Raw genomic sequence first — 54,374 nt, 5'->3', positions numbered from 1 at the left:
CGGACAAGGCCTACTCCTCCCGCGGCAACCGCGCCTACCTCCGCAAACGCCACATCAAAGCCGTCATCCCGGAGAAGAAGGACCAGGTCGCCAACCGGAAGAACAAGGGTGGCAGGGGCGGCCGGCCCATCAGCCACGACGCAGAGGTCTACAAGGATCGCAACACCGTCGAGCGTCTGATCAACAAGCTGAAGGCCTGGCGAGGCATCGCCACCCGCTACGACAAGACCCCTGAGAGCTACATCGCCGGCCTCCACCTTCGTGGCGCGATGATTTGGATCAAAGACCTCACACGACCCACCCCTTGATCACAACCCAATACGCGCCCTAGAACGTGAACGCCTGGCTGCGGACGCTGTTGTCGAAGTTCGACAGGAGCAGCTCGGGCTCGCCGACCGAGCGGATGCCGGGCAGCCGGGTCAGCAGCACGCGGAACATCGTGCGCATCTCCTGCCTGGCCAGGTTGGCGCCCAGGCAGAAGTGCGGCCCGGGGCCGCCGAAGCCGACGTGCGGCTTGGTGTCGCGGGTGATGTCGAACGTGTCGGCGTCGGGGAAGACCGACTCGTCACGGTTGGCGGAGCCGTAGAACAGCACGACCTTGTCGCCCTGCTTCAGCTCCAGGCCGCGCAGCGAGTAGTCCTCGGTGACCGTGCGCCGGAACTGCATGATGGGCGACACGTAGCGGACCATCTCCTCGATCGCGCCGTTGATGTGCGCGTCGAAGTCGCTCATCAGCAGCTCGCGCTGCACCGGGTTCTCGGTGAGCAGCCGGATGCCGTGGGCCATCGTGTTGCGGGCCGTCTCGTTGCCGGCCACCAGCAGCAGGGAGAAGAACGAGCCGAGCTCCTTGTCGGTCAGCTTCTCGCCGTCGGGGTTGGCGTTGACCAGCAGGGAGACCAGGTCGCCCTTGGGGTCGGCGACGCGCTCGTGGCCGAGCTTGATCACCATGCGCTGCAGGGCGAGCAGGGCCAGCATGTTCTGGCCGGCCATCTGGACGCTGCGGGCCAGGCTGGGGCGCACGCCGGTGTAGGCGGTGGAGATGTCGACGTGCTGGTGGACCTTCTCCCGCAGCTCCTGCGGGATGTCGAGCATGTCGCAGATGACGTGGATGGGCAGCCGGGCGGCCACCTGGGTGACGAAGTCGCGCGGCCCCGCCTCGACGACGTCGTCCACGATGCGCGCGCACGCGGCCTCGATGTCGCTCTGCAGGCCGGCCAGCATCTTCGGGCTGAACGAGCGGGTGACGATCCGGCGCAGGCGGGCGTGGCGCGGGTCGTCCATGTTGACCATCGACTCGCCGAACACCTGCTTCACCCAGCCGGGCGGCTCCGGGTTGGTGACGGCCGGCTCGCTGGAGAAGATCTTGGCGTTGCGGCTGGCCTCGACCACGTCCGCGTGTCGTACGAGGGCGTAGAAGCCCTTGCCCGAGCGGAGGAAGGGCACCTTCTTCTCAGGGAAGAACACCGGAAGCTCCAATTGCCGGAGCCGGGCGAACGCCTCATTCCGCTCTTTGAGGGGTTTGCGCCAGAAATCCAGATCCGCGAGGTCGATGTCCACCCATCTATCCTGGCACGTTCCGCCGCGTTCAGCGGCCGCCCGGAGCCCCTGTCCCGCCGAGGGCGAGAGTGATGTGCATCCCGCCCTCCTGGCCCGTTCTCGTGCCGTTCAGACCCGGTTCGACCTGCCTGGTCATTACTTCCGGTATGAAGGTTCTGCTGGCCGCCTGCCTGGTTCTCCCCCTCGCTTCCGGTACGACACCCGCCATCGGCTCCACCACCGGCTCCACCACCGGCCCAACCACCGGCCGGGCGTGCGGCGGGCACCCCCTCGACTTCGACGCCGACGGCCGTCCCGACCTCGCCGTGGCCGCCCCCTACGACGCCTCCAGGGCCGGTTCCGTGACCGTCATGTACGGCTCCGGCAGGAAGGCCCGGCTCACCCAGGACGGCGCCGAGCCCGGCGACTCGTTCGGCTCGGCGCTCGCCGTCGGCGACTTCAACGGGGACCGGTGCGCCGACCTGGCCGTGGGGGTGTCGGAGGAGTTCGCCGGGAAGCGGGTGCCGGGGGGCGACGGGAACGGGGTCGTGCAGATCTTCGACGGGTCACCGGAAGGGCTGGTCGCCGGGAAGGAGCTGGCGCTGGCCAAGCCGTCCAGCGACCGGTTCGGGGCCTCGCTGGCGGCGGGGGACCTCGACGGGGACGGCCGGGACGAGCTGGCGGTCGGGGCGCCGAGCCACCGGTCGGGCGGTGCGGTGACCGTGTACTGGATGAAGGGCCGCAAGCCGTACCAGATCACGCAGAAGACGCCGTGGGTGCGCCAGGCGGCGAGCGTCACCGACCAGTGGGGCGCCTCGCTGGCGACCGGCGACTTCGACGGGGACGGGCGCGACGAGCTGGCCGTGGGGGCGCCCGCCGACAGCGTGAAGGTGGACGGGCAGGGCTCGGTGACCGTCATCGACGTGCGCGGGAAGCGGGCCCGGCTGCTCACGCAGAGCACTCCGGGGATCCAGGGCGCCTCGGAGAAGTGGGACAACTTCGGGGCCTCGCTGGCCACCGGGGACTTCAACGGCGACGGCCGGTCCGACCTGGCCATCGGCGTGCCCGGCGAGGGGATCAGCAAGAACCAGCGGGCCATGGACTACGGCGACGGCACCGTGGACGTGCTCTACGGCTCGCGGGCCGGCCTGCGCACCGACAGGACCGAGGCCTGGTCGCAGAACTCGCTGGACGGCAGGCCGCGCTACTACGACCGGTTCGGGGCCTCGCTGGCCGCCGGGGACTTCAACGGCGACGGCAACGACGAGCTGGCCGTCGGCGTGCCCGGCGAGAAGGCCGTCCAGGTGCTCCAGGGCCGCTCGTCGGGCGGGCTGACCCGGGTGGGGAACCTGCTGGTGAAGGGGAAGGGCCAGGACTTCGGGGCCTCGGTGACCGCACTGCCGGGCTGGGAGCGCTACCGGTCGCTGGCCAAGCGGCCCCCGGTGTACGGGCTCGTCGTGGCGGCGCCGGATCAGGGACTCGTCATGTACGCGCCCGGCCGGCGGGAGTCCCGCCTCAAGCTGGGCAAGGTCCGCCAGCTCAGCAAGGGCACCGGCCTGTACGGCTACACCTTCGGCTGACCCCCGTCCCCGACGGGCAGGATCACCCGGAACAGGGCGCCCTTGCCGGGCTCGCTCTCCGCCAGGACGATGCCGCCGTGCGCCTCCACCAGCGTGGCCGCGATCGACAGCCCCAGCCCGGACCCGCCCGTGCTGCGCGCCGGATCGGCCCGGTAGAACCGCTCGAACACCCGCTCGGCCACGTCCGCCGGGAATCCGGGCCCCTCGTCGGCCACCTCCACGACGGCCTGGTCGCCGTCGATACCCACCCGCACCTGGAACGGGGTGCCGGCCGGGGTGTGGGTGAGCGCGTTGGTCACGAGGTTGTTGAGCACCTGGCCCAGCCGGGTCTCGTCGCCGGTCACGATCACGTCGCCGTCCCCGCCGAACAGCCGCACCAGCTCGATCCTCCGGTCGGGCGCCAGCGTCTGGGCGTCGATCACCACCGTGGCCGCCAGGCTGAGCAGGTCCACGGGCCGCATCGCCAGCTCGCGCCGCTGGTCGAGCCGGGCCAGCAGCAGCATGTCCTCCACCAGCAGCCCCATCCGGGCGGCCTGCCCCTCGATGCGGCTCAGCAGGCGTACGGCCTCGGCGAGGTCTTTCTCCTCCCCCAGCCGGTACAGCTCCGCGAACCCCCTGATCGAGGTCAGCGGCGTGCGCAGCTCGTGCGAGGCGTCGGCCATGAACCTGCGCATCAGCTCCTCCGACCGCCGGGCGGCCGTGGCGGACTCGCGGGCGGACTCGGCCGCCGCCTCCCGCTCGCGCACCGCCACCTCGATCCGGGCGAGCATGGTGTTGAGCGAGCGGCCCAGCTTGCCGACCTCGGTGGTGCCGGCCCAGAGGGGCACGCGGCGCGACAGGTCGCCGTCGGCGATGTCGTTCGCGGTGTGCGCGATCTGGCGCAGCGGGCGCAGGCTCCGGCGTACGAGCCAGTAGCAGGCGAACCCGAGCACCACCAGCGTGCCCCCGCCGCCGACCGCGACGATCAGGCCGAGCTGGGAGACCGTGCCGTCCACGTCGCCCAGGCTGATGGCCATCACGCGGCTCTCGCCCAGCCGCCCCGGCACCGCGACGACCCGCCAGCTCGGGCCGCCCGCGCCGCGCGAGTCCACCGTGAAGGGGCGCCCCCTGAGCTCGATGACGTCGGCCAGGGTCAGCCGGGGCAGGTCGGGGCGGTGCTCCTCGGTCGACTCGCTGATGGTCCTGACCAGCGCGCCGCCCGAGTCCAGGATCACGCCGTGGAACAGGCCGAAGAAGCGCTGCGGCCGCGCGTCGGGGCGCGGGTCCGGCGGCGGGGGCGCGTCGCGCCACGGCATGGTGGCCGCGCGCAGCTGCTGGTCGACGCGTTCGACGAGATAGCCGCGCAGCAACCGCACGGCGAACAGGCCGGTCAGCGTGATGGCGAGGGTGACCAGCAGGAGGGTGGCCGAGACCAGCCGCAGCCAGAGCGGCGCCCTGGACAGTTGTTTCCTGAGCTCTCTCATATGCGGGGCGGGCGCAGGATGTAGCCCACCCCGCGCAGCGTGTGCAGGTATTTGCGCTCGCCGGTGTCCACCTTGCGGCGCAGGTAGGAGACGTACGACTCGACGAGCCCGACGTCGGTGCGCCAGTCGCCGTTCCAGACGTGGTCGAGGATCTGCGTCTTCGACAGCACCCGGCCCACGTTGAGCATGAAGTACCGCAGCAGCCGGAACTCCGTCGGCGACAGCCGTACGGGGACGCCGTCGCGCCAGACCTCGTGGCTCTCCTCGTCCAGCTCCAGGTCGGCCACCTGCAGCCGGTTCGGCGGGGGCGCGCCGCGCCGGGTCCTGCGCAGCACGGCCCGGATCCGGGCGATGACCTCCTCCAGGCTGAACGGCTTGGTCACGTAGTCCTCACCGAGTCCCAGCCCGGCGAGCCGGTCCTCCGGCGTGTCCTTGGCGGTCACGAACAGCACCGGGACCCGGCGGCCGCGGGACCGCAGCCTTCCCGCGACCGCCAGGCCGTCGAGGTCGGGCAGCATCACGTCGAGCATCACCAGGTCCGGCGTGCTCTCCTCGGCCACCCGCAGGGCCTCCTTGCCATCGGCCGCGGTCAGCACCTCGAACCCGGCCATGCGCAGGCTGGCCGAGAACAGCTCCCTGATGTTGGGTTCGTCGTCGACCACCAGCAGCCTGGCCTCGGGTTCGCTCATCGCGGGCCGCCTCCCTGGAATCCCTGGCCGCCCTGGGTGATCGAGGCGGCGGTGACCGCGCCGTCGGCGCCCGGCCGGCCGCGCACCACGATCGTGCTGCCGGCCTCGAGGTCGGCGATCTTGCCCGCCTTGGAGATCTGCACGGAGGTCTGGTCGGTGACGTTGACCGTGACGGTGGCGCCGTCGGTGGTCTTGACGTAGACCTTGCCGCCCTCGACCTTCTCGACCGTGCCGACGGTTCCGCCGCCCATCCGCTGCCCGCCGCCAGGCTGCTGTCCACCGCCGGGCTGCTGTCCACCCCCGGGCAGCTGTCCACCGCCGGGCAGCTGGCCATACCCGCCGCCCAGGGCGCGCTGCGCGCCCGCGGCGGCCTGCGGGGGCGCGTCGCCGGCACCGAACACGCTCTGCGCCTGCATGCCGAGGAGGATCCCGGCCACCAGCACGACCCCGGCGCCCAGCGCCAGCGTGACCTTCGAGGTGCCCTTGACGGGCTGGACGGCGAGCTCCTCCCGCAGATCGTCGGGGAACGGCGAGGAGTCCAGCTTGTCCATGTCCTTCTCCTTACTCGTGGCGCAAGGCCTGGATCGGCCTGAGCTTGGCCGCCCTGTTGGCGGGATAACTGCCGAAGAACAGCCCGATCCCCAGCGAGACGCCCAGCGCCAGCACGACCGACGACGGCACGAGGACCGGCTCGATGCCGGCGACGGTGAACCTGGTCCCCACGAACGCCACCAGCACCCCGGACAGCCCCCCGACCAGGCTCAGCAACGTGGCCTCCATCAGGAACTGGCCCAGGATCGCTCCCCTGGGCGCGCCGATGGCCTTGCGGATGCCGATCTCGCGGGTGCGCTCGGTGACCGTCACCAGCATGATGTTCGTGATGCCGATGCCGCCCACCAGCAGCGAGATCGCGGCGACGGCGCCCAGCAGCACGGTGAAGGTGCCGGTGGCCGCACTGACGGTCTCCTGCAACGTGGCCTGGTTGAGTATGCGGTAGTCGGGGTTGTTGTTCGTGATGCCGTGTCGTTGGTTGAGGATAGCCGTGACCTCGGCCTGGGCCGCCGTGGTGGCCTCGGCCCCGGTCGCCTGCACGACGATCTGGCCGAGCGAGCCGAACCCGCTCAGGCTCTGCTGCACGGCCGGCAGCGGCGCGACGGCCACGTCGTCGGCGTCCTGTATGCCGGTGGACCCGGCCTCCTTCAGCACGCCGACCACCGTGAACGGCACCCCGGACACGCTGATCTGCTTGCCGATCGGATCGACGGTGCCGAACAGCTCCTCCACCACGGTCCGGCCGAGCACCACGACCTTCCTGGCGGCCAGCACGTCGTCGTTGAAGAAGTACGTGCCCTGGGCGACGGGCTTGTTGACGGCCTCGAAATAGCTCGGGTACGTGCCGACGAACTGCGAGATCGCGTGGCTGGCGGCGCCGTACGCGGCCGTGGCGGAGGAGGCGTTCACGACCGGCGAGACGCTCTTGACCGACGGCGCGAGCGTCCGGTCGGTCAGCGCCTTGGCGTCGGCCAGGCTGAGGTCCCTGGCCTGGGTACGCGGCCCGGTGTTGCCGCCACCGCCGCCACCACCGCCGCCGACCGGCACGCGCATGCCGCCGCCGCCGGCGCCCGAGAAGGACGGCGAGATCGTGAGCGTGTTGGCGCCGAGCCGCTGGATGTTCTGCTGGATGCTCTGCGAGGAGCCCTCGCCGACGGCCACCAGCATGATGACCGCGGCCACGCCGATGAGGATGCCGAGCGTGGTCAGCGCGCTGCGCATCTTGTTGGCCAGCAGGCCGCGCAGGGCGAAGCGGAGGATCTCGATCTGGTTCACCGGGTGGCCGCGCCGTCTCTCTCGGGGTCCTTCTCGGGGTCCTTCTCGGGGTCCTTCTCGGGCGTGCGCGGCGGCGGGCCGTCCACCGGCGCCTGGCGGCGGTCCTCGACGATCTCGCCGTCCACCAGCCTGATCACCCGCTTGGCGTGCGCGGCCACGTCGTCCTCGTGCGTGATCAGCACGATCGTGCGGCCGGACGCGCTGAGCCGGTCCATGATCTCCAGGACGTCGCCGGTGGAGGCGGTGTCGAGGTTGCCGGTCGGCTCGTCGGCCAGCAGCAGGGCGGGCGCGGTGACCAGCGCCCGAGCCACGGCCACGCGCTGCTGCTGGCCGCCGGAGAGCTGGTTCGGCTCGTGGTGCACCCGGTCGGTCAGCCCGACCTGCTCCAGCGCGGCCAGCGCCCGCTCGCGCCGCTCGGCCAGGCCGACGCCGCCGTACACGAGCGGCAGTTCGACGTTGGCCAGCGCGCTCATGCGCGGGATCAGGTTGAACGACTGGAAGACGAAGCCGACCCTGCGGTTGCGCAGGATGGCGAGCTGGTGCTCGTTCAGCCGGCCCACGTCGGCGCCGTCGATGAGGTACGTGCCGGAGGTCGGGACGTCGAGGCAGCCCAGGATGTTCATGAGCGTGGACTTGCCGGAGCCGGAGGCGCCCATGATGGCCACGTAGTCCCCCCGCTCGACGTCCAGGCTGATGCCGCGCAGGGCGCGTACCTTGGCGTCGCCCTCGCCGTACTCCTTGACGAGGTCCCGCACGCGCAGGACGGGCACGGGCCGCACGGCCCGCGGTTCCGCGGTCGTCATCGCGCGCCCCCGCCCGGCATGCCGCCCCCGGGGAACCCGCCCCCGCCGAACTGCCGCTGGCCGCCGCCGTTGCCCGTGGTGCCGGTCGTGGTGGTGGACGGGGGCACGATCTGGTCGCCCTCGGCCACGCCCGACCTGATCTCCGTGAGCGTGGTGCCCTGCACGCCGACCTCGATCGGGGTCCTGGTCGGGCGGCCGTCCTTGAGCACGGTGACCGTGGTCTGGCCGCCGCTGGTGGAGACCGCCGTGGAGGGGACGGTGACGACGTTCTCGGCCTGGCCCACCACGACCTCGACGGTGGCGGTCTGGCCCAGCCTGACCTCGCTCGGGACCTTCGTGAAGGTGACCGTGACCGGGTACTGCACGACGTTGTTGCTGGTGGAGGCGACCGGCTCGATCTGGGTGACCTCACCCGTGGCCGTCACGCCCGGCAGCGCGTCGAACGTGACCGTGGCCTCCTGGCCCTGCTCGAGCTTGCCGACGTCGGACTCGGTGAAGGTGCCGACGAGCTGGAGCCTGGTGGTGTCGGCGAGCTCGACGAAGCCGCCGGAGCCGGAGCTCGCGGTGGAGCCCGTGCCGCCCGTCGACCCCGTGCCCCCAGTCGACCCCGTGCCCCCTGTCGATCCCGTGCCCCCTGTGGAGCCCGTGGTCCCGGTGGAGCCCTGCCCGCCGCTGGACCCCGAACCCGAGGCGGGTCCGCCGACCGAGCCGTTCACGGCCGTGATCGTGCCCTTGAACGGCGCCTTCAGCACGGTGGCCGCGACCGTGCGCTGCGCCTCGCGGTAGGCGTTGCGGGCCTTGATGTAGGCGGCGTAGAGCTGGGCCGTGTCCGTGCCGTCGTCGAGGGCGCTCTCGTACGTGGCCTTGGCCGCCGACAGGCTCTCCTGGGCGGCGTCGTCGTCCAGCCGGGCAAGGAGATCGCCCTTGGCGACCTTGTCCCCGGCCTTGACGTAGATCTTCTCCACGGTCCCGCTCGTCCCGAACGACAGCGCCCTGGACCGGGAGCTCTCGACCGCGCCCGAGGCGGACACCGCGGCGGTCACGGAGCCGCGGCCCGCGGTCACCGTGCGCACGGCGGTCTCTCCCGCGGCCTGTCCCGTGCCGAGCTGCGCGTAGGCGAGCCCGGCGCCGCCCAGCAGGAGCACCGTGAGCGTCCCGTTGGTTATCAGCGCTCTGCGCCTGATCGACACCTTCACGAGCGGTGACCCTTGCACACCAGGCTGCGCCGCAGCCGCGAGCAAGCTGAACGTTCGCTGACAACCCGGCCGGCCGGGCGGGCACTCAGGCAACTCTGAGGGTCCTCGCAGCCTGCCGCGATCCTGCTCGGCCAGGATGGGCCGCCATGAGACCGACTTTCGCGCTGGGCGGGCTCGCCCTGGCCGTGCTCGTGGCCGGGTCCGGCCTGGCACTGGCGCTGCGCGACGACGCCCCGCCCACCGTCCAGGTACGGCTGGCCGCCGCCCAGCGCGGGCAGGTCACGGCCTCGGTCAGCGCGGCGGGCAACACCGTGGACGGCTCGCGCAGGGACCTGGCCTTCGGCTCCTCCGGGACGCTGACGAAGGTGTACGTGAAGGTCGGGGCCAAGGTGAAGCGGGGCCAGGTCCTGGCCAAAATCGACGGGCGGGCGGCGCGGGAGGCGTACGCGGCGGCCAAGGCCGACCTGGCGGCCGCCGAGGAGGCGCTGGAGGAGGCGTCCTCGGGTTCGACGGCTTCGGCGGACACCGGGGGTGGGAACCCCTCGTCGTGCGTACCGGGCGGCGCGACGCCCGGCGCCTCGACCCCGGCGACCGGCACCACTCCGGCCCCATCCGGCCGGGCCACCCCCGCTCCCTCCAGCAGTCCGACCGGCCCGTCCCCCGCTCCCTCCAGGGGACCGACCAGCACAGTCCCCGCTCCCTCCGGGGGGCCGACTGCCGCGACACCGGCCCCGTCAGGGAAGGCGACCGGCGGCGTCGTCCCCGGCACCACGACCGCTACAGGCGCCATGGCCGCTTCAGGCACCACGACCGCTTCAGGCGCCACGGCGGCTCCAGGCGGCACGACCGCGCCCGGCGTCGCGGTGACCGGCGTCCCGGCCGGCTCCGGGACCGGCGCTTCCGCGCGCACGGGCACCGGTGCTCCGGCCGCTCGGGCGACGGGCGGTGCGGACGGCGGCGGCGCCTTCGGCCCGGCCGGCCCTGCTGACGGGAAGCCGGACACGAGCCCGACACCCGGCCCCACCCCGCACCCGACCACCACGCCGACGCCCGGCCCCACCGACCCCCAGCCGCAGCCCCAGACCACGGTGACGGTCACCGCGACCGCCACGGTGACGGCCACCGTGACGGCCACCGTGACGGCCAGGGTCACCACGACCGTCACCGCGACCCCGACGGGCGGAACGGGCGGAACCGGCGGGAACGAGCAGTCCGGCGGCCACCCCTCCGCCCCCACCTCCCCGTATCCCACCGGCACACCATCCACCACCGGCAAACCCTCGACCACCGCCAAACCGTCCGCCACCGGCAAGCCGTCCGGCACCGCGAAACCGTCGGCGAGCGGCAGGCCCACGGGCGGTGGCAAGCCCTCGACCGGGCCCAGCACCGGCGGCGACCGCACCTCCCAGGGTTCCTGCGCCCGGAGCGGAAGCACCGGCACCGGGCAACCGGCAGGGACGGGGCAACCGGCAGGGACGGGGCAACCGGCAGGGACGGGGGCCAAGGGCGGGGTCAGCGAGGAGCAGGCCGCCGCGAACGTGGACCGCGCCGAGGCCGCCGTCGAGGAGGCCGCCGACGCCGTACGGGCCACCCGGATCGTGGCCCCGGCGGCGGGCACGGTCCTGTCGGTCGGCGGCGGGACCGGTGACACGGCGGGCACCGGCACGTTCATCAGCCTCGGCGACCTGAACGAGCTGCAGGTCCAGGCCATGGTCACCGAGTCCGACGTGAACCGGCTCAAGCTCGGCCAGAAGGCGCAGATCACCCTGGCCACCCGGAGCGGCGAGCGGTACGAGGGCACGGTGACGGCGATCGCGCCGACCGCGACGGTGGACGGCCGGCTCGTCCGCTATTCGGTCTCCCTCGCCTTCGACGAGCCGCCCGCCGGGCTGATGCTCGGCCAGACCGCCTCGGTGACGGTCACCACGGACGAGGCCAGGGACGCGCTGTACGTGCCCGCCGCGGCGGTGCGCAGCCGGTCGGACGGCACCCAGGTGGTCACCGTACGCTCCGGCGGCCGGGACTCGGCGAAGGTGGTGCGGACCGGGGTGCGCGGCGACCAGTACGTGGAGGTCACCTCGGGCCTGGGCGAGAGCGACCAGGTGGTCATGTCGGGCGGCACGTCGGGCGAGTTCCCGGACGGGGCCTGGCCCGGCGCATGAGCTGACCGGTCCGGACGGAAACCACCCGCCCGCCCGGGCCGGTCACTCCCGGCCGGACTCCGGCGAACCTGCCACTCCGGAGTCCGGCCGGGTCTTCCCGTCGCGAGTGGAATGGCCGGGCGGGATGGCCCGGCGAGATGGCGGGTGAAATGGCCGCTGACCGGTTGAGCGGATCCTCAGCCGGCTCCCAGCCAACGTTCAGCGAACAGCCGCCCACCCAGCACAGGCCGAGCCCGACGCCCGGACGGTCCCCCCGCGCCGGGCCCCGGGCGTCCGGACGGTCGTTCAGCCGGCGCGGGGGGCCGCGGCCCGGCCGGCGGCCGCCGCCCCCGTGACGGCCGGGATCGTGAGGCTGTGGGCGGTCCTGGCGCGGGCGCCCTTGCGGGAGATGTAGTCCAGCGTCCGGAAGTCCACCGCCAGCTCGTCGCGGGTCAGCCGCGCCACCAGGTAGCCGCGCCGCTGGTCGATGTAGGAGATGTGCGGGTTCTCCTGCAGCGCCTCGGAGATCCACGTCCGGTCGCGGTACCCGTCGCCGTCGCTCGCGATCGACGAGGCCACCAGTTCCCTGGCCACCACCGGGGAGTCCGGGTCGTCGAAGTCGGTCTTGAGCTCGGCCAGGTGGTGCATGTGCGCGTCGCCGGTCAGCACCACGGGGTTCGGCGTACGGGCCAGGGAGCCGAGCAGGCGCGTGCGCTCGGCCGCGTAGCCGTCCCACGAGTCCAGGTTCACCTCGCGCCCCGGTCCGACCTTGTAGTCGCGGTGCGCCATCATGATCTGCTGCCCGAGCAGGTTCCAGCGGGTGGTGGAGCCGTTCAGGCCGCTCTCCAGCCAGCGCCACTGGTCGGCCCCGAGCAGCGTGCGCGTGTCCGCCAGCCGGTCGTCGCACCCGGCCCGCACCCCGTCCAGGCACGCCTGGTCGTCGCGGAACTGCCGCGTGTCCAGCAGGTGGAAGCGGGCCAGCGTGCCCCAGGAGACGCGCCGGTTCACCCGGAGCACCGCACCCTGGAGGCTGGCTCGGCGCAGCGGCATGTTCTCGTAGTACGCCCTGAACGCCTCTGCCCGCCGCCGCTCGAACCCCGCCGCCCCGGTGCTGGAGACGGGCCCGGCCCAGTTGTTCTCCACCTCGTGGTCGTCGAAGGCCACCAGCCACGGCGCCACCGCGTGCGCGGCCTGCAGGTCGGGGTCGCTCTTGTACTGGGCGTGCCGCAGGCGGTAGTCGGCGAGGGTCTGGCACTTGCCGGGCGTGTGGGTGCGTACGCGGCCGGCCAGCGCGGTGTAGCCGCTGGGGCCGTACTCGTACATGTAGTCACCGAGGAACACCACCAGGTCCGGCTCCTGCTCGGCCAGGCGGCGGTAGGCGGTGTAGTAGCCGTGCTCGTAGTGCGCGCACGCGGCGACCGCGAAGTTGAGCGGCGTCTCCCCCGTCGGCGTCGTCCTGGTCCGGCCGGCCGGTGACAGGCGGCCCTGGCTCCTGAACCGGTAGAAGTAGTCGCGCCCCGGCTCCAGGCCCTTCAGCTCGACGTGCACGCTGTGGGCGTCGCGCGCCCGGGCGGTGGCGGTGCCGGACTTGACGACCTTGGCGAAGCGCTCGTCCGTGGCGACCTGCCAGTCCACCTCCACGTCCCGGGAGGGCATGCCGCCGCGGCCGTCGCCGCCGAGCGGTTCGACGGCCAGCCTGGTCCACAGGACGAAGCCGTCGGCGGAGGGGTCGCCGGAGGCCACGCCCAGCGTGAAGGGGTCGGATCTGAGGGTTCTGGACGGGGAGGCGGCCGCCGCCGGGGCGGCGGGCTGCGGGAGGAGGAGGCCGGCTGTCGCCGCTGTCAGGAAGGCTCTGCGGTCCACGTTCACAGGTATGTCCACCTGCGCTGACTCAGCCGTGACAGTGGAGTCAAGCGCGGGTGAACAACATCGGTCGTCCTGCGACTTCGGGCCCCCTGCGGATCAGCGGGCGGCCGCCCCCGGCAGTTCCGCGCGGAGCGTGACCGCGTCGGTGAAGCGTACGCCGGTCATGCCCGCGCGCCGGGCGCCCTCCACGTTCTCCTGGCGGTCGTCGATGAAGACGATCTCGGACGGGTCGGTGCCGAGCGCGCGCGCCATCTCGTCGTAGATCTCCCTGTCGGGTTTGACCAGCCCCATCCTGCCGCTGTAGAAGCGGTGCCCGATCGCGGCGATCCAGGGGAGCTCGTCGAGGCCGTCGCCGACGCAGACGGGCGCGTTGGACAGCAGCGCCACGTGGCGGCCGCCCTCGATCAGCTCACCGAGCAGCGCGACCGTGTCCTCGTTGGGGTGGGCCCAGCTCGCGACGTCCATGGCGACCAGCCGCGCGACCTCGGAGTGGGTGACGGCCCGGCCCAGCACCGCCGACCAGTACGTGAACGGCGTAAGACCGCCCCCGTCGAACTCCAGCCGGTGCTCCCAGTAGCCCCGCTTGAACTCCTCGGGCTCGGCGCCCACGGCCAGCGCCATGGCGTCGGCGTCGGACTCGGGCTGGGGCAGGGAGAGGACACCGCCGTAGTCGAAAACAATCCACGTCATGCCAGGAATGGTCGCAGATGCGGGTCGAGCGCCGGGCAGCCCAGGTATTTCTCGACGGTGTGGAAGTCGATCCAGTCGATGTTGACCAGCTCTTCGACGTCGACCCCGGTGAAGCTGGCGGCCAGGGCGGGCGGGATGGCGGCGATGTCGTCCTTGTCGGCGATGTTCACCCAGCGTCCGACGCCGCGGGGCCGCTCGCCGCGGCCGTTGACGGGGGCGGGCAGGAGGCGCTCGAAGACGACGTTGCGCATGCCCAGGGGGCTGCCGAGGGTGATCAGCAGGTCGACCTGGAGGTCGGGGTTCGCCCACAGGGCCTCGTACGCGACCACGCTGCCCAGCGAGTGGGCGATGACGACCTGCGGCCGGTGCCTCCTGATGACCTCCGCCACGGCCTGCCGGGACTTCTCGCGCCTGGCCTGGTCGGTGAGGTAGGCGGCCACCTCGGGCGCGAAGAGCTTGGCGAACGCCGCCGAGCGGCTGTCGAGCCGGTTCAGCAGCCAGCCGGTGAACGATTTGAGCGCTCCCGTGACGTGCTCGCCCACGCCCAGGTTCCGGGCCCAGCCGATGAGGACCTGCTGAGCCTGGAGCTCCAGGGCGGCGGAGGCCTTCGTCCGTCCTGTGCCGGGCCCGTCGTCGTCCTCCCCGTCGTGCAGGAGGTGGGAGAAGTAGGCGATCTCGGCGAAGTAGGCCCGCGCCTCGCCCCCGAGCGACGCGTGCAGGTAGCGGTCCCATTTGCGCCGCATGGCCTCCGCCGCCCCGGCCGCGGACCGGCCGGCCTGGAGGTAGTAGTTGTACTTGCCGATCCCGTGCACGCCGACGATGACGGCCACCGCGCCTCCCCAACCCCGTGATCCTCTCGCGCGATATTGGCATACGCCGCTTGCAACCGGCCGTCAAGCGGCAGGATCGGCCGTCCGGTGCGGGGAAAATGCCATTGCGGGCGGTACGGGGCAGCCGGATACGGTAACAGGTGTAAAGGAACGCACGTTTGAGAACGGGAGCCCCGCGCATGCCCGGCCCGCTGGTCGTCAACGACTCGGTCGTCATCCCCGACGCCGAGCTCGTCTGGCGTTTCTCCCGTTCGTCCGGCCCGGGCGGCCAGGGCGTCAACACCACGGACAGCCGCGTGGAGCTGACCTTCGACGTCGCCGCGAGCACCGCGCTGCCGCCCCCGCTCAAGGAGCGCGCCCTGGAGCGCCTCGGCTCCGAGACGATCACGATCGCCGCCTCCGAATACCGCTCCCAGCTGCGCAACCGGGAGGCCGCCCGGCACCGCCTGGCGCAGCGCCTGCGCGAGGCCATGGCCCCGCCGCCGAAGCACCGCCGCAAAACCAAGCCCAGCCGCGGCGCCGTCGAGCGCCGCATCGCCACCAAGAAACAGCGCTCCGACCTCAAGCGCCTGCGCCGCAATCCCTAGTCCGGCCGGACGGCCCGCCGACCCGTCCGGCCGGGCATTCATATCGACATTATGCGATATATTGATGCGACTTATGGGCCTGACGTGTAAGGGGAACCCGATGGGTGGCATTGACGGCATGGATCTCGGGACGTTCGGGATCTACACCTTCGACTTCGAGCGCCGGCCGGCCACGCGGATGCGCGAGTCCGTCCAGGAGCTGGAGGAGCTGGGCTGGCGGGCGTTCTGGATGCCCGAGCTCCTCGGCCGCGAGGCGCTCACGCACGCCGGCTTTCTCCTGTCCTGCACCGAGCGCATCAACGTCGTCAACGGCATCGCGCAGATCTGGTCGCGCGGGGCCCGGTGGACGTACGGCGCCGCGCTCCTGCTGGCCGACGCCTACCCCGGCCGGCACGTGCTCGGGCTGGGATTCGGCGGGGAGCGGCGGCCGGGGACCAGGCCCCTGGCGGCCATGACCGCCTACCTGGACGAGCTCGACTCGGTCGAGACGGTGAACCCCGCCCCGAGGGCGCCGATGCGCCGCATCCTGGCCGCGTACGGGCCCAGGATGCTCGAGCTGGCCCGCGACCGCGCCGCCGGCGCCCAGTCCTACCACGTCAACGTGGCGCACACCGCGCAGGCGCGGGAGATCCTGGGGCCGGACGCGTTCCTGGGCGTGGAGCACGCGGTGCTGTTCGAGTCCGACCCCGGCAGGGCGCGGGCGGCGGCGCGCGAGCACCTGGCGCCCTACCTGGGGAGCCCGTACAACGTGGCGAAGTTCCGCCGGCTGGGCTACTCGGAGGAGGAGATCGCGGGCGGCGGCGCCGACCGGCTGGTCGACGACTTGGTGTTCTGGGGCGACCCGGAGACCATCGTCGGGAAGCTGCGCACCCACGTCGCCGCCGGCGCCGACCACGTCGCGGTGCAGGTGATCGGGATCGAGCCGGGCGGCTCCGCGATGCCCTACTGGCGCCTGCTCGCCGACGCCCTCCTCCCCCGCCCCGCCTGACCACCCCACCCGAGCACGCCACCTGAGCACGCCGCCCGACCGCGCCCGAGCGCTGCCTGACCGCGCCGCCTCAGGCGCCGAGCAGGAGCCGGCGCACCGCCTCCTCGCCTTCCGCGGCGACGGCCGCGGCCCGCCCCAGGGACCCGTCGACGGTCTCGGCGAAGGCCGCGGGGCCGCCGACGGCGGCGACGGTCTCGGCGGGCAGGAACTTGATCAGCAGGGCGGAGGTGCCCGGCGGCATGCCGGCGAAGTGCACGGTGAGCAGGCCGTGGTCGCGCAGCAGCACCATCGCGAGCAGGGCGGTGGCGTCGATGGCCGCCAGGTCCGGCGTGCCGGGACCGCCCCGGCGGGCGAGCTCGGCGGCGACGGCCTCGCCGGGCAGGCGGGTGATGAACGGCGTCTCCTGCACCAGATCGGCTCCGAGCCGGGCCCGCAGCGCCTCCCCGACCAGGCGGGTCGAGGCGATCAGGTCGCGGACGCGTTCCGGCCGGTACGCCTCCAGGGTCCGGACGACGGCCGGGTAGAGCACCGGACGGCATTCGCTGCCCAGCTCGAAGGTCCTGGCCCGGACGCGGGCGACCAGGTCCGCCCGGCCGCCGAGCAGGCCCACCCGGGGCCCGCCGACCCCGTACTTGTCCAGGCCGGTCGCGCCGAGGTCGGCGCCGAACTCCAGCGTGCGGGGCTGGCCGAGCACGGCGGGCCCGACGCGGGCGCCACCGGCGTCGTCGACCACGACCGTCGCGCCGCGCTCGTGCGCCAGGGCGACCACGCGCCGCAGATCCTCCTCGGCGAGCGCCTCGTAGCTGACGGCGAGCCGGGTCAGCGCCACCACCGAGACGTCGGGGTGCTGGGCCAGCGCCCGCTCGAAGGCGTCCACCCCGATGGTGTCCACGAAGAGGCCGCCCGCGTCCCGCACGCCCCGCACGACCGCGGGATGGCTGTACGTGGCCGAGACGCCCACCACGGTCGACCCTGGGCGCACCGCCACCTGGAAGGCCGCGAACAGGGCGGCCGTCAACCGGTTGGCGACCGCGATGTCGTGCGTGCCCGCGTCGCCGCCCAGATGGGCCAGCCCGAGCTCCCGGACGCGCTCGGAGTACAGCGCGCCGGCCCATTCGTCGTCCAGGAGCCACCGGTCCACCTCGGGGAGCGGCAGCCCGCGCTCCAGCCCGCTCACGTTGTGCAGGGGGAGGCCGGCCGACTCCCGGTGGCGGATGTGCTCCCAGGCCACGGCCAGTTTGCGCAGGTGGGCCTCCGTGCCGGAGAGGACGGCCCCGGGCGCGTACGGCAGTCCGCCGGTGTGGGGCTTCGCGTCGGTCGTCATGATGCCTCCGATTTCGCCAGATTGGACGGGTCGGTAGATCTTTTGCCGAGAATTACCCCTTTTGACCTGGGAGAACATAACCTTTTCCAATGCGTTTTGTCGCCTTTGTCGTGATTATCGCCGGATGGGCGGTGGCTGCTACCACCCCCGCGTCCGCCATCACCAACGGCTCCGCCGATGCGAACGCACACCCCGAGGTAGGCGCGCTCATCGACGAGCGTCCCAACCCGGACGGCACCTGGAGCTACTGCACCGGCACGCTGATCTCGCCCACGGTCTTCCTCACCGCCGCCCACTGCGGAGAGCCGGGCCAGAAGCGCGCCCACGTGTCCTTCGACGCCAGCTACGAACCGGGAGACACGCTCTACACCGGACGCTACGTACCGGACCCGCGCTACAAGGACTCCTCGGAGCTGCACGACATGGCCGTCGTGGTCTTCGACACGCCCGTCAAGGGCATCGCGCCCGCGCAGCTGCCCGAGCCCGGCCTGCTCGACCGGATGGAGGCCGCCGGCAAGATGAAGGCGACGCGGTTCACCTCGGTCGGGTACGGCTCGGTCTCCTCGACCAGGAACTCGACCAAGAAGAGCGCGCACCAGTACAGCTACCGCTACACCGACACCCGTCACCAGGCGCCGATCTCCTTCGACGACCTGTCCGGCAAGTGGCTGGACCTGATGCCGAAGGCCAAGGACGACGGCAGCACCTGCTTCGGCGACTCCGGCGGCCCGAACTTCCTGGGCGGCCCCACCTCGCACCTCCTGGTCGCCACGTCGGTCAGCGGCGCCGACGACGCCTGCAAGCAGGTCAACTACGACTACCGCCTGGACACGCCGACGGCCCGCCGCTTCCTGGGCAAGTACGTCACGCTGCCGGCGGCCACCCGCTGACGGCCACGCCCACCGCTCCCACCGGCCCCGCTCCTCGCACGGTCCGCCCCCTGAGGCGGTCACGCGAGGCGCGGGGCCGGCTCCGTCGCGGGCGGGTCATGGCGGATGAGCTGGGGCAGGGCGGTGATGTTGGCCGACAGGAAGCCCGCCACCGCCTCCGGGACGAGGTTCCTGGAGGAGATCTCCGACCGCTCCAGCGGGACGCGCTCCACCTCGTACAGCCCCCGCGCCGGGTCCTCGAACTCCGGCCCGTGGCGCAGCTCCGGGTCCATCGACACCAGCCGGCAGCCGAAGACGTGCTGTGTCTTGATCTCGCCCCGCCATGGGTACGACACGGTCGCCAGCGGCGTCACGGCGAAGACCGTCGCACCGAGCTCCTCGAGCAGCTCCCGGTGCAGGGTGTCCTCCAGCGTGCCGTCCTCCGGCTCCACGTGCCCGCCCGGCACGCTCCAGTAGAGCTCGCGCCCCGGCACCGTACGCCGGAACAGGACCAGCCGTTCGTCGTGATCGAGAAGGACACCGCGGACACTGGGTCGCATACATCCACCCTATTTGACCGGTATGTCCTTCGGGTAGCCTAACCTACGGTACCGTAACCTGAAGGAGAAGATCTTTTATGGCGATGACTCAGACGGAGCTGCTGCACGAGCTCGAGCCCGTGGTCGCCGGGGAGCTCGACCGCCACGAGAAGATGGCGAAGGAGTGGTTCCCGCACGAGTACGTCCCGTGGAGCGAGGGCCGCGATTTCGACGGCATCTACGGGGGCGAGGCTTGGCAGGAGAGCGACTCCAAGATCCCCGAAGCGGCCCGGGTGTCGCTCATCGTCAATCTCCTCACCGAGGACAACCTGCCCAGCTATCACCACGAGATCGCCACGACCTTCGGCCGCGACGGCGCCTGGGGCACGTGGGTGCACCGGTGGACCGCCGAGGAGGACCGGCACGGCACCGCCATCCGCGACTACCTCACCGTCACCCGGGCCGTGGACCCGGTGGCGCTCGAGCGGGCCCGCATGGCCCACATGGAGAGCGGCTTCGCCACCGAGTACAACACGATGCTGCAGCAGCTCGCGTACGTCTCCTTCCAGGAGCTGGCCACCCGCATCGCGCACCGCAACACCGGCAGGGCCTCCGGCGACGAGGGCTGCGAGCGGCTGCTGGCCAGGATCGCCGCGGACGAGAACCTGCACATGCTCTTCTACCGCAACCTGCTCAAGGCGGCCTTCGAGCTCGACCCCAACCAGACCATGCGCGCGGTGACCGACGTGGTGACCACCTTCCAGATGCCCGGCCAGGGGATGGACGGGTTCGCCCGCAAGGCCCTGATCATCGCGAACGAGGGCATCTACGACCTCCGCCTCCACCTGGACGACGTGCTCATGCCGGTGCTGCGGCAGTGGTCGGTGTTCGACAAGACCGGGCTGGACTCCGAGGGTGAGAAGGCGCGCGAGGAGCTGTCGGAGTTCCTGGCCAGGACGGACGCCACGGCCGCCCGCTTCGTCGAGCGCCGCGAGGAGCGCCGCGCCCGCGCCGCCGCGCGCGGCTGACGCGCCTCCCGACGGTGACGCGCCGCCCGGCGACCCGCCGGGCGGCACCTCGCCGAGCAGGTCGGCCCGGACCGGATCGGCGCGCCGCCCGCCCGGCGGCCGGTGCCGCCGGTAGGCGGCTCCACCAGTACGTCTCCCCGTCCGGCAAAGACTGTGCGCCTCTTGACCCGGAGATGGTCTTGGACATCCGCGGCATCGGGCAGGTTCCCGGTAACACCGGAACCCCTTGGGAGCAGAGGGTGAAAATCATCGGGATCGCCGCCAGTCTGCACGCGGGGTCATTCATCACCAGATTGCTGGACGCGGCGGGCGGCGAGCTGCCGAGGGGTGTCGGCTTCGAGGTGTGGCGGGGGCTGGGCGAGATCCCGCCGTACCGGACCGGGCCCGTTCCGGCGCCGGCGCGCGAGCTGCTCACGCTGGTCGCGGGCGGTGACGCCGTCCTGCTGACCGCCCCCGAGCACAGCCTGCTGCCGCTGGAGCTGACGTACGCGCTGGACTGGATGTCGGCGCGGGAGGGGCTGTCGGGCAAGCACGTGGCGGTGATGAGCGCCAGCGCGCGGGCCTGCGGGGCCATGTGGGCGCAGGCGGAGCTGTACAAGCAGCTGCTGGGGGCGGGCGCGGTCGTGATGGGGGCCGAGCTGGTGATCTCGCCCGCCTGCCCGCACTTCGCCGAGGACGGTCATCTGGCGGCTCCGGACCTGCGCGAGCAGGTGCGGGGCGTGATCCGGCAGCTCTGCCCGGCCGAGGTCATGGAGCCGGCGCTCTCCCTCTGAGACGCCTCAGGCCACCCTGACGCTCCTCACACAGGGGGGACCCACCCTCGACCCTGGCGCGCCTCACAGGCCCTCTCTGACGGGCTCAGGGCTCCGCGGGGGTTCGCTGCAGCAGTCGGTCGAGCTTGATGCCCAGGTCCGTGACCTCGGACCGGAGGAAGTTGAACTCGTGCTCGATCTCCGAGCGGATGGCCCCGAACTCGACGGCGATCTCCGCCCGCACGTCGATCTCGCCGCCCGTCCCGGCCGCGGCGGCCACGGGCCGGCCCGTCACCTCCCTGCGGACGCCCGCGATCTCGGTGCCGACCGCCGCGAACTCCTCCCCCATCTCGGTCCTGGCACGGCCGAGCTCCGCCTTCAGGAAGGCGATCTCCGCCTGCAGCTTCCTGGAGCGGTCGATGATCTCGCGCAGGAGGTCGTCCTGCCGGTCCAGCTCGGTGCCTCGCTCAGCGGTCGTCTCGAGATCCTCGACGCGGAGTTTCAGGTCGAGGATCTCCGCACGTACGTCCACGCACCCTGCCCTTTCCCACCGCCAAGTCTTCCGTCCTCAACATCGTCGCAGCCGGTTCGCGACCTTGGCGATCGGGAGGAGGAACGGGGGTGCGATTCTTTCCACCGGCTGCTCCGCGCCGCCCGCCGGATTCGGCATATGCCCACCGTGGAAAGGGGTCGGGTGCGGGCATCGCCGCTCTCTGACGGGAAACGGGCGGGGGACAATCTTCTACCGGCGGTCTTCGATCTCCCACAGGTGATCGATCACGTGCCAGGCGATGCGCCGCAGCGCGTAGCGGGGCGGCCACTTGGTGGTCGCCGGCGGCTCCCAGGGGCGCGACAGCACCTCCGCCAGCTCCGCCCGCATCGCATCACGGTCCCCAGGAGCCTTGTACGGCCTGTGCCGCACTCCGACCATCCTGGCGAAGGCCCGCTCGGCGTCCGTCACGTGGTCAACGATCTTCGTACGGTCCCGCCCGCCGCCCCGCGGCCCCTTGCGCAGTTCCTCCGGCGCGACCCCGGCGGTCTCGTCGAACAGCTCCCACGCCGCCCGCAGCAGGGCCACCGAGCGCTCGGCCTCGGCCCCGGACAGGGGCTCCAGGTCCAGGTCGGGCACCTCGTACGGCACCCCGAAGTCCGTCGTCTGGGTCCCCCGCACCCGGGCCACCACCTCGGGCTCCCCCGGCGCGAACTCCAGCCCGGCCCGTTCGGCGATCACCCGGTAGCGGGGCACGTAGTCGACGAGCCGGTCGATGGCCGCCTCCTCGCCCTTGTCGATCCGGCACCAGCCGGGCCAGTCGAGCGAGCAGGCGAACACCTTCTTCGGTCCGATTTCCAGGTAAACACGGGTCATGGCAGCTCAGCCTGCCACGCGTACCTGTCAGGGGCCGTCAGGTTCAGATGAGGTCGATGAGGTCGGCCACCGAGTCGACGACCAGCGACGGACGGTAGGGGAAGCGGTCGATCTCGTGGCGCTGGGTGACGCCGGTGAGGACGAGGATTGTATAGAGCCCGGCCTCCATGCCCGAGACGATGTCGGTGTCCATGCGGTCGCCGATCATGGCCGTGGTCTCGCTGTGGGCCTCGATCTCGTTGAGCGCGCTGCGCATCATGCGGGGGTTGGGCTTGCCGACGAAGTACGGCTCCACCCCGGTGGCCTTGGTGATGAGGGCGGCCACGGCGCCGCAGGCCGGCAGGGAGCCCTCGGTGGAGGGGCCGATGGGGTCGGGGTTGGTGGCGATGAAGCGGGCCCCGCCCTCGATGAGGCGGATGGCGCGGGTGATCTGGGTGAAGCTGTAGGTGCGGGTCTCGCCGAGCACGACATAGTCGGGGTCGAGGTCGGTCAGGATGTAGCCGACCTCGTGCAGCGCCGTGGTCAGGCCGGCCTCGCCGATCACGTACGCGGAGCCGCCCGAGCGCTGGTCGTCGAGGAACTGGGCGGTGGCCAGCGCGGAGGTCCAGATGGACTCGGCCGGTACGTCGAGGCCCGCGCCGGCCAGGCGTACCGAGAGATCGCGCTGGGTGTAGATCGAGTTGTTGGTCAGGACCCGGAACTTCTTGCCCGACTCGCTGAGCCGCTTGATGAATTCGTCCGCTCCGGGGACGGGTCGCCCCTCGTGGACGAGTACGCCGTCCATGTCGGACAACCAGGAGTCGATCCGCTTACGCTGAGTCACGCGCCCATCGTACCGAGCGCGCCTTATCGACTTCCTGCCCGGCACGTGAACAATGTTCCTCATGTCGTTCACTGAATCCGCGCAGGACATGCGGGACGAGATCGTCCAGCTCAGGCACTCTTTGCACACCACCCCGGAGCTCGGCCTGCACCTGCCGCGCACCCAGGAGAAGGTCCTGGCGGCCCTGGAGGGGCTGCCGTTGGAGATCAAGACCGGCACGGCGCTCAGCTCGGTGACCGCCGTGCTGAGGGGCGGCCGGCCGGGGCCCGCGGTGCTGCTGAGAGGCGACATGGACGCCCTGCCCGTGACCGAGCGGAACGACCTGCCCTACGTCTCCCAGCTGCCCGGTCAGATGCACGCCTGCGGGCACGACCTGCACACCGCGATGCTGGCGGGGGCGGCGCACCTGCTGAGCGCGCGGCGCGAGGAGCTGGCCGGTGACGTGATCTTCATGTTCCAGCCCGGCGAGGAGGGCCACGAGGGCGCCAAGCACATGATCGGCGAGGGGGTGCTGGAGGCGGCGGGGACGCGGCCGGTGGCGGCGTACGGGATGCACGTCGTCTCCGCGATGTTGCCGCCGGGGCTGTTCGCGTCGCGGCCGGGGCCGATCATGGCGGCGGCGGACACGTTCTGCGTGACGGTGAAGGGGCGCGGCGGGCACGGTTCGAGCCCGCACCGGGCGCTGGACCCGATCGCGGCGGGGTGCGAGATGGTGACGGCGCTGCAGACGATGGTGACCAGGACGTTCGACGTGTTCGACCCGGTCGTGGTGACGGTGGGCAGCTTCCACGGCGGCTCGGCGGACAACGTGATCCCGGACGACGCCAGGTTCGAGGCGACGGTGCGGACCTTCAGCAAGGAGAACCGCACGCTGGTCAAGCGGCGGCTGGTGGAGGTCGTGCAGGGGATCGCGGCGGCGCACGGGCTGCAGGTGGAGGCGTCGTTCGGGATGGGTTACCCGGTGACCGTCAACGACGGGAGCGAGGCCGACTTCGTGGGCCGGACTGCCGACGAGCTGTTCGGGCCGGGGCGCTACTTCGTCTCGCCGCAGCCGGTGATGGGCTCGGAGGACTTCTCGTACGTGCTGGAGTCGGTGCCGGGGGCGTTCGTGTTCCTGGGGGCGTGCCCGCCGGACCGGGACCCGGCGACGGCGCCCTACAACCACTCCCCCGAGGCGCTCTTCGACGACTCGGTGCTGCCGGACGGGGCCGCGCTCTACGCCTCGCTGGCCCACGCCCGGCTGTCCTGACGATGCGTGCCTGGGTGGTGGACCGGCCGGGGCCGATGGCGTCCCGGCCGCTGGCGCTGGTCGAGCGGGAGGTGCCCGAGCCGGGGCCCGGCGAGGTCCTGGTGCGGGTCGAGGCGTGCGGGGTGTGCCGTACGGACCTGCACCTGGCGGAGGGCGACCTGCGGCCGCGGCGGCCCCGCACCACCCCCGGGCACCAGGCCGTGGGCCGGGTCGAGGGCACCGGCGAGCGGGTGGGCGTGGCGTGGCTGCGCTCCACCTGCGGCAGGTGCCGCTACTGCGTGCGGGGGATGGAGAACCTGTGCCCCCGCTCGACGTACACGGGATGGGACGCCGACGGCGGGTTCGCCGAATATCTCGTCGCGCCCGCCGACTACGTCTACCCCCTGCCGGACGAGCCGCCCGCCGAGCGGCTGGCGCCGCTGCTGTGCGCCGGGATCATCGGCTACCGGGCGCTGGCGCGGTGCGATTTGCCGCCCGGCGGGCGGCTGGGGATCTACGGATTCGGGGCCTCGGCCCACCTGACCGCGCAGGCGGCCATCGCCCAGGGGGCCACCGTGCACGCGGTCAGCAGGTCCGCCGAGTCGCGGCGGCTGGCCCTGGAGCTGGGGGCCGCCTCGGCCGGGGACAGGCCACCGGAACCGCTGGACTCGGCCATCCTGTTCGCGCCGGTGGGTACCCTGGTACCGCCCGCGCTGGAGGCGCTCGACCGGGGCGGGACGCTGGCCGTGGCGGGGATCCACCTGACCGACATCCCGGTGCTCGACTACGACCGGCACCTGTTCCAGGAGCGCACGCTGCGCAGCGTGACCGCCAACACCAGGGCCGACGGGCGGGCGTATCTGGAGCTGGCCCTGGCGCATCCGCCGCGCGTGAGCACGACGGCCTACCCGTTCGAGGAGGCCGACCGGGCGCTGGCCGATCTGGCCGCCGACCGGGTCAGCGGGGCCGCCGTCCTGGTGCTGAGCTGACGAAATACTTGATGACGCTTAGCTCCACTTCGTACACTCATGAAGGAAAGTTACATTAGCCTCACAACCACTGGAGATTATTGACGCTGATCTGGCGCGATCGTAATGTCCGGTCAATCCCTAGAGACATCCCCCGGAGCGGCAAATGAAGCGACTGGCAGCGGTAGTGGCGTTGCTGGGCCTGGCCACCGCGACAGCGGCGTGCAGTGGTGGTTCCACCAACAAGTCCGGCTCGGGCGGCGGCGGTGGTGGCGGGCTCTTCACCACGATCGACGTGACCCGGCCGGGCCTCGAATCGACGGCGCCGGCCAACCCGTTCAACCCCAAGGGCAACTCCTTCGTGGGCTACAACGCCATGAGGATCGGCTGGGTCAAGAACCACCTGACCGACCCGAACCAGGCCCTGCCCGGCATCGCGGCGAGCTGGGAGATCGCGCCCGACAACTCCTCCATCACGCTGAAGCTGCAGCCGAACGCCAAGTGGTCCGACGGCAAGCCGGTCACCGCCGACGACGTCAAGATGTCCATCGGCATCGCCTACACGCAGGGCAGCACGGCCTTCTCGATCACGCCCGGCGCGGCGGGCGCGGCGGCCGACGTCACGGTCGTCGACCCGCAGACCCTGAAGATCACCCAGGACATGGCCAACCCCAGCCCGAAGTTCGCGCGCGGCGTGCTCGACACGACGGTGCTGCCCGCGCACGTGTGGGGCAGCGTGCTGCCCGCCGACTTCTGGGACAAGCTCAAGGCCGCCCGCGGCGACGGCCCCGACGCCGAGAAGGCGCGCGAGGAGATCCCCGCGCTCGGTGAGAAGGTCCTCGCCTTCGCCCCGCCGAAGGACGTCTCCGCCGGCCCGTTCGTGCTGGAGCGGGTCAACCCGTCCGAGGCGCTGCTGGTCAAGAACAAGTACTTCTACAACGCCGCGAACGTCGCGCCCGCGCAGGTGAAGTTCCTCAACTACACCGGCAACGAGCAGATCTGGAACTATCTCACCCAGGGCAAGCTCGACCACGCCGGCTTCACGGCCACCCCGACCGACGTGATGAACCGGATCAAGCAGGCTCCGGGCAGCGAGGTCATCAAGGGCTACTCGCCGGTGGCCGTGGGCATGGGCTTCAACCAGTCCAAGAAGCCGTACGACAACGTCCACGTGCGCCGCGGCCTGGCCTACCTCATCGACCGCGACCAGGTCACCAAGGTCGCCTCGCCCGAGGGCGGCACGCCGGCCGCCACGACCAGCGGCATCCACCAGAAGGCCGCACAGGCGTGGATCCCGGAGACGGTGCCGCAGCTGGAGCCGTACAAGCCCGACGTGGCCAAGGCCGAGGCGGAGTTCAAGGAGGCCGGCCTGACCAAGAAGGACGGCAAGTGGACGCTGGCCGACGGCACGGCGTGGAAGGTCTCCATGCACGCGCCCTCCGGCTTCTCCGACTGGCTGTCGGCCCAGGAGAACATCAAGAGCCAGCTCACCAAGGCCGGCGTCGACGCCGAGGTCGTCACGACCGCCGACTACCCGCTGTATCTGCAGGAGCTGTCGGCCGGCAAGTACGACGTGGGCTTCTGGCTGATGGCGCTCGGCCCCGCGCCGTACGACATCTTCCAGCGCGTCTACGGCGCCTCCAACGGCTGGACCAACGTCGGCAACAAGGTCTCGCACGCCGCGCCCGGCAAGAGCGGCAACTGGATGGGCGGCGGCGAGGAGATCGAGGTCGACGGCCAGAAGGTCAACCCCGGTGAGCTGACCGCCAAGCTGAACTCGGTCGGCGCCGAGGAGGCCAAGCCGATCATGGCCCAGCTCGCCAAGGCCACCAACCAGGACCTGCCGGTCATCCAGCTCTGGGACTACGTCAACGTCCAGTTCGTCAACAACAGCCGCTTCACCGGCTGGCCGCACGAGGACGAGGTCCTGCGCGGCGGCGGCAGCGTCGTGATGTCCGGTGTGTGGATCCAGCAAGGTCTGATCAAGGCAAAGCAGTAGCCTATGACGCTCATCGCACGGCGACTCGCGGGCCACCTGGCCCGCGGGCTCGTCATGATCCTCGTAGTGGCGACGATCACGTTCTTCATCGTCAACAACATCCCCGGCGACCCCATGGCCGCCCGGTACGAGAAGCTCATCGAAGGGGGCATGTCGCCGGAGGCGGCCTCGCAGGCCGTGAAGGTGCTCTACGGCTTCCAGCCGGACGGCTCGATGTGGCAGCAGTACAGCGAGTTCATCACCGGCCTGCTCCACCTCGACCTCGGCGTCTCCGTCACCAGGCCGGGCACGCCCGTCCTCGACGTGCTGACCGAGGCGGCCAAGTGGACCGTTCTACCGGTCCTGGCGGGCACGCTGCTCAGCTTCCTCGTCGGCGTCATCCTCGGCGTGTTCGCGGCCATCAAGCGCACCGGCAAGCTGGGCGACGCCCTGGCCATCTCTGGCTCGCTGCTGCACGGCATCCCGCAGTACGTGCTGGCGATGCTGCTCGTGGTGATCTTCGCGACGCTCATCCCGATCCTGCCCGCCGACGGGTCGGTGGACATCCTGTACGAGCCGGGCTTCAACGCCGGCTACATCGGCTCGCTCGTCGAGCACGCCGTCCTGCCGGTCGTCACGTACGCCCTGTCGGCCTACGGCGGCTGGATCCTGGCGATGAAGTCCAGCGTGGTCACCGTGCTCGGCGACGACTTCATCCTGGCCGCCGAGCTGCGCGGCGTGAAGCGCTCGATCGTCTTCCGCTACATCGCGCGCAACGCGATCCTGCCGCTGTTCACGCTGCTGGCCCTGTCGCTGGGCCTGCTGCTGGGCGGCGCGGTCTTCATCGAGAAGATCTTCAACTACCCGGGGCTCGGCTGGCTGCTCATCGGCAGCGTCCAGGACCGTGACTACGCGCTGATGAGCGGGGCCTTCCTGCTCATCACGGTCGCCACCATCATCGCCAACATCGTGGCCGACCTGTTCTACACGGTGATCGACCCGCGAGTCCGCAGCGGAGAGGAGGCGTCGTGAGCGCCACGCTCATCCCCGAGACGGGCTCGGCCGCCTCGACCATGCGCCGCAACTTCTGGCACGGCGTGTGGCGGGTGATGAAGCGCAAGCCCAGCCGGATAGCCGGAGTGATCATCCTGGTGGGCTTCCTCCTCATGGCGGTCGTCGGGCCGATGCTGCTGCCCGCGAACCTGCCGGACAACCCCAACGCCATCATCCAGCCGCCGAGCTGGGAGCACTGGTTCGGCACCGACCCGCAGGGGCGCGACGTGGTCGCGCTGGTCATCAAGGGCTCGCGCTACGTGCTGCTGACGGCCGCGGTGACCGCGCTCATCACGGTCGTCGTCGGCACCGCGGTCGGCCTGTTCTCCGGGTTCAAGCGGGGCCGCTGGGACACCGTGCTCATGCGGCTGACCGACATGAAGCTCACCATCCCCGGCCTGCCCCTGCTGCTGGTGCTGGCGACGGTGTGGCAGTTCGGCAGCCCGATCCAGATGGGCCTGGTGCTGGGCATGCTCGGCTGGGGCGGCGTGGCGCGCGCCGTCCGGTCCCAGACGCTGTCCCTGCGCGAGCGCGGCTTCATCGAGGCGGCGCGCGGGCTGGGGCTGTCCACGACGCACATCATCGGCAGGGAGCTGCTGCCCAGCATGGCGCCCTACATCGCGATGAACATGCTCATCGCGGTCACCGGCGCGGTCTACGCGCAGGTGGGCCTGTTCTTCCTGGGGGTGCTGCCGTACGAGTCGGACAACTGGGGTGTCATGCTCAACCTGGCCGTCTTCCAGGCGGGCGCCATGATCACGCCGTACGCGCTCGGCTACCTGCTGGCGCCGCTGCTGGCGATCCTGCTGCTCACCCTGGGCATCGTGCTCGTGGTGGACGCCATGGACGAGATCTTCAACCCCCGGCTGCGCGAGGAGTAGCACGTTGGCTGAACAAGCGCCGGGAGTGCGCATCGGCGGCCTGACGGTCGTCTACAAGACCCCCGCGGGCGAGCTGCCCGCCGTCCGGGACATCAGCCTGACGCTGGAGCCCGGGTCGATCACCGGCATCGTCGGCGAGTCCGGCTCCGGCAAGTCCACGCTGGCCCTGTCCCTGCTCAACGCGGTCCAGCCGCCCGGCAGGATCTCGGCGGGCAGCGTCGAGATCGACGGGCTCGGCGACGTGGTGGGCCTGGCGGGCGAGCGGCTGCGCAAGGCCCGCGGCCGGCACATCGGCTACGTCTTCCAGGCCGCCCAGAACTCCCTCAACCCGCTCAAGACGGTCGGCAAGCAGCTCCTGGACCTGGGCCGCTCGCACGGCGTGGAGGACCTGCGCGGCCTGGTGCGCGAGGCCAAGGAGCTGCTGGGCCGGATGGGCCTGGACGGCGCCCGGGTGCTGGACTCGCACCAGCACGAGCTGTCCGGCGGCATGCGCCAGCGGGTCGGCATCATGCTGGCGCTGGTGCTCAACGCCCACCTGGTGGTGCTGGACGAGCCCACGACCGCGCTCGACATGATCACCCAGGCGAACATCCTGAAGATCATCCGCGAGGTGCACGACGAGCGCGGCCTGACGACGCTGGTCATCACGCACGACATCGGCGTGGTGGCCGAGGTGGCCGACCGGCTGGCGGTCATGTACGGCGGCCGCCTGGTCGAGCAGGGCCCCACCCGGGAGGTGCTGGGCGCGCCCCGGCACCCGTACACCAGGGGCCTGATCAGGGCCATCCCGCGGCTCGTGGGCGACATCGACGAGGCCCAGGCCCTGCCGGGGCGCCCGCCGACGCTGTCGACCGTGCCGAAGGAGGGCTGCGTGTTCAGGGAGCGCTGCCCGCTGCGCATGGACGTGTGCGACTCGGTGGACCCCGAGGCCGTCTCCCATGGGACGAGGACCGTGGCCTGCCACGCCGTGACCGTGAAGGAGCACGCATGATCACCGGAACCGGCGTCGTCAAGACGTTCAAGCAGCGGGGCAAGATGCTGGGGGCCCGCGATGTGCGCGCGCTGCGGGGCGTGGACTTCGCGATCCCCAAGGGCGGCGCGGCCTCGTTCATCGGCGAGTCCGGGTGCGGGAAGACCACGCTGGGGCGGATCATCGCCGGGCTGGAGACGTACGACGAGGGCGAGATCGCGATCGACGGCGTGGCCATGTCCGGGCTCAAGCTCAAGCAGCGCCAGCCGCACTTCCGCAAGATCCAGATGATCCACCAGGACCCGTACTCGGCCCTGAACCCGACCAGGACCATCCACCAGACCCTGCACGCGCCGCTGAGCCTGCGGGCCAGGCAGACCGGGCGGTCGCGGTCGTGGATGGAGGAGCGGGCGGCCGAGGTGCTGTCGCTGGTGGGGCTGGACCCCGGGTCGGTGCTGGCGCGCTACCCGCACCAGCTGTCCGGCGGCATGCGCCAGCGGGTGGTCATCGCCCGCGCGCTCACCGTGGACCCGGAGATGCTGGTCGCCGACGAGGCCGTGTCGATGATCGACGTCTCGCTCCGGCTGGGCATCCTGGCGCTGCTGAAGGACCTGCGCGAGCGGCTCGGCGTGAGCGTGCTGTTCATCACGCACGACGTGGCCACGGCCCGCTACATCGGCGGCGACGGCGAGCTGTACGTCATCTACCGCGGCCAGGTCGTCGAGCGCGGCCCGGTGGACACGATCATCGCCGACCCCGTGCACCCGTACACGCAGTCGCTGCTGTCGGCCATCCCCGTGCTGCACGGGCTGGAGCAGCCGGGCGAGCAGCCCGTTGTGCCGCTGGAGTCGCTGGACGAGAGCCGCTCCGACGAGGGCTGCCTGTTCGCCCGGCGCTGCCCGTTCCGGGGCGAGCGGTGCGCGGAGGAGCGGCCGCTGCTGCAGCTCACCGAGGGCGTGCCGCAGGAGCACGCGTGCTTCTACCCGCAGCGCCGAAGTGTGATCGCGCGACCGATGAGCGAGGTGTGATGTCCCACGCCGTACGCGCGGCCGACCCGGCCGAGGCGGCGCTGGTCGCCGAGGCCGCGCTGACGCTGGACGCCGGGGAGGCCGCCGCCCTGGTCGGGCACCTGTCGCGGCCGCCGGCCGACCGGCGCTGGACGGCGCTGGCCACGGACGGGGGCGTGGTGATGGCCTCGATGTCCGCCCAGGACCCGGAGGTGGGGCACGTCGACCTGCTCGCCGTGCACCCCTCGGCCCAGGGGGCGGGGCGCGGCCGGGCGCTGGTGCGCGCGGCCGAGGAGTGGCTGGCCGGGCAGGGCGCGCGGCAGGCCCGCTTCGCCGGGAACCCGCCGTGCTACGCCTGGCCGGGCATCGACGTGCGCTACACCGCCGCCGCCTGCCTGGCCGAGAGCCTCGGCTACGAGCGCTACCACGTGGCCTGGAACATGACGGCCGACCTCGTGGACGCGGACCTGTCCGTCGAGGAGGACGTGGCGCGGCTGGAGAGGTCGGGCGTCGCCGTGCGGGCGGCGGCGGGCGGGGACCGCGAGCGGGTGGCGGCGTTCGTCGAGGAGCACTGGAACGACCGGTGGGCCTGGGAGGCGGTCAACGCGGCCGGGCTGCACTACGCCGAGCGCGACGGGCGGATCCTCGGCTTCGCCGCCTGGGGGTCGCGGCCGGCCTGGTTCGGGCCCATGGGCACCGCGCCGGACGCCCGCGGGCTGGGCCTGGGCCGGGTGCTGCTGCGCAGGTGCCTGGCGGACCAGCGGGCCGCCGGGCAGGCCGGCGCCCAGATCGGGTGGGTGGGGCCGTTGCGGTTCTACTCGCGCGCCGTGGGCGCGCGAGCGGAACGCGTCTTCTGGCTCTACCGGCGCGATCTGGCGTGATGTCACGTATAGAGCAGTCGTCCCTCGGGGCGTCCCGGCGGCGGGCACAGGTCGCGGGGGTCCTCACCGGCCTCCAGGCGGCCGGTGAGCGCGCCGGAGCCCCACAGATGGTCCAGGAACAGGTCGGGGCCCCACCAGCGCAGGTCGTCCGGGTAGAGGTCGCGGGCCACGTGCAGGATGGACAGGCCCGTCAGCACCGGCCGGAAGGCGCCCGGGTCGTGCACGTGGAGCTGGACGCCGCGTACGGGGGTGCCGGCGTGCTTGTGGAACGTCGGCGTGAACCAGGCCTCCCTGAACCGCACCCCCGGCAGGCCCAGGGCGGCCAGCGCCGGGGCGAACCTCGCGTCGGCGTACGGGGCCCCGATCAGCTCGAACGGCCTGGTCGTGCCGCGCCCCTCGGAGAAGTTGGTGCCCTCCAGCAGCCCGGTGCCCGGATAGACCAGGGCGGTGTCCGGGGTCGGCATGTTGACCGACGGCATCACCCAGGGCAGCCCGGTCTCGGCGTACGTCATGTCGCGCCGCCAGCCCTCCATCCGGACCACGGTCAGGTCCACGTCGAACCCGAACAGCCCGGCCAGCTCCCCCGCCGTCCTGCCGTGCCGGAGCGGCACCGGGTGGCGGCCCACGAAGCTCGCGTACGCCGGGTCGGGCAGGGGGCCCTCCTCCACGGTCCCGCCGAGCGGGTTGGGGCGGTCGAGGACCACGAAGCGCAGGCCGAGCCGGGCGGCCGAGGCCATCAGGTCGTACATGGTCCAGACGTAGGTGTAGAAGCGGGCGCCCACGTCGGCGATGTCGAAGACCAGCGTGTCCACCCCGGAGGCGGCCACCACGCGGTCGAGGGGCTCCCCGGAGAGATCGTGCGTGTCGTGGACCGGCAGCCCCGTCCGCTCGTCCACGGTGTCGGCCTCGCTGCCGGCCGCCTGGGCGGTGCCGCGCATGCCGTGCTCGGGACCGAACAACGCCGTCAGACCCAGCCCGGCGGCCACGAGGGCGTCTGTCGTGGGGGTCAGGTCGGGCAGCACCCCGGTGGGGTTCGTGATGAGGCCGAGGCGGGTCCCCCCGGCGAGAGCGGGATCCGCGGCCAGCCGTTCGGCTCCGGTTCGCACATGTGCCATGAACCCATTGTCTGAAAGATATTTACAAGAGAGAAGTAAAGGGTGGAAATTAGCGACATGATTGAGCCGCTACCCGAGCTGTCCACCGAGCAGAGCGACCCGCGCTACAGCCAGATCGACCGGCTGCCGACGGAGCAGATCGCCCGATTGATGAACCAGGCCGACGCCGCCGTGCCCGCCGCCGTCGCGGTGGTCATCCCGGCGATCTCGGCGGCCATCGACGCGATCGCGGCCCGGATGTCGGAGGGCGGCCGGCTCCTGTACGTGGGCGCCGGCACGTCGGGGCGGCTGGCCGTGCTCGACGCCAGCGAGTGCCCGCCCACGTTCGGCACCGACCCCTCGCTGGTGCAGGGCGTCATCGCCGGCGGGCCGGACGCGCTCACCCGGTCGGTCGAGGGGGCGGAGGACGACGCCGAGGCCGGCGCCGCCGCGTTGCGGGACCTGGAGGTGGGACCGCTCGACTCGGTGGTGGGCGTGTCCGCCAGCGGACGGGCCCCTTTCGTGCTGGGCGCGCTGGCGGAGGCGGCCGGCCGCGGCGCGCTCACCGTCGGCCTGTCGTGCAATGACGGCGCGCCGCTGTCGGCCGCCGCCGAGCACGCCATCGAAGTGGTCGTGGGGCCCGAGGTGGTGACCGGCTCGACCCGGCTCAAGGCCGGCACGGCCCAGAAGCTCGTGCTGAACATGATCTCCACGATCTCCATGGTCAAGCTCGGCCGTACGTACGGGAACGAGATGATCGAGATGTCGGCCATGAACAGCAAGCTCGCCGGGCGGGCCCTGCGCATGGTCAGGGACATCACCGGGGCCGACCAGGAGGCGGCCGGCGCGGCGCTGGACGCGGCGGGCGGCCGGACGAAGGTCGCGGTGCTGATGCTCCGGCACGGCCTCGACGCGGACGCGGCCCGCGCGCTGCTGGAGTCGCACGGCGAGCGCCTCAGCGACGCCCTGAGCAGCTGACACCTGACGGCCGACACAACGGGGGGTAGGGGGATGTCCGACCGGCTGGCGGCGATCCTGGCGGAGGCGGTGCCGCGGGTGTGCCCGGCGGCGGTCTCGCTGATCGCCGTGGACGGCTCCGTGGTGGCCGCGGCGGCGGCCGGGGAGCTCGTACGGTACGCCGACGCGCGGGGCGGCCTGGCCGCGGAGCGCCCGCCCGCGTGCCGAGACTCGATCTTCGACCTGGCCTCGGTCAGCAAGCTCTTCACCACGGTCGTGCTGCTCTCGCTGGCCGAGGAGGGCCTGCTGGACCTCGACGAGCCGGTGGCCGCCCGGCTCCCCGGGACCGACCCGCGGATCACCCCGCGCCGCCTGCTCACCCACACGGCGGGCCTGCCCCCGACCCGCCGCGTGGACCTGGAACTGCCCGGCGCGGACGCCGGCGCGCGGATGGCCGCCATGGTGCGCACGCCGATCACCCACCCGGTCGGCGGGCCGTACCTCTACAGCGACGTCGGCATGGTCATGGCCGGCCGGGTGGCCGAGCTGGCCGGCGGCGCGGCGCTGGACGTGCTGGTCCGCGCCCGGGTCACGGACGTGCTCGGGCTGCCCGACACGGGCTACCGGCCGGACGGCCGGCGGGCCAGGATCGCCGCCACCGAATGGAAGCCCGAGCGGCCGGGGCCCGGCTGCGTGCGGGGCGAGGTGCACGACGAGACCGCGTACGCGCTGGGCGGCGTGGCCGGGCACGCGGGGCTGTTCGCCACGGCCGGGGACCTGCTGGCCTTCGGCGAGGCGCTGCGGCTCGGCGGCGGGCCGCTGCTGCGGCCGGAGAGCGTGGCCGAGATGACGCGCGACCAGGGCGCCGAGGGGGCGCCGTTCCGGCACGGGCTCGGCGTGCGGATCGGCGACCCGGCCGCCGTGGGCCCGCTGGCGGGCGCGTACGGCCACTCGGGGTTCACCGGCACCTCGCTCGTCGTCGACCCGGCCCGCCGCCTGACGGTGGTGCTGCTGACCAACGCCGTGCACCCCGTGCGGGGCCGCGACGGCATCCGCGAGCTGCGCCACGCGGTGGCGGCGCACGCGGCCGGCCTCGCCCGCTGAAAGGCCGGCGTCTTGACGTAGCCTGCGGGTATGTCCGTCCATCTGAACCACACGATCGTGCCGGCCAGAGACAGGGACGCGACGGCCGCCTTCCTCGTCGAGGTCCTCGGGCTGGAGCCGGCCCCGGAATACGGCCCGTTCCGGGTCGTCTCGCTCGGCAACGACGTCTCGCTCGACGTCGTGCAGGCGGGCGACGAGGTGCCGTCCCAGCACTACGCCTTCCTGGTCAGCGAGGCGGAGTTCGACCAGATCTGGGGCCGGATCAAAGAACGCGGCCTGACGTTCTGGGCCGACCCCTACCATCAGCGGGCCGGCCAGATCAACACCAACGACGGCGGTCGCGGCCTCTACTGGTCCGACCCCAACGGCCACAACCTGGAGATCATCACGGTGCCGTACGGCGGCGGTTAGGGGGCGGTCAGGGGGCCAGCGCCTCCAGCGCCTCCTCGGCCCGGCGCATCGCCTCCTTGGCGTCGGCCGCGGGGATCTCGCGGTCGAAGTTCAGGTCGTGGAAGACGTCCGTCACGCCCTGGGCGGCCAGCTCGGCCACGTCGCGCCGGATCTTGTCGTACGTGCCGGTCAGCGGGCGCTCCTCGTCGGCCGCCCGGACCTGCGTGGCGCCCCGGATCACGAACCGGAACGCGCCCGCGTCGCGCCCCGACGCCGCCAGCTCCGCCCTGATCAGCCGCACCCGCTCGCCGATGCCGGTCAGGTCCTCCCGGCTGGAGCTGACCCACCCGTCGGCCAGCCGGGCGGCGCGGCGCAGCGCGACGTCCGCCGTGCCGCCGAGCAGGATCCGCGGCGGCCCCGGCACGGGCTTGGGGTCGACGTGCGCGGGCGGCACCCGGTAGAAGCCGCCCTCGTGCTCCACCACGTCGTCGGCCCACGCCTTGCGCAGCACCTCCAGGAACTCCTCCCCCCGGCGCCCGCGGCCGGCCATGTCCACGCCGGAGGCCTCGAACTCCTCCGGCAGCCAGCCCAGGCCGATGCCCGCGGTCAGGCGGCCGCCGGAGAGCGTCTGCAGCGTGGCGAGCTGCTTGGCCAGCAGGAGCGGCTGCACGTACGCGTTGATCACCGCGACGCCCAGCCCGATGCGGCTGGTCACGGCCGACACGTGGGCCAGCGTGATCAGCGGGTCCTGCACGGCGCGGTAGGTGGGCCCCATGGGGTGCCCGACCGGGTACAGCAGCCGCTGGAACGTCCAGAGCTCGGAGTAGCCGAGCGCCTCCGCCCGGGTGGCGATGCGGCGCATGTTCTCCGGGGTGGCCCAGGGCCCTGACTGGGGTACGGCGAAACCTACTCTCATGCCCCCTAGTCTGTACGAGTGGGTCTCGAGGCGGAGCTGGCGGGGATCGCCGCGGCATATGGCGGTGCGGGAGCGCCCGTTCTGCACCCGACACGGACGGACGTCGTGGTGTTACGCATGGGAGAGGTCGTGGTCAAGGCCCACTCCGCGCGCGACGACGCCGAGTCGCTGCGGCCGAGGCTGCGGGCCGCCGCGTCGGCCGCGGTGAGCGGCGTGATGCTGGCCCCGCTGGAGCCCGAGGTGCTGTCGGCGGCCGGGCGCGCGGTGACGGTGTGGCCGGCGGGCCGCCCGGTGGCGCAGGACGACCCCGACTCCGCGCCGTGGGAGGAGGGCGCCAGGCTGCTGGCCAGGCTGCACGCCATCTCCCTCCCGCTGCTACCGGCCCTCCCGCCGGCCGGAGGGCCTGCCAGGGCCGCCCGCGCGGTGGGCCGCATGCCCGGCGACGGCCCCGTGGAGCAGCTCGTCAGGCGGGCGTTCAAGGAGCTGCCCGAGCCGCCGCCGCAGCCCGCGCTGCTCACGCACGGCGACTGGCACCTGGGCCAGCTCGTCCACCGCGACCGCTGGCTGCTCATCGACGTGGACGACCTCGGCGTCGGCGACCCGGCGTGGGACCTGGCCAGACCGGCCGCCTGGTACGCCGCCGGGCTGCTCGACCCGGCCGTCTGGGAGCGGTTCCTGGGGGCGTACCTGGCCTCCGGCGGGCCCGCGCTGGGCCCGGGCGACGACCCCTGGCGCCGGCTCGACCTGCCCGCACGGGCGCTCACCGTCCAGCTCGCCGCCGTGGCGGTGGTCAACGCCGCGCGCGAGGACCGGGAACTGGATGAGGTCGAACATTCGTTGGTCGAATCGTGCAACAGAATCGTCCGAGCGTGACGAGGTTGCGCGCGGTAGGTTTCACCCTGAGACCTCGAAGCCAAGGAGAGCGACTTAGATGCATTGCCCTAAGTGCCGCGGGAACATGCGGACCTATGAGCGCAACGGCGTCCACATCGAGCAGTGCGACAACTGCCGCGGGATCTTCCTCGACTACGGCGAGCTGGAGACGCTGACCCGGATGGAGACGCAGTACCACGCGGCTCCCCCGCCCCCCGCCCCCGGTCCGGCCTGGGGCGCTCCCCACCACGGCGGCCACCACGGTCACCACCGCGGCCAGCGCAGCTGGGTGGGCATGCTGTTCTCGACCTGATCCGACGGGCCGCGCGCCCACGGGGTGCGCGGCCCTCGCCTCGGTCCGGGCCCCGGCGTCAGCCGCCGGGGAAGTCGTCCGGGTCCACGGGCGCGGTGCGGGCGTTGCCGCCGGAGATGGCGTGCAGCGTGATGCGCCAGTCGTGCCAGAGGATCTGCGTGGCGGTGAACGTCGTCTTGAACTTCACCGTCTTCTCGAAGCGCTCGAAGCTGCACTCCCGGGTGAACGCCTTGGTCTTGCCGTCCCAGTCCACGCCGTGGGTGAAGTAGATCTTGTAGCTGCCGTCGCGGACGCCCTTGATCTTGAACTTCGCCTTCTTGCGCACGTACACGCTGAACTGCTTGCTGCCGCCCTTCATGACGGTGACCACCGAGTCGAGGCTGCCGCCGTTGTCGATCTCCAGGGAGCTGCGGCCGTTGAACGCGCTGCCCCTGCGGATGAACGAGCCGTTGCGCAGCCGCCTGGTCTGCTTGTCCCCCGCCTTCACGGCCACGACGTCGGCCGGGTAGTCGCCGGCGCTCTGCAGGGCCCGGCCCGCCTCGTCCAGCGCGCTCAGCTTGTCGTTGACGTCGGTGAGCACGGCCGAGGAGGTGCACAGGTCGCGCGCGCCGACCTTGCCGGCCGTGGAGCCCAGCTCGGTGGCGAACTCGCGCAGGCTGGTGACGTACGCCTCGTGCTGGGCGCGTACGGCCTCGGGCGGGGCGAGCGCGGACAGCGCGTCGGCGGCGCCGCTCAGCGTCTGCTCGGCCTTGTCCACCCGCTGGTCCAGCGCCTTGACCCCGCGCGCACCGGCCAGCGCGCTGATCGCGTCGGCCATCGGCTTGCGGCGGCTTTCGAGCTCGCTCTTGTACGCCTCCGGCGTCAGCGCGGCCGGGCTCTGCCCGCCGGGCGCGGTGCCGTTGCCGGTGGCGGGCACGGCGCCGTTCCCGCCCGCGACGCCCGACACCTTCGGCTCGCCACCGGCCGGCGACGGCGAGCCCGAGGAGCAGGCGCCGAGGGTGGTGAGGGTCGCCAGGGCGAGAACGCAGGAGATCAACCGGGGTTTAGCCACCTGCCACACTATTGTCCGGTTGATCCCCAACCGTCAATTACGATTCGGCCAGTCCCTCGTCCCGATCCTGTCGCAGCCACCGGGTGATCCCCAGCGTCTCCAGGAACGGCACGTCGTGGCTGGCCACGACGAGCGCCCCCCGGTACGCGGACAGCGCCTGCGCGAGCTGGCGGACGCTGGCCATGTCCAGGTTGTTGGTCGGCTCGTCGAGCAGGAGCAGCTGCGGCGGGGGCTCCGCCGACAGCAGCGCGGCGAGTGTCGCCCGGAAACGCTCGCCTCCCGACAGCGTGCCGGCCGCCTGGTTGACCCGCTCGCCCCGGAACAGGAAGCGCGCCAGGCGGGCGCGTACGTCGTTCACCGAGGCGGAGGGCGCCACCGCACGCACGTTGTCCACCACGCTCAGCCCGTCGTCCAGCAGATCCAGCCGCTGCGGCAGGTAGCGGACGGGCACGTGGGCGCCGTGCTCGACGATGCGCTTGAGCAGCGTGGTCTTGCCCGAGCCGTTGGGGCCGAGCAGCGCGATCCGCTCGGGCCCGCGCACGACCAGCGTCTCCAGCCCGGCCACCCGCGACTCCTCCGCCTCGCCGGGCTCGTCCCGCTCCCGGCGGGGCGGGTCCAGCGGAAGGGTCAGCACCGTGCGGCCCGCGGGCACCTCCGTGCCCGGGAGCTCGATGCGGATCTCCGCGTCGTCCCGCACGGCCTGCTCGGCCTCGGTCAGCCGCTCGCGGGCCTCCTCCAGCTTCTCCAGGTGCAGGGTGCGCTGTCTGCCCGCGGTGACCTGGGCCTTGCGTTTGAGCCCGTTCGCGACGATCTTCGGCACCTTCTTGTTCTCGTACGCCTTCCTGCCGGTGCGCAGGCCCCGGTCGATCCTGGTCCTGGCCTCGACGAGCTCGCGCTGCTGGCGGCGCACCTCGCCCCCGGCGGTGCGCACCGTGCGCTCGGCGGCCTCCTGCTCGGCGGCGACCTGCTCCTCGTAGGCGGTGAGGTTGCCGCCGTACATGCGCACGGTGCCCTCGCGCAGCTCGGCGATCTGGTCGACCAGGTCGAGCAGCGTCCGGTCGTGGCTGACGACCAGCAGCACCCCCTGCCAGGCGCCGACGGCGGCGTAGAGGCGCCGCCGCGCGTCCAGGTCGAGGTTGTTGGTGGGCTCGTCGAGCAGCAGCACGTCCGGCCGTTTCAGCAGTTGCGCGGCCAGCGCGACCATGATGGTCTCGCCGCCGGACAGCGTGCCGACCGTGCGGTCGAGCCCGACGTGGCCGAGCCCGAGCCGGTCGAGCTCCGCGTGGGCACGCTCCTCGACGTCCCAGTCGTCGCCGACGGCGGCGAAGTGCTCCTCGGCCACGTCGCCGGCCTCGATGGCGTGCAGCGCCGCCCGCGTCCGGCTGATCTCCAGCAGGTCCGACACGGTACGGCCGGCCTTCAGCGGCACGTTCTGCGGCAGGTAGCCCACCTCTCCCGAGACGGACACGGACCCGCGCGACGGGGCCAGCTCACGGGCGATGAGCTTGAGCAGGGTGGACTTGCCCGACCCGTTGACCCCGATGAGCCCGGTACGTCCCGCGGGGAACGCGGCGTCGAGCCCGTCGAGCACCTTGGTGCCGTCCGGCCAGCCGAAGGAGACGTGATCGATGACAATCGAAAATGACATAAGGCGGCTCCCATCACAAAACTCGAAATTTCGTGACTTGGCGGGAATCACCGCAGATGCGCGCAACACAGGGGGACGACGGAGTCGGAGTCCGTGGTCGAAGGCGAGGATGCCTCGAGGTCCAGGAGATGCGCGCATGCCCATGACAGGGCGGATCGGCGCGGTGCCCGCGACCTCAGATCCTCACGTCAGCTGCCCCCACGGTTCGGCGATAAGACGTTCGAGATTTTAGGCGACCCGCGGCTCACCTGGCAAGGCCGCGGGACCGGTGCGCCGCCACGTTGACCCTGTTCGCGCAGGCCAGGGAGCAGAACCGGCGGCGCCCGTTGCGCGAGGTGTCGACGTAGACCGTCTCGCACCCGTCCCTGTCGCACCGCCCCAGCCGCCTGCCCCCGGCGAACGACAACGCCATGGCCAGGCCGCCCGCGGTGGTGTCCTTCGCCCTGGCGACGATGTCGGCGTCGATGGAGAAGAAGTGCAGGTGGGGCTCGCGGCCGTCGTGAGCGCTGACGTACGGCTTGGCCGCGGTGACGTCGAGCAGGTCGTTGACCAGCTTGATCTGGGTCTCCTGGTCGAGCTCCCCGAACACCGGGGCCAGCCGGGCCGCCCACGCCCGCAACTCCGCGGCCTGGGCGGGGGTGACGGCCGTGCGCAGCAGGCGGTGCTCGGTCAGCATCGCCTCGACCGCCGCGGGGCTGAAGTCGGTGGCGTTGACCAGCGCCGCGGCGAGGGCCGCCCCGTTGCCGCCGTAAGCGTTGAAATGCATAAGGCCATTACATCAGGTTGGAATCATGCACTCCAGAGACCTGCACGATCCGTTCGCCATGACCGTCGTCTCCTCGCACCGCACCTCAGAGGGCGTCGTGTCGTACCTGCGGTGTGCGTGCGGCGCGTGGGAGGTGCGCACCGCGCGGCTGGTCGGCACCGCCACCCCGGGGCCGCGATCGATCGGGAGCATCGACTGAGTCATCTACAGGCTCATCCACTGGGTCATCGACTGGGTCATCGACTGGGACGGCGCTGACGTCCTAGAGTCGGGGCCAACACCCCCCAGGAGGTCAGGCATGTCCAGCATTCCCTCCCTGTTGCGCGACCGGATCGCGGCGACCCCCGACGCCGAGGCATACCGTGTGCCATCGGACGACGGGTGGGCCTCGCTGTCATGGCGGGAGGTGGGCGAGCGAGTGCGCGGGCTGGCCCTGGGCCTGTCCGGGCTCGGCTCCGGGCCGGGCACCCGCGTGTCGATCCTGTGCTCCACCCGCCTCGAATGGGTCCTCTGCGACCTGGCCGTGCTGGCCACCGGGGCGGCGACGACCACGATCTACCCGTCCAACACGGCCGCCGAGTCCGCCTTCGTCATCACCGACTCCGGCAGCACGATCGTCATCGCCGAGAACGACGAGCAGGTCGCCAAGCTCAGGTCCGTGCAGAAGGAGCTGCCCGACGTCACCCGCGTGGTGGTCATCGACGGCTCGGCCGGCGACGACGGCTGGGTGGTCACGCTCGACTCCCTCGCCCAGGACGGCGGCCCCGGCGGGGGCGACTACGACGCGATGGTGGACGCCATCGCCCAGGACGACCTGGCCACGCTCATCTACACCTCGGGCACCACGGGCCGCCCCAAGGGCGTGGAGCTGACCCACGACAACTGGCTCTACGCCGCCGGCGCCGTCCGCGAGCTCGACCTCATCTCCCCCGCCGACCTGCACTTCCTGTGGCTGCCGCTGTCGCACTCGTTCGGCAAGCTGCTGGAGGTCGTGATGATCGACATCGGCGTGCCCACCGCGATCGACGGCCGCCTCGACAAGATCGCCGACAACCTCGGCGTGCTGAGACCGACGATCATGGCCGCCGCGCCGCGCATCTTCGAGAAGATCCACAACACGGTCACGGCGAACGTGCGCCGCGACGGCGGGCTCAAGCTGCGCATCTTCAACTGGGCGCGGCAGACCGGCAGCCGGGTCGTGCGCGCCCGCCAGCGCGGCTCCGAGGTCCCGGTCACCACCCGCGCCGAGTACGCGCTGGCCGACCGCCTCGTCTTCGCCAAGCTGCGCGAGCGCTTCGGCGGCCGGATCCGCTTCTTCATCTCCGGCGCCGCCCCGCTGTCGCAGGACATCGCCGAGTTCTTCGACGCCGCCGGGCTGACGATCCTCGAGGGGTACGGCCTGACGGAGTCGTCGGCGGGCAGCTTCTTCAACCGGCCGGAGTCGGTGCGGTTCGGCACGGTGGGCCCGCCGCTGCCGGGCACCGCGGTCCGCATCGCCGAGGACGGCGAGATCCTCATCGGCGGGCGCGGCGTCATGCGCGGCTACCACGGGCTGCCGGCGGAGACGGCCGAGGCGCTGGAGGACGGCTGGCTGCACACCGGCGACATCGGCGAGCTGGACGATGCCGGCCGGCTGCGCATCACCGACCGCAAGAAGGAGCTGATCAAGACCTCGGGCGGCAAGTACGTCGCGCCCACCTACCTGGAGGGCCGGATCAAGGCCGCCTGCCCGTACGTGTCGCACGTGTTCGTGCACGGCGACCGGCGCAACTACGTCACGGCGCTGATCACGCTCGACATGGACGTGGCCGGGCCGTGGGCGGCGTCCGAGTCGCTGCCCACCGACCCGGAGGAGCTGCGCCGGCACCCGCGCATGCGCGAGGAGGTCGAGAAGGCGATCAACCAGGTCAACGCGGACCAGGCCAGCTACGCCACGGTCAAGAAGTTCGAGATCCTGGCCGAGGACTTCACGGTGGAGACGGGCGAGCTGACGCCCAGTCTCAAGATCAAGCGCAAGGCCGTCGAGGAGCGCCACGGCGAGACCCTCGACTCCTTCTACGCCTGAGCGCGCGGGGTCCCGGATGATCTCCCACCTGCCGGTGCGGCCACGGCACTGCGACGCCCAGGCCATGATGCACGCGACCCGCTACTACGAGTACTTCGAGGACGCCTTCCTCGACTGGCTCGGCGGCCGGGGCGGCTACGAGCGGCTCCGGCGGGAGGGCGCCGACCTGGTGGTCAAGGCCAGCGGCTGCGAGCACCACGCGCCCGCCCGGCTCGGCGACGTGCTGGCGGTGGAGAGCGCGCCGGCCAGGGTCGGGACCACGTCGATCACCATGCGGTTCACGATGCGGCGCGGGGACGAGCTGGTGGCCGTCGGCACGATCACGTACGTGTGCGTGCGCGACGGCCGCCCCGCTCCCCTGCCCGCCCTGCTCACGGCACCCGCCTAGCGCCCGCTCACAACACCCGCTTGGCGCCGGGCAGGGAGCGCACCAGATAGGCCGCCCACCAGCACAGCGGCAGCGCCAGGACCAGCATGACGGCGAACTTGACGACGGCGGCGGCCTCCAGCCACCGCAGCGCCCAGCCCAGGCCGACGAGTACGAGCGGATGGATGATGTAGACGGTGAAGGCGTGCTCGGACAGGAACCGGCCGCGCGGGCCCTGCCCGCCGAAGCGCTCCCTGAACAGCACCGTCAGCCCGATGATCATGCTGACCGCGAAGGCGGACTCCCAGAGCGCCGTCAGCGCCTCGGCCACCGCCCCGGCGGTCAGGAACGACGGCGGCAGCAGCACCGCGCTCGACACGCCGGCCGCGATCAGCCCGAGCCGGCCCGCCCGCGCGGGCAGCGACTCGAACCAGCCGCGCCGGAAGGCCACGCACCCGAGCACGAACATGCTCGCGTACTGCGGCATGAACTGCGGCGAGGGCAGCCCGAGCACCGGCACGTAGGTGCCGGTCGGCACCGGGATCCGCCACAGGAACGTGACGGCCGCCAGCCCCAGCACGAAGGCCGCGACCCAGGCGAACCGCAGTGGGGCGACGCGCTGCTCCATCGGCCGCCGCAGGCTCCGCCACACCGCGTACGCCACCGCGAACACGATCAGCACCTCGGCGAACCACATGGGCCCCGGGTCCCACGAGCCGAGGTAGTACTGCCAGTACGGCATGCCCGGCCGGTCGGCCAGACCGCCGAAGTTGACCAGCGGCCGCAGCAGCACGAGGAAGACGAGCAGCGGGATGCCCAGCCGGATCAGGCGGTCGCGCACGAAGGAGCGGGTGCCCTTGCGGTCGTGGGATCCGGGGGTGAAGAAGCCGGAGATGAGGAAGAAGAACCCCATGAAGAACGCCTGGTTGAACATGGCCAGGACGTCGAGCACGAGGCCCGAGGGATCCTTGGCCGGCTCGACGTAGAACCACAGCGGGATGTTCCCGTACGTGATCGCGACGTGGTGGGCCACCACTAACGCGGTCAGCACGATCCGCAGGTTGTCGATCGCGTGGAGCCTGGTCCTGGTGCTCGTTTCCACCGTCATGCGCGGCATGCCCTTTCGAAGAGGTCGGCGAGTTCCCTGGCGTGCGCGTCCAGGTCGTGATCGGGGAAGGCGACCCAGTAGGCGAACATGTTGTCGATGGCCGAGGACTGGGTGATGGCCATGACGCGGACGTCGAAGTCCCTGAACTCCCCGTTCCGCTGGCCGAGCCGGTAGATCTGCTCCACCGCCCGGTAGACCTCCTCGTTCGCCTTGATCCCGTAGCGGGGCTGCCCGTCGGCGGTCCTGAGGTTGGCGAAGATCTCCCCCAGCGCCCTGAGCTGGGTGCGGTTGCCGCGCATGTGCTCGGCGACCGACAGGATGTGCGTCCTGAGCAGCTCGGTGGCCGTGGTGAGGCCCTCCATCTCGGCCAGCACGTGATCGGCGATGGCCCCGTAGGTGCGGTTGACGACCTCCTCCATCAGCTCCTCCTTGCCGGCGAAGTGGTAGGAGATGACGCCTTTGCTGATGCCCGCGTGCCTGGCGATCCGCGACAGCGACGCCTGGGCGAACCCGACCTCGGCGATGACCTCGATGGCGGAGGCCACGATCTGGGCCCGCCGGGCCTCCTCGATGAACGAGCGCGCCTTCTGGCCACCCGGCTCATTTTCTGACCGCATGGCCAAAATTTAGCACATGCGGCCTGAAATCGCGTGCCTCGGGATTGTCAGAAGGGCAGCCAGCCGACGCGGCCGTACCAGGCGCCGCCGGCTGCCAGGTGGTCGGCGAGGGCCCGCTCCAGCCGCGTGCGCCGGGGCAGCTCCTCCGGTGCCGTGACCGCCTCGCCGCCGAACACGAACCCCAGCGCGTCGCCCCCGTCGAAGCGTCCCAGCAGGTGGAAGCGGCGCTGGAAGGCGAGGATGTTGGAGGCGGCGGGCAGGTAGCGGGCGAGCTGGTCGTCCAGCAGCCACGACCCGCACGTCATGACCTGGGGCTCCGCGCCGGGGAAGTGCCGGGGGAAGAACGCGCGGGCCCGCTCGAAGGACGCGTCGCACGCCTCGGGCGTCAGCGGGCCGCGGAAGTCGGGGATGTGCACCCCGAGCGCGTGGACGCCCGGCTCCGCCGGCCGCCCGGCGGCCCGGATGCCGGCGGCGGTCTCCGGGGCCAGGGCCTCGCGGTTGAACTGGAGCCGGCCCAGCGCGTACAGGAGGCCCCTGGCGTGCAGCGTGAACCAGTTGGGCGCGTTCAGGCCGCCGGTCCCGTGGCGCTTGCGGTGCACCGCCATGTTGCGGCCCAGGTCGGCGAGCGTGGCCCAGGACACCTCCTCGGGGATGCCCAGCCGCCGGTGGTAGGCCCGGGTGTGCGGCAGGGCGGCCAGGAAGACGTACACGTAGAAGTACGGACCCAGCTCCGGCAGCGGCGGGAACCGGGGCGGGTCGTCGTCCGGGCGTCCCATCGTGGACACCAGCGAGTGCACGCACCGCTCGGCCAGCCACCACTGCCCGCTGCCCGGCTCGGGGCGGGCCGCGAGGACCGCGTTGACGTCCTCGTGCGGCACCGCGAGCCGCAGCAGCTCGTCGGGGAGGTCGTCGGGGAGGGCGATGTCGACGCCGCCGAGCGACTCCAGGTGCTCCAGCCAGCCGGGGTGGGCGCCCAGCAGGGCCTTGACCTCCACCGGCGTCAGCCGAGCCGCGCCTGGTAGACCGTCCTGGCCTGCTGCAGCAGGGACACGTGGTCGCCGAACTGGTAAGGGCTGGCCAGCCGGCCGTGCTGCCTGATCAGGTCCTCCAGCAGATCCAGCCATTCCAGGCACCACAGCACGTCCTCCCGTCTGGCGACCTGCCTGCCGTCCACGTCGACATAGACGGGGCTGGTGAGGGCGTACCCCGTGGCGGTCAGCGTACGCGGATGCGGGTCGCACAGGACCTCGGCGACCACGTACGTGGGCCCGTCCACGCGGAGCTCGGCCGTCACGGTCAGCTGCTCCTCGCCCCGCCGGTCGTCGGCCGGCAGCCGCTCGGCGCCCGCCCGCACGCCGTCGGCGGTGCGGATGCGCACCGCCGCCACCTCGGGGCCCATCGCGGTGGCCGTGACGCTGACGCGGTCGCCCCTGCGGGCGGCCAGCACGTGGCCGGGGCCGTGGCCGTCCACCGACAGCTCCAGCCAGGGGCCGGTGGTGGCGAACGTACGGCCCGCGCGCACGGCGGCCGCGAACGTCCTGGCCGTCAGCTCCCCCTCGACGCGGGCGTAGACGCGGGCCCAGCCGGGCGGGTTCGACTGGTTGTCGGAGCGGGTGAAGGAGATCATCGCGTCCGTGCCCGCCGTCACCGCCAGCCGGTTGCCCGCGCCGATCAGCCGCCGGTACACCGCCGCCGTCGCCGGGATCGAGGCGTGGGTGAGCACGTCGAGGCTGTCCACCAGCCCGAGCGCGGCGTCGGCGACCAGCTCGCGGGCGGCGCAGTTGCGCGGCACCGGCGAGACGACCCCCTTGGGCGGGTCGCCCTCGCCGATCGGGGTGCGAAAGGGGTGGCTGTAGCCCACGAGCGCGCCGAGCCCGCGCAGCTCGCGCAGCCCGTCGGCGTTGGGCGGCCAGTCGGCGTCGCCGTCGAACCCGGTGTGGTAGCGGCCGGGGGCCGAGCGCGGCGCGAAGGCGTAGATGTGGCCGAGCAGGTCGTTTCGGTATTCGACGCCCATCCTGGCCACGTGCGTGCCGTCGGACCAGGGCAGGTCCTCGCCCGTCCAGTGCTCCAGCGCCTCCCGGTCGTACACCCGCCGGCCCGAGACGTTGGCGGCCAGCAGATTGAGCACGTGCAGGTCCTCGCCGTGCTGGGCGGCGGCCGCGTCGGCGGGCACCGCCACCAGGTCGCCGGCCCAGTTGAGGTGGACGTGCAGGTCGCCGCCGTACCAGCCGCGGGCGGCGGCGTCGTAGAGGCGGGCGGGGGCCAGCTCGACCAGGTGCTCCCCGCCCGGGTCGGGGGTGATCTCCAGCTCGGCCTCGTCGTACTCCATGCCCCTGGCCACCCTGATCGTCACGGGCATGCAGGGGACCTCCACGACGAGGTCGTCGCCGTGGAAGTACGGGCGGCCGTGGTAGTCGTGGCGGTTGGGGGTGTCGGCCGGGAACCAGCCGCTGCCGTCGGCGGCCACGACGCTCCACCGGCAGGGCATCCCGGCCACCAGGCGCAACCTGGCCGAATGGACGGGCCGCAGGAGGCTGTCCAGGCGGATGCGGACGCCGTCCACGACGACGATGCTGTCCTGGTCCACCTCGACCAGCCAGGCGCCGCGCGGGGCGACCACCCGCTGGGTGTCGTCCACGCCGACCACGCAGGGCTCGTCGCGCCTGGAGTCGATGAGCAGGGAGATCCGCTCCTCGCCGCGCCCCGGCAGCGGCGTTCCGGGCGTGAGCCCCTCCTTCCAGCCGGCCGGCAGGGCGGATCCGCCCGGCTCCGCCGGCTGGGCCCCGCCCGCGCGCACGACGAGCGGCACCTCCTTCGCCCACCGCGGCCCCGTGCCGCCCGTGCCGCCCGTGCCGCGCCGCCGGAGCCCGTCGCTCCGGAGCGGGCGCAGCGGCCGGGAGGGCAGCAGGATCGTCCGCGGCTCCCCTTCGAGGGTGGCGCCGCCGGAGTCGACGCGTACGGCGACGAGGTGTCCGGGCAACCGGCCGTCGAGGGTGTCGCGCAGCACGCGGTCGTAGTCGGGCTCGTCCAGGCGGGCGGCGAGCTGGTCGCGCGGGGTGTCGGGATGGCCCTCGGCGACCGCCTGGAACACCAGCTGCCAGAACCGGTCGAACAGCGCGGGCGGCAGCACCCTGCGCCTGGCGATGAACTTCACGTAGTGGATCTCCGGCTCGCCCCAGGTGATGCCGTGCTCGTCCAGGAGGCGGCCGTACTCCTCCAGCGCGTCCGTCACCCTTCCGGGCAGCATCGATTCCGCACCCATATGCGCCTCTCCCCACCTTGGTTGCGCGACATCGTGACATGGATCACGCAACCCCTTCTCCCGGCTCCGTCGGGGGAGGGATGGATATTTCAACCTCGGGAGAGGTATCTCCACCCGGAGGTTTCCGATGCTGCTCCAAATAGGGCCTCATGAGGCCACATCGTGGATGTGACGGAAAAGATCAAGGGCGTTTGAACGCCGACAGGAGGCGGTCGGCCGCCAGGGACGGCGTGATCTCGCCCGCCAGCACCTCGCGCTCCACCTCCGCCGTGATCGCCGCCACCTCGGGGTCGTGGCGCAGCTCGGCCAGCAGCCGGTCCTGCACGAGCGTCCACGTCCAGCGGACCTGCTGGCGGCGGCGCTTGGCGGGCAGGTCGAGCGAGTCCTGGTGGGCCAGCACGCGCCGCCAGAGCTGGTCCAGCCCGTCGCCGGTGAGCCCGCTGCAGGTCAGTACGGGCGGCGGGCCCGTGTCGGAGCGGAGCATGCGCAGCGCCCCCGACAGCTCGCGGGCCGCCTTCCTGGCGGGCAGCTCGTACTCGCCGTCGGCCTTGTTGACCGCGATGACGTCGGCCAGCTCCAGCACGCCCTTCTTGATGCCCTGGAGCTGGTCGCCGGTGCGGGCCAGGGTGAGCAGCAGGAACGTGTCCACCATGTCGGCCACCGAGGTCTCCGACTGGCCCACGCCGACGGTCTCCACCAGGACCACGTCGAACCCGGCCGCCTCCACGACGACCATCGCCTCCCTGGTCGCCTTGGTGACGCCGCCGAGGGTGCCGGAGGTCGGCGAGGGCCGGATGAAGGCGGCGGGATCGACCGCCAGGCGGGCCATGCGGGTCTTGTCGCCGAGGATGCTGCCGCCCGTCCGGGTGGAGGACGGGTCCACGGCCAGGACGGCGACCTTGTGCCCCTGCCCGGTCAGGAGCGTGCCGAGCGCGTCGATGAACGTGGACTTCCCCACGCCCGGAACGCCGGAGATGCCGACCCGGCGGGCGTGCCCGGTGAGCGGGGTGAGCTCGACGAGCAGCCGCTGCGCCAGCGCCATGTGGTCGGGCCTGGTCGACTCGACCAGAGTGATCGCGCGGGCGGTCCAGGTACGGGAGCCGGCCCGGACGCCGTTGGCGTAGTCCTCCAGCGAATGCACCCGACTTGCCCCCTTTCTTCGCAATGATCAGCTTAACTTCTGACAAGTCTTGACTTTTGCCAGTAGGGTGCTGGAGTTCTGATCTCAGCCGTCACAGGAGTCACTCCCCTCATGCCCAACGTCGAACCCCTCCGCGAGGGCGACCCGGCAGCGGTGGGACCCTACCGGCTGGTCGGGCGGCTCGGTGCGGGCGGCCACGGTGTCGTCTACCTCGGCCAGGCACGCAACGGAACTCCGGTCGCCGTCAAGGTGCTGCGCGAGGGGCTGGCCGTGGGCGAGCGCCTGGCCAAGGAGATCGCCGCCGCGCGCAAGGTCGAGCCGTTCTGCCTCGCGCAGGTGCTCGACGCCTCGACCAGCGGCAGGCCGTACATCGTGGCCGAGTACGTGGACGGGCCCTCGTTGCAGCAGGCGGGCCGGCGCGGCGGGGCGGAGCTGCAGCGGCTCGCCGTGGCGACCGCGACCGCGCTCGACGCGATCCACCAGGCCGGCGTCGTCCACGGCGACTTCACGCCGTCCAACGTCCTGCTGGGGCCGGACGGGGCGCGGGTCGTCGACTTCGGCATCGCCGCGGCGCTGAGCTCGGGCATGAAGGCGACCAGCAACATCGTGGGGACGCCGGCGTACATGGCGCCCGAGCAGCTCGCCGGCAAGCCGGTGGGGGCCGCGGCCGACGTGTTCGCGTGGGCGTCGGTTCTCGTGTACGCGTCCACCGGCGTGCCGCCCTTCGGGGACGACGCGCTGCCCGCGGTGATCAACCGCATCCTGCACGAGGAGCCGCGGCTCGGGGAGCTGGGCCGGCCGCTGCGCGACATCGTGCCCGCCTGCCTGGCCAAGGATCCGGCGGCCCGGCCCTCGATGCGCGACGTCCTGCTGCGCCTGGCCGCCCCCTCCCGCCGGCCCGCCACCCCGTACGCGGCCCCGACCCAGGACCAGCCCGCCGCCGACACGCCCGAGTCCGACTGGGACACCCAGGACCGCACCCTGGACAGGCCCCAGAGCCGCCCCTCGCCCACGGGCCCCGGCCGCGCCCCCACGTCCCCGCACCCCCACCCGTCCGGCACAGCGCCCACCACCGGCGGCGCCCCGACCACCACCGGCACCGCCGCCACCACCGGCGCCGCGCAGGTTCCCGGGACGGGTCAGGGCACTCCGGCCCGCCGGACGCGGGACCCGCACCAGGACCCCGCCCAGGCCACCACCCGCCGCCGGCCGCCGGCCGCGCACCAGGGCCCGGCGCAGGACGCGTCGGCGGCACACCCGGCCTCCGCTGCCCCGCACCAGGGCGGGCCCGGAGCCCACCCCGCTCCGGGCGACCCGCACCGGACCCCGTCGCGGACCACCGCGCCGCACCACCACCCGGCCGCCCACCCGGCCACCCACCCGGCCGCCCAACATGGCCCCCATCACGGCGCGGCGCAGGCGCAGGCGCATCGGATGCCGGGTGAGCCCGGTGCGCCCGAGGGGGCCGGGCAGGTCACCTCGCCGCTTCAGGCGCTGTTCGACCTCTCCTCCCCCGTCGAGCCCCAGGCCGCCGCCCCCGGATCGCGGGACCGGACGGAGGCGCGGGCAGCCACGGCCGTGGCGGCCACGGCGGTGGCGCCAGCATCCTTCCCCCCGGACGGAGCGTCCTTACCCTCGGATGGGGCGTCCTTCGGCCGGGCCGGCCAGGAGCACCCGGGTGCGCACGACGGGAACGGCCCCGGGCAGGAGCACCACGGCGGGAGCGGCGAGGGGCAGGCGCCTGCCCGGCGGTCGTGGGGCCGGCGGGTCAGGACGGTGATCATCGCGGGCGTCTCCGGCGTGTCCGTGTGCGCGCTGGCCGGCGCCATCGTCTGGCTCACCCCCACCACGCCCACCCCCAAGACCGAGACCGTCGCCGTCGTCACCGGCAACCCGACCTCCCCGGCCGCCGGCCCGCCGACCCCCAGGCGGACCCGTACCGCCAGGCCGACCCCCCAGACGGAGGGCACCCCCAGCTCGGTCCCCGACGACGGCCAGGCGGTCGCCACCACCCCGGCCGCCGCCACGGACCGCCTCATGCTCGTCTACGTACGGCCCGGCGGCACCAGGAACGGCGAGTGCTGGGCCGGCGGCGAGGTGACGCTCCAGGCGCTCGTCCGGCGTACGGGCAGCCCGGTGAACTTCAGCTACACCTGGGTCATCGACGGCGCCGCCGCGGGCCGTTCGTCGGCGGTCATCTCCGAGAACGGCCGGCGCTACCTCACCTCTCCGCGCACGCTCACGAGCACGGGCGGCACCCACAGCGTCACGCTGCGGATCACCTCGCCCGTCGCCGTGCAGCGGACGATCACGGTCACGATGTGCGACCAGGGGACCTACTGACGGTTCCGGAGCTGTTCCAGCAGGTCGAGGGCGGCGTCGGCGATCACGGTCCCGGGCGGGAAGATCGCGGCGGCGCCCGCGGCCCGCAGCTCGTCGTGGTCGCCGGGCGGGATGACGCCGCCCACCACGATCATGATGTCGGCGGCGTCGAGGTCGGCCAGGGCCTCGCGCAGCGCCGGCACCAGCGTGAGGTGCCCGGCGGCCAGCGACGAGACGCCCACGACGTGCACGTCGGCCTCGACCGCCTGCCTGGCGACCTCCTCCGGCGTCTGGAACAGCGGGCCGACGTCCACGTCGAAGCCCAGGTCGGCGAAGGCGGTGGCGATCACCTTCTGGCCGCGGTCGTGGCCGTCCTGGCCCATCTTGGCGACCAGGATGCGCGGCCGGCGGCCCTCGGCCCGCTCGAAGTCGGCGCAGGCCAGGCGGACGCGTTCGACGCCGGCGGCCGAACCTGACTCGTCGCGGTACACGCCAGTGATGGTACGCACCTGCTCGGCGTGCCGGCCGAACACCCGCTCGAGCGCGTCGGAGATCTCCCCCACCGTGGCCTTCGCGCGGGCGGCGTCCACGGCCAGCTTGAGCAGGTTGTGCTCCAGGCCGGGGGCCGGGTGCCCGGCGGCCTTGGTGAGCGCGTCGAGGGCGCGGCGGACGGTCTCGCCGTCGCGTTCGGCCCTGAGGCGGGCGAGCTTGTCGAGCTGCTGGGCGCGTACGGCGCTGTTGTCGACCTTGAGCACGTCGATCGTCTCGTCGGCGCTCGCCCGGTACTTGTTCACGCCGATCACCGGCTGGCGCCCGGAGTCGATCCGGGCCTGGGTACGGGCCGCGGCCTCCTCGATGCGCAGCTTGGGCAGCCCGGCCTCGATGGCCTTGGCCATGCCCCCGGCGGCCTCGACCTCCTGGATGTGGGCCCAGGCACGCTCGGCGAGGTCGTGGGTGAGGCGCTCGACGTAGTAGGAGCCGCCCCAGGGGTCGATGACCTGCGTGGTGCCGGACTCCTGCTGGAGGAGGAGCTGGGTGTTGCGGGCGATGCGGGCGGAGAAGTCGGTGGGCAGGGCCAGGGCCTCGTCGAGGGCGTTGGTGTGCAGCGACTGGGTGTGGCCCTGGGTGGCGGCCATGGCCTCGACGCAGGTGCGGGCGACGTTGTTGAAGACGTCCTGCGCGGTGAGCGACCAGCCCGAGGTCTGGCTGTGCGTACGGAGGCTCAGCGATTTCGGGTTCCCGGCCCCGAATCCGGACACGAGCCTGGCCCAGAGCAGCCGGGCGGCGCGGAGCTTGGCGACCTCCATGAAGAAGTTCATGCCGATGCACCAGAAGAACGACAGGCGCGGCGCGAAACGGTCGATGTCCATGCCCGCTCCGACCCCGGCGCGCAGGTATTCGACCCCGTCGGCGAGTGTGTAGGCCAGCTCCAGGTCCAGCGTGGCGCCGGCTTCCTGGATGTGGTAACCGGAAATGCTGATGGAGTTGAATTTCGGCATCTTCTCGCTCGTATAAGCGAAGATATCCGAAATGATCCGCATGGACGGCGCCGGTGGATAGATGTAGGTGTTGCGGACCATGAACTCCTTGAGGATGTCGTTCTGGATGGTCCCGGCGAGCTGCTCCGGCGGCACGCCCTGCTCCTCGGCCGCCACGATGTAGAGGGCGAGGACGGGCAGCACGGCGCCGTTCATGGTCATGGACACGGACATGCGGTCGAGCGGGATGCCGTCGAAGAGCTGCCGCATGTCGTAGATCGAGTCGATCGCCACCCCGGCCATGCCCACGTCACCGGCCACCCGGGGGTGGTCGGAGTCGTAGCCCCGGTGCGTGGCCAGGTCGAAGGCCACCGACAGGCCCTTCTGGCCGGCCGCCAGGTTGCGCCGGTAGAAGGCGTTGGAGTCCTCGGCCGTGGAGAAGCCCGCGTACTGGCGGATGGTCCAGGGCTGGTTGACGTACATGGTGGGGTAGGGACCGCGCAGGTAGGGGGCGGCGCCGGGGTAGGTGCGCAGGAAGTCGAGGCCCTCCAGGTCGGGGGCGGCGTAGAGCGGCTTGACCGCGATGCCCTCGGGGGTCTCCCACACCTCACCCCCGGACTCCGTCGCCTCCGGGGCCGGCGCCGGCCGTTCGGGCAGGGGGCCGAGCGGGATGCCGGAGAAGTCGGGGATCATCGGGTCACCTCCAGGTCGTCGAAGGTCTCGCGGAGCACGGCCAGCGCGTCGCAACCGGCGTGAAGGTTGGCGTCCACACCCTCGTACTGCCCCTTCCCCGCCAGCCACACCTTGCGCGCGCCCGCCCTGCGCAGGGCGGTGGCCACGGCGGCGGCGTGCTGGGCGTACAGCTTGTCGCTGGAGCACAGGCAGGCCACGGTGGCGCCGCTGACGGCGAAGGCGGTGGCGATCTGCTCGGGGTCGGCGCCGGGCCCGGCGGTCTCGGTGGCCAGGCCGCCCGCCTGGAACAGGTTGGCGGCGAAAGCGGCCCGGGCGGTGTGCGCGGCCAGGGGGCCGATGGTGGCGA

At 72.3% G+C, this 54,374-nt stretch carries 52 protein-coding genes (1 of these 52 only partly in view); 25 read left to right on the top strand and 27 right to left on the bottom strand.

All coding sequences use genetic code 11. From position 1 onward, the window contains the following. Positions 1-308 (top strand): transposase (locus ACBJ59_RS08130; RefSeq protein WP_375109513.1); only part of this gene is annotated, 308 nt, incomplete at its 5' end. Positions 309-327: 19 nt separating this feature from the next. On the opposite strand, the gene ACBJ59_RS08125 is transcribed toward ACBJ59_RS08130, so the two are convergent. Beyond that, the gene (locus ACBJ59_RS08125; RefSeq protein WP_375109512.1) at positions 328-1,557 is read right to left on the bottom strand and encodes a cytochrome P450; all 1,230 of its coding nucleotides are present in this window, start codon (positions 1,555-1,557) and stop codon (positions 328-330) included. Between the two features lie 146 nt (positions 1,558-1,703). On the opposite strand from ACBJ59_RS08125, the gene ACBJ59_RS08120 reads away from it, so the two are divergent. Next, complete coding sequence (locus ACBJ59_RS08120; protein ID WP_375109511.1) at positions 1,704-3,116, top strand: FG-GAP-like repeat-containing protein; 1,413 nt, start codon at positions 1,704-1,706, stop codon at positions 3,114-3,116. Here the strand turns inward: ACBJ59_RS08120 and ACBJ59_RS08115 are convergent. From ACBJ59_RS08115 to ACBJ59_RS08090, 6 genes are read right to left on the bottom strand one after another with little or no spacing between them, the layout of a single operon-like run. Beyond that, the gene (locus ACBJ59_RS08115; RefSeq protein WP_375109510.1) at positions 3,101-4,579 is read right to left on the bottom strand and encodes a sensor histidine kinase; all 1,479 of its coding nucleotides are present in this window, start codon (positions 4,577-4,579) and stop codon (positions 3,101-3,103) included. The two genes, ACBJ59_RS08120 and ACBJ59_RS08115, sit on opposite strands and share 16 nt — an antisense overlap. Beyond that, the gene (locus ACBJ59_RS08110) at positions 4,576-5,268 is read right to left on the bottom strand and encodes a response regulator transcription factor (protein WP_364112106.1); all 693 of its coding nucleotides are present in this window, start codon (positions 5,266-5,268) and stop codon (positions 4,576-4,578) included. Before ACBJ59_RS08110 ends, ACBJ59_RS08115 begins: the two co-directional genes overlap by 4 nt. Further along, positions 5,265-5,819, bottom strand: coding sequence for a hypothetical protein (locus ACBJ59_RS08105; RefSeq protein WP_375109509.1), 555 nt, complete (start codon positions 5,817-5,819; stop codon positions 5,265-5,267). Before ACBJ59_RS08105 ends, ACBJ59_RS08110 begins: the two co-directional genes overlap by 4 nt. Before the next feature lie 10 nt (positions 5,820-5,829). After that, on the bottom strand, positions 5,830-7,095 hold the full coding sequence (locus ACBJ59_RS08100) for an ABC transporter permease (protein WP_375109508.1): 1,266 nt from the start codon (positions 7,093-7,095) through the stop codon (positions 5,830-5,832). After that, a complete protein-coding gene (locus ACBJ59_RS08095) occupies positions 7,092-7,898 on the bottom strand; it encodes an ABC transporter ATP-binding protein (RefSeq protein WP_375109507.1) in 807 nt (268 codons plus the stop codon). Before ACBJ59_RS08095 ends, ACBJ59_RS08100 begins: the two co-directional genes overlap by 4 nt. Further along, the gene (locus ACBJ59_RS08090; protein ID WP_375109506.1) at positions 7,895-9,094 is read right to left on the bottom strand and encodes an efflux RND transporter periplasmic adaptor subunit; all 1,200 of its coding nucleotides are present in this window, start codon (positions 9,092-9,094) and stop codon (positions 7,895-7,897) included. Before ACBJ59_RS08090 ends, ACBJ59_RS08095 begins: the two co-directional genes overlap by 4 nt. Before the next feature lie 146 nt (positions 9,095-9,240). Here ACBJ59_RS08090 and ACBJ59_RS08085 point away from each other — a divergent pair, with 146 nt between their 5' ends. Further along, a complete protein-coding gene (locus tag ACBJ59_RS08085) occupies positions 9,241-11,256 on the top strand; it encodes an efflux RND transporter periplasmic adaptor subunit (protein WP_375109505.1) in 2,016 nt (671 codons plus the stop codon). Positions 11,257-11,541: 285 nt separating this feature from the next. On the opposite strand, the gene ACBJ59_RS08080 is transcribed toward ACBJ59_RS08085, so the two are convergent. The 3 genes from ACBJ59_RS08080 to ACBJ59_RS08070 all read right to left on the bottom strand — a co-directional run bounded on the left by ACBJ59_RS08080 (position 11,542) and on the right by ACBJ59_RS08070 (position 14,621). After that, positions 11,542-13,098 (bottom strand): alkaline phosphatase D family protein, encoded by a 1,557-nt coding sequence (locus ACBJ59_RS08080; RefSeq protein ID WP_375109504.1) that lies wholly within the window; start codon positions 13,096-13,098, stop codon positions 11,542-11,544. Between the two features lie 99 nt (positions 13,099-13,197). Beyond that, positions 13,198-13,791, bottom strand: a complete 594-nt coding sequence (locus tag ACBJ59_RS08075; protein ID WP_375109503.1) for an HAD family hydrolase — start codon at positions 13,789-13,791, stop codon at positions 13,198-13,200. Next, positions 13,788-14,621: a hypothetical protein gene (locus tag ACBJ59_RS08070; RefSeq protein WP_375109502.1), complete on the bottom strand. Its 834-nt coding sequence runs from the start codon at positions 14,619-14,621 to the stop codon at positions 13,788-13,790. The genes ACBJ59_RS08075 and ACBJ59_RS08070 overlap by 4 nt, the downstream gene beginning before the upstream one ends. Positions 14,622-14,800: 179 nt before the next feature. On the opposite strand from ACBJ59_RS08070, the gene arfB reads away from it, so the two are divergent. Both arfB and ACBJ59_RS08060 read left to right on the top strand, forming a co-directional pair. After that, the gene (gene arfB / locus ACBJ59_RS08065) at positions 14,801-15,208 is read left to right on the top strand and encodes an alternative ribosome rescue aminoacyl-tRNA hydrolase ArfB (RefSeq protein ID WP_375109535.1); all 408 of its coding nucleotides are present in this window, start codon (positions 14,801-14,803) and stop codon (positions 15,206-15,208) included. Positions 15,209-15,308: 100 nt separating this feature from the next. Continuing rightward, complete coding sequence (locus ACBJ59_RS08060; RefSeq protein ID WP_375109501.1) at positions 15,309-16,196, top strand: TIGR03620 family F420-dependent LLM class oxidoreductase; 888 nt, start codon at positions 15,309-15,311, stop codon at positions 16,194-16,196. A 70-nt stretch (positions 16,197-16,266) separates the two neighbouring features. Here ACBJ59_RS08060 and ACBJ59_RS08055 read toward each other — a convergent pair whose 3' ends face one another. Next, the gene (locus tag ACBJ59_RS08055) at positions 16,267-17,520 is read right to left on the bottom strand and encodes a hypothetical protein (RefSeq protein ID WP_375109500.1); all 1,254 of its coding nucleotides are present in this window, start codon (positions 17,518-17,520) and stop codon (positions 16,267-16,269) included. A 131-nt stretch (positions 17,521-17,651) separates the two neighbouring features. Between ACBJ59_RS08055 and ACBJ59_RS08050 the strand changes: the two genes are divergently transcribed. Next, positions 17,652-18,410 (top strand): trypsin-like serine protease, encoded by a 759-nt coding sequence (locus ACBJ59_RS08050; protein ID WP_375109499.1) that lies wholly within the window; start codon positions 17,652-17,654, stop codon positions 18,408-18,410. Between the two features lie 59 nt (positions 18,411-18,469). Here the strand turns inward: ACBJ59_RS08050 and ACBJ59_RS08045 are convergent, their stop codons facing one another. Next, a complete protein-coding gene (locus ACBJ59_RS08045) occupies positions 18,470-18,949 on the bottom strand; it encodes an NUDIX domain-containing protein (RefSeq protein ID WP_375109498.1) in 480 nt (159 codons plus the stop codon). 77 nt (positions 18,950-19,026) lie between these two features. Between ACBJ59_RS08045 and ACBJ59_RS08040 the strand changes: the two genes are divergently transcribed. Together ACBJ59_RS08040 and ACBJ59_RS08035 are read left to right on the top strand one after the other, a co-directional pair. Next, complete coding sequence (locus ACBJ59_RS08040; RefSeq protein ID WP_375109497.1) at positions 19,027-19,956, top strand: acyl-ACP desaturase; 930 nt, start codon at positions 19,027-19,029, stop codon at positions 19,954-19,956. Between the two features lie 239 nt (positions 19,957-20,195). Beyond that, positions 20,196-20,729 (top strand): NADPH-dependent FMN reductase, encoded by a 534-nt coding sequence (locus tag ACBJ59_RS08035; protein WP_375109496.1) that lies wholly within the window; start codon positions 20,196-20,198, stop codon positions 20,727-20,729. A gap of 85 nt (positions 20,730-20,814) precedes the next feature. Here ACBJ59_RS08035 and ACBJ59_RS08030 read toward each other — a convergent pair whose 3' ends face one another. From ACBJ59_RS08030 to ACBJ59_RS08020, 3 genes are all read right to left on the bottom strand, one after another. Continuing rightward, positions 20,815-21,240 carry a hypothetical protein gene (locus ACBJ59_RS08030; RefSeq protein WP_375109495.1) on the bottom strand — a complete coding sequence of 142 codons (426 nt, stop codon included), beginning with the start codon at positions 21,238-21,240 and terminating at the stop codon, positions 20,815-20,817. A 210-nt stretch (positions 21,241-21,450) separates the two neighbouring features. Next, positions 21,451-22,074, bottom strand: coding sequence for a hypothetical protein (locus ACBJ59_RS08025; RefSeq protein ID WP_375109494.1), 624 nt, complete (start codon positions 22,072-22,074; stop codon positions 21,451-21,453). Positions 22,075-22,117: 43 nt separating this feature from the next. Further along, positions 22,118-22,858, bottom strand: a complete 741-nt coding sequence (locus tag ACBJ59_RS08020; protein WP_364112434.1) for an HAD-IIA family hydrolase — start codon at positions 22,856-22,858, stop codon at positions 22,118-22,120. A gap of 100 nt (positions 22,859-22,958) precedes the next feature. Here ACBJ59_RS08020 and ACBJ59_RS08015 point away from each other — a divergent pair, with 100 nt between their 5' ends. From ACBJ59_RS08015 to ACBJ59_RS07980, 8 genes are all read left to right on the top strand, one after another. After that, complete coding sequence (locus tag ACBJ59_RS08015) at positions 22,959-24,146, top strand: M20 family metallopeptidase (protein WP_375109493.1); 1,188 nt, start codon at positions 22,959-22,961, stop codon at positions 24,144-24,146. A gap of 2 nt (positions 24,147-24,148) precedes the next feature. Beyond that, positions 24,149-25,114, top strand: coding sequence for a zinc-dependent alcohol dehydrogenase family protein (locus ACBJ59_RS08010; RefSeq protein WP_375109492.1), 966 nt, complete (start codon positions 24,149-24,151; stop codon positions 25,112-25,114). Positions 25,115-25,259: 145 nt separating this feature from the next. Continuing rightward, positions 25,260-27,092, top strand: a complete 1,833-nt coding sequence (locus tag ACBJ59_RS08005) for an ABC transporter substrate-binding protein (protein ID WP_375109491.1) — start codon at positions 25,260-25,262, stop codon at positions 27,090-27,092. A 3-nt stretch (positions 27,093-27,095) separates the two neighbouring features. Further along, a complete protein-coding gene (locus ACBJ59_RS08000; RefSeq protein ID WP_375109490.1) occupies positions 27,096-28,103 on the top strand; it encodes an ABC transporter permease in 1,008 nt (335 codons plus the stop codon). Beyond that, positions 28,100-29,005 carry an ABC transporter permease gene (locus ACBJ59_RS07995; RefSeq protein ID WP_375109489.1) on the top strand — a complete coding sequence of 302 codons (906 nt, stop codon included), beginning with the start codon at positions 28,100-28,102 and terminating at the stop codon, positions 29,003-29,005. Before ACBJ59_RS08000 ends, ACBJ59_RS07995 begins: the two co-directional genes overlap by 4 nt. Positions 29,006-29,009: 4 nt before the next feature. Then, complete coding sequence (locus ACBJ59_RS07990; RefSeq protein ID WP_375109488.1) at positions 29,010-29,996, top strand: ABC transporter ATP-binding protein; 987 nt, start codon at positions 29,010-29,012, stop codon at positions 29,994-29,996. After that, a complete protein-coding gene (locus ACBJ59_RS07985; RefSeq protein ID WP_375109487.1) occupies positions 29,993-31,003 on the top strand; it encodes an ABC transporter ATP-binding protein in 1,011 nt (336 codons plus the stop codon). Before ACBJ59_RS07990 ends, ACBJ59_RS07985 begins: the two co-directional genes overlap by 4 nt. Next, positions 31,003-31,863: a GNAT family N-acetyltransferase gene (locus tag ACBJ59_RS07980; protein WP_375109534.1), complete on the top strand. Its 861-nt coding sequence runs from the start codon at positions 31,003-31,005 to the stop codon at positions 31,861-31,863. The genes ACBJ59_RS07985 and ACBJ59_RS07980 overlap by 1 nt, the downstream gene beginning before the upstream one ends. A 2-nt stretch (positions 31,864-31,865) precedes the next feature. Here ACBJ59_RS07980 and ACBJ59_RS07975 read toward each other — a convergent pair whose 3' ends face one another. Then, the gene (locus ACBJ59_RS07975) at positions 31,866-32,978 is read right to left on the bottom strand and encodes an exo-beta-N-acetylmuramidase NamZ domain-containing protein (protein ID WP_375109486.1); all 1,113 of its coding nucleotides are present in this window, start codon (positions 32,976-32,978) and stop codon (positions 31,866-31,868) included. A gap of 57 nt (positions 32,979-33,035) precedes the next feature. On the opposite strand from ACBJ59_RS07975, the gene murQ reads away from it, so the two are divergent. The 3 genes from murQ to ACBJ59_RS07960 are packed head-to-tail and all read left to right on the top strand — an operon-like array spanning position 33,036 to position 35,429. Next, positions 33,036-33,935 (top strand): N-acetylmuramic acid 6-phosphate etherase, encoded by a 900-nt coding sequence (gene murQ / locus ACBJ59_RS07970; RefSeq protein ID WP_375109485.1) that lies wholly within the window; start codon positions 33,036-33,038, stop codon positions 33,933-33,935. A 33-nt stretch (positions 33,936-33,968) separates the two neighbouring features. Further along, entirely contained in the window at positions 33,969-35,018 is a 1,050-nt protein-coding gene (locus tag ACBJ59_RS07965; RefSeq protein WP_375109484.1) for a serine hydrolase domain-containing protein, read from the top strand. Between the two features lie 30 nt (positions 35,019-35,048). Further along, positions 35,049-35,429, top strand: a complete 381-nt coding sequence (locus ACBJ59_RS07960; protein WP_364112052.1) for a VOC family protein — start codon at positions 35,049-35,051, stop codon at positions 35,427-35,429. 7 nt (positions 35,430-35,436) lie between these two features. Here ACBJ59_RS07960 and ACBJ59_RS07955 read toward each other — a convergent pair whose 3' ends face one another. Continuing rightward, positions 35,437-36,324: a TIGR03619 family F420-dependent LLM class oxidoreductase gene (locus ACBJ59_RS07955; protein ID WP_375109483.1), complete on the bottom strand. Its 888-nt coding sequence runs from the start codon at positions 36,322-36,324 to the stop codon at positions 35,437-35,439. A gap of 18 nt (positions 36,325-36,342) precedes the next feature. On the opposite strand from ACBJ59_RS07955, the gene ACBJ59_RS07950 reads away from it, so the two are divergent. Together ACBJ59_RS07950 and ACBJ59_RS07945 are read left to right on the top strand one after the other, a co-directional pair. Beyond that, positions 36,343-37,197, top strand: coding sequence for a phosphotransferase (locus tag ACBJ59_RS07950; RefSeq protein WP_375109482.1), 855 nt, complete (start codon positions 36,343-36,345; stop codon positions 37,195-37,197). Between the two features lie 58 nt (positions 37,198-37,255). Next, the gene (locus ACBJ59_RS07945; protein ID WP_364112046.1) at positions 37,256-37,510 is read left to right on the top strand and encodes a zf-TFIIB domain-containing protein; all 255 of its coding nucleotides are present in this window, start codon (positions 37,256-37,258) and stop codon (positions 37,508-37,510) included. Positions 37,511-37,568: 58 nt separating this feature from the next. Here ACBJ59_RS07945 and ACBJ59_RS07940 read toward each other — a convergent pair whose 3' ends face one another. The 3 genes from ACBJ59_RS07940 to ACBJ59_RS07930 all read right to left on the bottom strand — a co-directional run bounded on the left by ACBJ59_RS07940 (position 37,569) and on the right by ACBJ59_RS07930 (position 40,975). Then, entirely contained in the window at positions 37,569-38,561 is a 993-nt protein-coding gene (locus ACBJ59_RS07940; protein ID WP_375109481.1) for a hypothetical protein, read from the bottom strand. A 37-nt stretch (positions 38,562-38,598) separates the two neighbouring features. Further along, a complete protein-coding gene (locus ACBJ59_RS07935) occupies positions 38,599-40,209 on the bottom strand; it encodes an ABC-F family ATP-binding cassette domain-containing protein (RefSeq protein WP_375109480.1) in 1,611 nt (536 codons plus the stop codon). 244 nt (positions 40,210-40,453) lie between these two features. Continuing rightward, positions 40,454-40,975 (bottom strand): CGNR zinc finger domain-containing protein, encoded by a 522-nt coding sequence (locus tag ACBJ59_RS07930; RefSeq protein ID WP_364112040.1) that lies wholly within the window; start codon positions 40,973-40,975, stop codon positions 40,454-40,456. Between the two features lie 25 nt (positions 40,976-41,000). Between ACBJ59_RS07930 and ACBJ59_RS07925 the strand changes: the two genes are divergently transcribed. The 3 genes from ACBJ59_RS07925 (at position 41,001) to ACBJ59_RS07915 (ending at position 43,428) form a co-directional block, all read left to right on the top strand. Beyond that, positions 41,001-41,174 carry a hypothetical protein gene (locus tag ACBJ59_RS07925; RefSeq protein WP_375109479.1) on the top strand — a complete coding sequence of 58 codons (174 nt, stop codon included), beginning with the start codon at positions 41,001-41,003 and terminating at the stop codon, positions 41,172-41,174. Positions 41,175-41,273: 99 nt separating this feature from the next. Beyond that, on the top strand, positions 41,274-43,040 hold the full coding sequence (locus ACBJ59_RS07920) for an AMP-dependent synthetase/ligase (RefSeq protein WP_375109478.1): 1,767 nt from the start codon (positions 41,274-41,276) through the stop codon (positions 43,038-43,040). A gap of 16 nt (positions 43,041-43,056) precedes the next feature. Beyond that, on the top strand, positions 43,057-43,428 hold the full coding sequence (locus ACBJ59_RS07915) for an acyl-CoA thioesterase (RefSeq protein WP_375109477.1): 372 nt from the start codon (positions 43,057-43,059) through the stop codon (positions 43,426-43,428). A 7-nt stretch (positions 43,429-43,435) separates the two neighbouring features. Here the strand turns inward: ACBJ59_RS07915 and ACBJ59_RS07910 are convergent, their stop codons facing one another. The 5 genes from ACBJ59_RS07910 to meaB all read right to left on the bottom strand — a co-directional run bounded on the left by ACBJ59_RS07910 (position 43,436) and on the right by meaB (position 49,535). Continuing rightward, positions 43,436-44,515: an acyltransferase family protein gene (locus ACBJ59_RS07910; protein WP_375109476.1), complete on the bottom strand. Its 1,080-nt coding sequence runs from the start codon at positions 44,513-44,515 to the stop codon at positions 43,436-43,438. Then, a complete protein-coding gene (locus ACBJ59_RS07905) occupies positions 44,512-45,132 on the bottom strand; it encodes a TetR/AcrR family transcriptional regulator (RefSeq protein ID WP_375109475.1) in 621 nt (206 codons plus the stop codon). Before ACBJ59_RS07905 ends, ACBJ59_RS07910 begins: the two co-directional genes overlap by 4 nt. Before the next feature lie 47 nt (positions 45,133-45,179). After that, the gene (locus tag ACBJ59_RS07900; protein WP_375109474.1) at positions 45,180-46,127 is read right to left on the bottom strand and encodes an acyltransferase domain-containing protein; all 948 of its coding nucleotides are present in this window, start codon (positions 46,125-46,127) and stop codon (positions 45,180-45,182) included. 5 nt (positions 46,128-46,132) lie between these two features. Beyond that, the gene (locus tag ACBJ59_RS07895; protein ID WP_375109473.1) at positions 46,133-48,394 is read right to left on the bottom strand and encodes a CehA/McbA family metallohydrolase; all 2,262 of its coding nucleotides are present in this window, start codon (positions 48,392-48,394) and stop codon (positions 46,133-46,135) included. 181 nt (positions 48,395-48,575) lie between these two features. Beyond that, positions 48,576-49,535: a methylmalonyl Co-A mutase-associated GTPase MeaB gene (meaB, locus tag ACBJ59_RS07890; protein ID WP_375109472.1), complete on the bottom strand. Its 960-nt coding sequence runs from the start codon at positions 49,533-49,535 to the stop codon at positions 48,576-48,578. A 111-nt stretch (positions 49,536-49,646) separates the two neighbouring features. Between meaB and ACBJ59_RS07885 the strand changes: the two genes are divergently transcribed. Next, positions 49,647-51,878, top strand: coding sequence for a protein kinase (locus ACBJ59_RS07885; protein ID WP_375109471.1), 2,232 nt, complete (start codon positions 49,647-49,649; stop codon positions 51,876-51,878). Here ACBJ59_RS07885 and scpA read toward each other — a convergent pair. Then, on the bottom strand, positions 51,872-54,028 hold the full coding sequence (gene scpA / locus ACBJ59_RS07880) for a methylmalonyl-CoA mutase (protein ID WP_375109470.1): 2,157 nt from the start codon (positions 54,026-54,028) through the stop codon (positions 51,872-51,874). The genes ACBJ59_RS07885 and scpA overlap by 7 nt on opposite strands. After that, positions 54,025-54,374, bottom strand: the end of a protein-coding gene (locus ACBJ59_RS07875; RefSeq protein ID WP_375109469.1) for a methylmalonyl-CoA mutase family protein. Its footprint extends 1,519 nt past the window's final position; 350 of the gene's 1,869 nt are visible here — the last part of the coding sequence; its start codon lies beyond the right edge, outside the window; its stop codon occupies positions 54,025-54,027. Before ACBJ59_RS07875 ends, scpA begins: the two co-directional genes overlap by 4 nt.

It is taken from the genome of Nonomuraea sp. MTCD27, assembly GCF_041950495.1.
Classification (GTDB): Bacteria; Actinomycetota; Actinomycetes; order Streptosporangiales; family Streptosporangiaceae; genus Nonomuraea.
Note: the sequence above shows the minus strand (reverse complement) of the source record. Positions and strands in the feature narration are given on the sequence as shown.

What these genes read in the sequence shown, in the direction of transcription:
- ACBJ59_RS08120 (WP_375109511.1), top strand. Translation starts at nt 1,704, where the DNA reads ATGAAGGTTCTGCTGGCCGCCTGCCTGGTTCTCCCCCTCGCTTCCGGT.
- ACBJ59_RS08115 (WP_375109510.1), bottom strand. Translation starts at nt 4,579, where the DNA reads ATGAGAGAGCTCAGGAAACAACTGTCCAGGGCGCCGCTCTGGCTGCGG.
- ACBJ59_RS08110 (WP_364112106.1), bottom strand. Translation starts at nt 5,268, where the DNA reads ATGAGCGAACCCGAGGCCAGGCTGCTGGTGGTCGACGACGAACCCAAC.
- ACBJ59_RS08105 (WP_375109509.1), bottom strand. Translation starts at nt 5,819, where the DNA reads ATGGACAAGCTGGACTCCTCGCCGTTCCCCGACGATCTGCGGGAGGAG.
- ACBJ59_RS08095 (WP_375109507.1), bottom strand. Translation starts at nt 7,898, where the DNA reads ATGACGACCGCGGAACCGCGGGCCGTGCGGCCCGTGCCCGTCCTGCGC.
- ACBJ59_RS08085 (WP_375109505.1), top strand. Translation starts at nt 9,241, where the DNA reads ATGAGACCGACTTTCGCGCTGGGCGGGCTCGCCCTGGCCGTGCTCGTG.
- ACBJ59_RS08075 (WP_375109503.1), bottom strand. Translation starts at nt 13,791, where the DNA reads ATGACGTGGATTGTTTTCGACTACGGCGGTGTCCTCTCCCTGCCCCAG.
- arfB (WP_375109535.1), top strand. Translation starts at nt 14,801, where the DNA reads ATGCCCGGCCCGCTGGTCGTCAACGACTCGGTCGTCATCCCCGACGCC.
- ACBJ59_RS08060 (WP_375109501.1), top strand. Translation starts at nt 15,309, where the DNA reads ATGGGTGGCATTGACGGCATGGATCTCGGGACGTTCGGGATCTACACC.
- ACBJ59_RS08055 (WP_375109500.1), bottom strand. Translation starts at nt 17,520, where the DNA reads ATGACGACCGACGCGAAGCCCCACACCGGCGGACTGCCGTACGCGCCC.
- ACBJ59_RS08045 (WP_375109498.1), bottom strand. Translation starts at nt 18,949, where the DNA reads ATGCGACCCAGTGTCCGCGGTGTCCTTCTCGATCACGACGAACGGCTG.
- ACBJ59_RS08040 (WP_375109497.1), top strand. Translation starts at nt 19,027, where the DNA reads ATGGCGATGACTCAGACGGAGCTGCTGCACGAGCTCGAGCCCGTGGTC.
- ACBJ59_RS08025 (WP_375109494.1), bottom strand. Translation starts at nt 22,074, where the DNA reads ATGACCCGTGTTTACCTGGAAATCGGACCGAAGAAGGTGTTCGCCTGC.
- ACBJ59_RS08020 (WP_364112434.1), bottom strand. Translation starts at nt 22,858, where the DNA reads ATGGACGGCGTACTCGTCCACGAGGGGCGACCCGTCCCCGGAGCGGAC.
- ACBJ59_RS08015 (WP_375109493.1), top strand. Translation starts at nt 22,959, where the DNA reads ATGTCGTTCACTGAATCCGCGCAGGACATGCGGGACGAGATCGTCCAG.
- ACBJ59_RS08010 (WP_375109492.1), top strand. Translation starts at nt 24,149, where the DNA reads ATGCGTGCCTGGGTGGTGGACCGGCCGGGGCCGATGGCGTCCCGGCCG.
- ACBJ59_RS08005 (WP_375109491.1), top strand. Translation starts at nt 25,260, where the DNA reads ATGAAGCGACTGGCAGCGGTAGTGGCGTTGCTGGGCCTGGCCACCGCG.
- ACBJ59_RS08000 (WP_375109490.1), top strand. Translation starts at nt 27,096, where the DNA reads ATGACGCTCATCGCACGGCGACTCGCGGGCCACCTGGCCCGCGGGCTC.
- ACBJ59_RS07985 (WP_375109487.1), top strand. Translation starts at nt 29,993, where the DNA reads ATGATCACCGGAACCGGCGTCGTCAAGACGTTCAAGCAGCGGGGCAAG.
- ACBJ59_RS07980 (WP_375109534.1), top strand. Translation starts at nt 31,003, where the DNA reads ATGTCCCACGCCGTACGCGCGGCCGACCCGGCCGAGGCGGCGCTGGTC.
- ACBJ59_RS07975 (WP_375109486.1), bottom strand. Translation starts at nt 32,978, where the DNA reads ATGGCACATGTGCGAACCGGAGCCGAACGGCTGGCCGCGGATCCCGCT.
- murQ (WP_375109485.1), top strand. Translation starts at nt 33,036, where the DNA reads ATGATTGAGCCGCTACCCGAGCTGTCCACCGAGCAGAGCGACCCGCGC.
- ACBJ59_RS07965 (WP_375109484.1), top strand. Translation starts at nt 33,969, where the DNA reads ATGTCCGACCGGCTGGCGGCGATCCTGGCGGAGGCGGTGCCGCGGGTG.
- ACBJ59_RS07960 (WP_364112052.1), top strand. Translation starts at nt 35,049, where the DNA reads ATGTCCGTCCATCTGAACCACACGATCGTGCCGGCCAGAGACAGGGAC.
- ACBJ59_RS07955 (WP_375109483.1), bottom strand. Translation starts at nt 36,324, where the DNA reads ATGAGAGTAGGTTTCGCCGTACCCCAGTCAGGGCCCTGGGCCACCCCG.
- ACBJ59_RS07945 (WP_364112046.1), top strand. Translation starts at nt 37,256, where the DNA reads ATGCATTGCCCTAAGTGCCGCGGGAACATGCGGACCTATGAGCGCAAC.
- ACBJ59_RS07935 (WP_375109480.1), bottom strand. Translation starts at nt 40,209, where the DNA reads ATGTCATTTTCGATTGTCATCGATCACGTCTCCTTCGGCTGGCCGGAC.
- ACBJ59_RS07930 (WP_364112040.1), bottom strand. Translation starts at nt 40,975, where the DNA reads ATGCATTTCAACGCTTACGGCGGCAACGGGGCGGCCCTCGCCGCGGCG.
- ACBJ59_RS07925 (WP_375109479.1), top strand. Translation starts at nt 41,001, where the DNA reads ATGCACTCCAGAGACCTGCACGATCCGTTCGCCATGACCGTCGTCTCC.
- ACBJ59_RS07920 (WP_375109478.1), top strand. Translation starts at nt 41,274, where the DNA reads ATGTCCAGCATTCCCTCCCTGTTGCGCGACCGGATCGCGGCGACCCCC.
- ACBJ59_RS07915 (WP_375109477.1), top strand. Translation starts at nt 43,057, where the DNA reads ATGATCTCCCACCTGCCGGTGCGGCCACGGCACTGCGACGCCCAGGCC.
- ACBJ59_RS07910 (WP_375109476.1), bottom strand. Translation starts at nt 44,515, where the DNA reads ATGACGGTGGAAACGAGCACCAGGACCAGGCTCCACGCGATCGACAAC.
- ACBJ59_RS07905 (WP_375109475.1), bottom strand. Translation starts at nt 45,132, where the DNA reads ATGCGGTCAGAAAATGAGCCGGGTGGCCAGAAGGCGCGCTCGTTCATC.
- ACBJ59_RS07895 (WP_375109473.1), bottom strand. Translation starts at nt 48,394, where the DNA reads ATGGGTGCGGAATCGATGCTGCCCGGAAGGGTGACGGACGCGCTGGAG.
- ACBJ59_RS07885 (WP_375109471.1), top strand. Translation starts at nt 49,647, where the DNA reads ATGCCCAACGTCGAACCCCTCCGCGAGGGCGACCCGGCAGCGGTGGGA.
- scpA (WP_375109470.1), bottom strand. Translation starts at nt 54,028, where the DNA reads ATGATCCCCGACTTCTCCGGCATCCCGCTCGGCCCCCTGCCCGAACGG.